We start from the raw sequence: 57,671 nt of genomic DNA, 5'->3' as shown, positions 1-57,671 counted from the left end.
TTTGCGCGCTACTTGCAAGCGTTCCAGATCGAGACTGGCGCGGTTGATAATCGCGCCGGCACGGCGTGCCGCCTTAATGGCGGTATTGAGCATCGGGTGCATAAAATTCCGTATTAAACAAAAAGATCGAAGGTACACAATTAGCCATTTCTGGCTATAAACAAGGCCTGAACAACTCGGGCCGCACCGCTAAAACAGCTATTTTAAATGACTCAGGCATTTTCACGCGTTCGCTTCATTATGGTTCACCCCAGCCACCCCGGAAACGTCGGCGCCGCAGCACGCGCCATCAAAACAATGGGATTTCACGATTTATGCCTGGTGGCGCCGCGCTACGCCGATGTACTCGACCTGCCCGAAGCCCATTCGCTGGCCAGCGGCGCAGGTGATGTGCTTGCCTCGGTGGCCATCGTCCCCACCCTGGCCCAGGCGCTCGCGCCGGTTACCATGGCCTTTGCGCTAACGGCCCGGGCGCGGATGCTGGGGCCGCCGCCCTGCGACATCCGCCAGGCCGCCGGCCTGAGCTGCGAGCATCTGAACCTTCACCCCGAAGGGCAAGTCGCTATTGTACTGGGCACCGAACGCTCCGGGCTCACCAATGACGATATCGCCCTGTGCCAGCGAATCTGCCATATTCCGGCCAACCCGGAATACAGCTCGCTCAACGTCGCCCAAGCTTTACAATTGGCGGCATGGGAGCTGCGTTATGCGCTCGCACTTGACGCCTCATTACCCCTGCTGCCGGTCACCCACGGCCACCCGCAAACCGGCAACGAACCGGCATCGGGGGAAAAAATCCAGGCACTCATGGCACACTGGGAGCAGGCGCTGGTCAGCGTGCAGTTTCTCGACCCCCATCACCCCAAAAAACTGATGCCGCGCATGCGCCATATGCTGGCCCGCAATGCGCTAACCAATGACGAAGCCGATATGTTGCGCGGCCTGTGCACGGCCATGATCAAGACGGCCGGGAAACGGTAAAATTCCACCATTATGCTGACACAACTTCGCGAAGACATCTCCTGCATTCTTGAGCGCGACCCGGCCGCTCGCAGCCGCATCGAGATCCTGACCTGCTATCCCGGGCTGCACGCCATCCTGATACACCGCCTGGCGCATGCGCTATGGCGCCGCAACTGGCTGTGGCTGGGGCGTTTCATATCTCATATAGGGCGTCTGCTGACCGGCATCGAGATCCACCCGGGGGCCCAGATCGGCCGCCGGGTATTTATCGATCACGGGTTTGGCGTGGTCATTGGCGAAACAGCGGTCATAGGCGACGACTGCACGATTTATCAGGGTGTCACTCTGGGCGGCACACGCCTGTATAAAGGCGAAAAACGCCACCCTACCCTGGAGCGTGGCGTGGTGGTGGGCGCCGGCGCGCAAATCCTGGGAGGCTTTACCGTGGGCGCCGAGGCTCACATCGGATCGAACGCCGTGGTGGTCAAGCCCGTTCCGGCCGGCGCGACCGCCGTGGGCAATCCGGCCCGCATCATCGTCAAACATGACGCCGACCAGGGCAAGCTCTACCGTGATCTGCCGCAAGACGCCGCAAGCGGCAGTTTGCCGCAAACCGGGCTCGGCCAAACCCCACACGATCCAGCCAGCGAAGACACCACCCGCTCGGCGCCCTCGCCCTGCGAATCAGACTGGAGCGCCCAGCCTTTGCAAGACCTGCTTCGAAACCAACACGACGAACACGCCGGACGCGCTGCCGGAGGGTTTGCTCCGTATGCGGTCGACCAGAACAACGACGACCCGCTCACCAAGGTGCTGCACGAGCTGATTAACCACGCCGCCAGCCAGGAACGGCGCATCGGCAAGCTTTGCAAGGCCATGGAAGAGCTGGGACAGCGTGTCGAAAACGGCCAGCCGCCGCTGGATGCCGAGCGTCTCAATCGCATGGTCGAATAAGGGGTTGGTTTTAAAAGAAACAGGGCTGGTTTTAATTGAAATGGCAGCCACAAAGGCCGCCGCTACACCCGCTACAGGTACGTTTTTGTAGCGGCACCCCTTGTGGGTGCCATCGCCCCGCGTCACGCCGCAACAACATCCAGCCCGGTCAATTTACGATAGGCGTCCAAGCCGGCGCCGGCCAGATCGTCGAGCAAAATAACCTGGCCGTTCTTCAGCTCAAACACGGCCACATCGGTATAGACACGCGATACGCAGCCTACACCCGTCAAGGGATACGTACAGCGTTCGACCAGTTTGCTTTGGCCGCCGCGCGTCAGCAATTCCATCAGCACATACACCGATTTGGCGCCCGTCGCCAAGTCCATGGCGCCGCCGACGGCCGGAATGGCATCGGGCTCGCCCGTGTGCCAATTGGCCAGGTCGCCGCTGCGCGACACCTGGAAGGCGCCCAGCACACAAACATCCAGATGCCCGCCACGCATCATTGCAAACGAATCGGCATGATGAAAAAACGCCCCACCTGCCAGCAGCGTGACGGGCTGCTTGCCCGCATTGGTCAAATCGGGATCTTCCTCGCCGGGCGCCGGCGGCGGCCCCATGCCTATCACCCCGTTCTCGCTGTGCAGCATGATCTCGCGATCGGCCGGCAAATAACTGGCCACGCGGGTGGGCAAGCCTATCCCCAGATTCACCACACTGCCTTCGGGGATGTCCTGGGCCACGCGCGCGGCCATTTGCTCGCGATTCAGACGATTCATTTCAACCCTCCGCCAACGGCGACCACGCGTTGCACAAACAGGCCCGGCGTCACAATGCTTTCCGGGTCGAGCGCCCCGAGTTCGACGATTTCACCGACCTGAACGATGGCCACTCTGGCCGCCGTCGCCATAATGGGCCCAAAATTGCGTGCCGTTTTGCGATACACCAAATTTCCCCATCGATCGGCGCGCAAGGCCTTGATAAGGGCGTAATCGGCATGCAGCGGATATTCAAGCAAATAATCGCGGCCGTTAATATGCCGCTGCTCCTTGCCCTGGGCCATCAAGGTCCCCACGCCGGTGGGTGTGTAAAACCCGCCTATGCCTGCGCCGGCGGCACGTATGCGCTCGGCCAGATTGCCCTGAGGAACCAGCTCGAGCTCCAGTTTGCCGGCACGATACAAGCTGTCGAACACATGCGAGTCAACCTGGCGCGGAAACGAGCAGATGACCTTGCGCACCCGGCCCGCCGCCAACAAGGCGGCCAACCCTGTATCGCCATTGCCCGCATTGTTATTCACAATGACCAGATCCCGGGCCCCTTGAGCAAGCAGCGCATCGATCAGCTCCACCGGCTGGCCGGCCAACCCAAAGCCACCCACCATCACGGTGGCTCCGTCCGGCATGTCGGCAACGGCATCCCGGACGCCAGCGAATAGTTTCGAAATCATGCGGCGTACACCCTGTGAATCATCAATCGACGGTAACGCCGGATGCCTTGACGACCTTGGCCCAGTTGACCACTTCGGACTGAATGAACTCGCCAAACTCCGCCGGCGTGGTCTTGACGGTAACGGCGCCCAGACCCTTGAGGCGGGCCTGGACGTCGCTCTTGTACAAGCCCTTCTCGATGGCGGCATTCAGCTTGTCCACCACGGCGGCCGGCGTCCCCTTGGGCGCCAGCACTCCAAACCACGACGATACGTCAAAGCCGGGGAAGCCGGATTCCTGCATGGTCGGCAGATCGGGCGCCGTTTTGGAGCGATCGCCGGTCGTTACCGCCAGGGCGCGCAGCTTGCCCGCCTGCACATGAGGCCATGCCGAAGGCATATTGTCGAACATGTACTGAACCTGACCGCCCATCAGATCGGTCAGGGCCGGCGCACTACCTTTGTAGGGCACGTGCAGCACGTCGATACCCGCCGATTGTTTGAACAGCTCGCCGGCCATATGTATGGATGTTCCCGTGCCCGACGAGGCAAAATTGAGCTTGCCCGGATGTGCTTTAGCATACGCGACCAATTCTTTCACGCTATGCACAGGCAGCTGGGGATTGACCACCAGCACGTTGGGCACCTTGGCCGCCAAGGCGACCGGCGCAAAATCCTTGATCAGATTGAAATGTATATTCTTGTATAAGGTTTGATTGATCGCGCTGGTGACCGCCACCATATACAGGGTATAGCCGTCGGGCTGAGCGCGGGCCGCCATTTCAGTCCCGATATTGCTGCCTGCGCCTGGGCGATTATCAACCACCACCGATTGACCCAGCTCCTGGCTGATCTCCTTGGCCACGATACGGGCCACCACATCGGTGGTGCCCCCGGCCGAAAAGCCCACGATCATCCGAATGGGATGATCGGGATAAGCGGCCATTGCGCCGGCGGACAAACCCAGCCCGCCTGAAACAACGACTGCCGCGGTCAACGCCTTGGCGATACCGGATATTTTCTTGTTTAGCACCACATTCCTCTCCTGGTTTAGCATCCCTGCATGGGATGCTTTTTTTTAATTTGACAACTATAGGCCGGAAAAACCGATTTTAAACATAGCCCCACAAGCAACCGACATTCTATATCGCCCGCTGCGGCAGCCTAGCGCATTTTTGGCCAAACGGTATCCGGTGCGGGATGTTTTGGTGTATGGCTGGACGTTTTGGTATCTGAACACGCCGTCTATGGGGGCCGGGGCGGGACCGGCACACATCCCCCGGTGCATGTCACCAGCGCAGCCGCAGGGCGAGGGGTGGGTACCGTCCGGTCATTCGGCCAGCGCCGGGTGCTGACGAAGGGAAGGCGGGGGGTGTCGGCGGGCGCTGTTTGAGCGGAGCCTCGCGTGCGAGGCGTAGCGAGTTCGCCCGACGCCCGCCTGGACGAGGCAGACCCGGGCAGTCGGAGCGCGCAGCGCCCCGACCGCTGGACGGACCGGACGGTACCCACCCCTCGCCCTGCGGCGTCTTAATAGAATTACCCCCACCCAAAACACCAAAACGGCTCAAAAAAACAGCGACACGAAACACGTTCAGTTCCGTAAACACTTCAACCGAAAATGCCCTAAGCGCCTTGACCACCTGACGTCAGGGTTCGCACCTCGCGCACCGGTATCGGCAAATGCAAGCCGACATCTTCAAGCGCCTTGCGCGCCGACTGATACAGATCAAAATTCAGATCCCAGTAATCGCTGCTTTGAGCCCAGACGCGGATATTGATCATGACCGTACTGTCGCGATATTCATTGACCATGACTTGCGGTTTGGGTTCCGGCAACGCCAGCTTATGATGCCCGATCAACCCGCGTAATGTTTCCACGGCCAGATCCAGATCGTCGCCATAGCGGACCCCCACCTGGAAATCCAGACGCCTCGTGGCATTGCGGCTGTAATTGACGATAGGGTTGCCCCAAACCAGACTATTGGGCAGGGTAATCTGAATGCCGTCGGATTGCCGAAAGTGGGTCAGAAAAAGACCTACCTCTTCAACAGTCCCATCGGCCTTGCCCACCACCGAGACATACTCGCCGGCCCGCAAGGGGCGCAAGGCCAGCAGCATGATGCCCGCCGCAATATTCTGCAAAGTCCCTTGCAGGGCCAAACCGATGGCCAGGCCGGCAGCGCCCAAAACGGCGATAATGCTGGCCGTTTGCACGCCAAACCGCGCGAGAACCGCAATCAGGGTAAAGCCGCGTATCGTCCACACCACGATTGAACGCACGATAGGCACAATGGTCGGATCGATTCTCGATGAACGGGCGGCGGCCTTGCGCACCCCCGCACCCAGAACATCCGAAACCGCCCAGCCCACCACCAGCATGGCCAGCGCGATGATGAGATTCAAGCCTATCGAGTCCGGGCTGGCCACCCAGGACATAAACTCATGCATGCTATTCATCCTATTCAGCGTGGCCCGTCTGCGCCCCATTTTGCAAATAGTCGCGATAGCGCTCCCGCAATACGCGCTTTTGCATCTTGCCTGTCGCGGTCAGCGGCATTTCGTCAATAAACACCACAGCGTCGGGCAGCCACCACTTGGCAACCTTGCCCTGAAAAAACTGCAGCAACTGGGCAGCGTCGACCTGCTCACCCGGCTTTTTGACAACGACAAGAATCGGCCGCTCGTCCCACTTGGGATGAGCGGCCGCCACGCAAGCGGCCAGGAATACAGACGGATGCGCCATCGCGATATTTTCAATCTCGATCGACGAAATCCATTCGCCGCCGGATTTGATGACATCCTTGCTGCGATCGGTGATAAGCAAATAGCCGTCCGCATCGATCGTGGCAACGTCGCCGGTCCCAAACCAACCATGGCTCAGCGCCGACTTGCCGCTACCGAAATAAGAATCCAGCACCCAGTTGCCGCGCACTTCCAGATTGCCGAAAGTTTTACCATCCCAGGGCAATTCCTTGCCCTGATCGTCGGCAATCCGCATATCGATGCCGAACAAGGCCCGGCCCTGCCTGGCGGCGATAGCCGCCTGCTGCGCGTCGGAAAGCGCCTGGTGCTTGGGCATAGGCACACAAACCGTTCCAAGCGGCGATACTTCGGTCATTCCCCAGGCGTGGCGCACGGTTACACCGAAAGTTTCGAAATCGGCAATCATGGATGCCGAGCACGCTGAACCGCCAATGACCACGCGCCTGAACGAAGAGAAATGCCCATCGATCTTGTGAATGTGCGCCAACACGCCTTGCCAGACCGATGGGACACCCGCCGAAAAGGTCACGCCCTCGGCCTCGAACAGATTGTATAGGGTCTCCCCATCCAGTTGTGCTCCAGGCAAGACCAGCTTGGCCCCGTTCATAGGCGCCGTATAGGGCAAGCCCCAGGCGTTGACGTGGAACATGGGGACCAGCGGAGCCACGACCTCCTGCACCGAAATGCCCATGGCATTGGGCAAAGAGGCCGCATAGGCGTGCAGGACAGTCGACCGGTGCGAGTACAGCACGCCTTTGGGGTTCCCCGTCGTGCCCGAGGTATAACAAAGCCCCGCTGCCGCATTTTCATCAAAGCTGGGCCAGGCATACTGTGCGTCGCCTTCCTGCACCAGCGGTTCGTAGGCCCGCGCCTTGAACTGGGCCGCATCGGCCGCCGCCGTCGTATCTTCAAGCAAGATCCATTCTTGCACCGCCTTGCACCGATCTGCCAAAACCTGCACCAAAGGCAAAAACGCGGCATCGAAAAAAACCCGGCGATCATTGGCATCGTTAATAATGAAGGCGATCTGGTCAACATGCAAACGCGGATTGATCGTGTGGCACACCGCCCCCATCCCGGAGGCCGCATAATAAATTTCCAGATGACGGTACGAGTTCCACGCCAGGGTGCCGACGCGCTCGCCCCGGGCCAGCCCCGAACGTTCAAGGGCGCTTGCCAGCATGCGGGCACGCTGCTCGCACTGGGCATAGGTGTAGCGATGCATATGCCCCGAGCCCAAATGCGATACGACTTCCTGGGTCGCAGCGTAGCGTGCTGCATAACGAATAATCGACGAAATCAGCAAAGGCTGATTCATCATGGTGCCCATCTCCATCATCTTGTCTCCAGCGGCTTGTTTGAATATCTGTATTCTTATGCTCATTAGCCAAGCGCACAAGTACTTATCCACTTCCACTGTGGACAACATAACGGATAAGCTGGGCGCTACTGGTAAAACCACTTACAGATCAAGTAATTATTACGGGCGGATGAAAAACGCCCAAACAAGCAGAATCGGCCGATATTTCTCTGAAACCAAGGGCTTACCCCTAGCTCAAACAGTGAAGCAGCGACAATGGGCGAGGCTACCCGGCCCCTAAGCCTGATCTTCCCGACTTATCCACTCAAATTGTGGATAAGCGGCGGGAAAACTTCGTGATTACTGGAAATAGTTCTGTAATAACAGGGAATTAAACAAATCGCGCGAAAATCAACCAAGCCATTTGGCATAGGTCAATTGGCCTATGGACAACTTCACCTGCGCCACACGCTGGCCAGCCAATGCTGCTGTTCGCGCGGCAGGCCCGCCGGGCGGTAATAATGTTCAAGCTCCAGAAATCCGGCCGCAACCATGACCGCACGCCAGGACTCCAGGTCGTGATACACGCCATATCGGCCTGCGTTCCAGCCCTCTTCGTTATGTCCGCGAGGATTCGAACTGAACAAGACGCCGCCCGGCTTTAGCGTCGCCCGCAATTGCCCAAGCACCTGCGGCAACAATGCGGTCGGCACATGAAATAACGACGCGTTGGCAAACACCCCGTCGAAACTCGCGTCGGGTAGATCGAGATTGAGAAAATCCTGCTGCCAGACCTCGCAGCCCGACTCGGCGCGGGCCATGGCCACAAACGATTCAGTGCCGTCCAGGCCAACCGGGATATGCCCAAGCTTTACAAAAGCCTTGAGGTCACGCCCAGGCCCACAGCCAAAATCCAGAATACGATAAGGAGGTTCGGCGGCAATATGTCGCAGCAGCGCGGCAATGTTCTGCGTCACGTCATGATCGCGCGTTCCTTCGCGAAAACTCTCGGCGCGCTGGCGGTAGTAGCCCAGAGTCGTTTCGCTGACCCGCTTGATGTTTTGCACAGGATCCGTCATATCAAGAATTATTCCCAATGCGTCCATATAATGGCCGATTAACCGCACTGTAACGCCGTCAGGCCTTAAGCGCCGAATCGGTTACCATCATCGCCCATGATTCCCTTTTCCATTCTTGACCTCTCCCCCATCACCGAAGGCAGCGACGCGGCACAATCATTTCGCAACTCGCTCGAACTTGCGCGGCTCGGCGAGCGCCTGGGTTTTAACCGATACTGGCTGGCCGAGCATCACGGCATGCCCGGCATCGCCAGCGCAGCGACAGCCGTGCTCATCGCCCACATTGCCGCGGGCACGTCAACGATACGCGTGGGCGCCGGCGGCATCATGCTTCCCAATCACGCTCCGCTGGTCATTGCCGAGCAGTTCGGTACCCTGGCATCGCTCCACCCCGGCCGCATCGATCTCGGTCTTGGGCGCGCGCCAGGCTCCAACCAAACGACGTCGCGCGCCTTGCGCCGGACACTGGAGACCGACTCGGATGCATTCCCGCAGGACGTGCTGGAGCTAATGGATTATTTTTCACCCGAACCCCAACAAGCCGTACGCGCCGTTCCGGGTACAGGGCTGAACGTGCCCGTGTGGATACTGGGCTCCAGCCTGTTCGGCGCGCAACTGGCGGCGGCGCTGGGCTTGCCGTACGCATTTGCTTCGCACTTCGCGCCGCAGCAAATGATGCAGGCCATCGAGGTTTACCGCAGTCACTTCAAACCGTCCGCGCGTCTGCAAAAGCCCTATGTCATGCTGGGCTTCAATGCTTTTGCTGCCGATACCGATGGGGATGCCCAGCAACTTGCCACATCGGCGCAACAATCGTTCGTCAATTCCCGCAGTGGCCGTCCATCGCAACTGCCGCCGCCCGAACCCGACTACTTAAGCCGGATTGGCCCTCAGGGGCGCGCATTGCTCGAACAGATCCTGTCGTGTTCGGCTATCGGCTCGCCCGAAACCGTCGCACAACAATTAAAGGCATTCATCGCCGCCACGGGCGCCGACGAGCTGATGATCACCTCACAAATATTCGATCACCGGGCCCGTTTGCGTTCGTACCAGATTGTCGCGGATGTACACGCTGCGTTAAATTGACGCTTGCCGACCATGCCCGCGCCCGGTTTCCAGCTTGCCTCTGACGATTGTCATGTATGGACGCTGCCGCTCGAACAGCCTCCCAAGGTACTGGAACAGTTGCGGTGCAGCCTGTCGCAAGAGGAAATACGCCGCGCCGACCGATATCGCTTCGCCCAGCAGCGCCGGCAGTTCATTCTGACGCGAGGCGCGCTGCGGGGGCTACTGGGATGTTATCTGGATATGGCGCCCGAACACTGCCGCATCACATTGAGCGAATCCGGCAAGCCGGAGCTGGCTGCCACACCTTTCGAGCACCGCCCGGACGTTTCGCGTTCACGCGATCGAAGCCTGATGCACCCTGACGATGTATCCGCCGACGTCGCACACGCAAGCGATCAAACCAAGGGCCAACCCATGGAGCACACCGTACGCTTTAACGTCGCACACGCTGGTGACCAAGCGCTTATTGCGATCGCACGCGATGTGCAAGTCGGTGTGGATATTGAGCTGCTCCGGCCGCTGGATGAACGGCAAGCGTTGGTTGACATGATTCTTTCGCCAACGGAAAAAGAACGCTGGCAGTTGCTTTCTGAAGAGATGCGAATCCGCGCATTTTACGTACTATGGACCCGCAAGGAAGCTGTCGCAAAGGCAATAGGACAGGGTTTGTTGATGGAATTGAACACGCTGGGGGTGAGCTTCGAGCCTGGCCTGCCCGCAACACTGCTGGAAATTCCTGAAATGTACGGCAGGCCGCAAGACTGGACGCTCGTTGCGCTGGATGCCGCTGCTGAGTATGCCGCCGCACTGGCGGCGCCTGCGCGCGGGATTCGTGTCGTGCAAAAAACCTGGCACCCACAAGGGGTGCCGCTACATTAGCAACAGATACGTATTTGTGGCGGCAGATACGTATTTGCGGGGGCGGATACGTATTTGTAGCGGCACCCCTCGTGGGTGCCATCTCCCCCCATCACCTGCCCATCAACGTGCTTTTGCCAAACAGGCTTTCAATCAGGTCGACGGCAAGCTCGGCGGTCTGGTTGCGCACATCAAACGCGGGATTGAGCTCCACAATATCCAGCGAAGACAGGCAGCCCGTATCGGCCAGCATTTCCATGCACAACTGGGCCTCGCGATAAGAAGGCCCGCCACGTACGGTGGTTGCCACGCCGGGAGCGATGTCCGGATCCAGGAAGTCCACGTCGAAGCTGACGTGCAAATGCACCCCATCGTCGATATCACGCAGCGCCGACCGCATCACCTGACGCATACCCAGTTCGTCGACGGCACGCATATCGAAGACTTCGATGCCCGCCTCGTGCACCAATCGTTTCTCGCCCTCGTCGACGCTACGGACGCCGACCTGGCGAATCTGCTCGGACGACAGAGCGGGAACATGCCCGCTCATCCGCACGAGTTTTTCAGGACCGTAGCCGCACAGGCAGGCAACCGGCATACCATGGACGTTCCCGGACGGCGTAATGGCAGCCGTATTGAAATCGACATGCGCATCCAGCCAAAGCACCCTCAACAACCGACCCTGCTCGCGGCAACGGCGGGCCACGGCACTGATTGAACCGATACCCAGACAATGATCTCCGCCCAGAACCAAGGGCAAGCGGCCCTTCGACAGCTCTGTATAAACAGCGTCATGCAACAGGTGATTCCATTGCACGACCTCATTCAGATGACGAAAGCCGTCGACCGGGGGCAGAGAGGGATTGGCCGGGCCGCTGATATTGCCGCAATCTCGCACCGGTACGCCAAGACGGCCAAGCGCCTGCGCGATACCCGCCACGCGCAACGCCTCCGGGCCCATGCTGGAGCCACGGCGGCTGGCCCCCACATCGGTCGGAGCGCCAATCAGGCTGACTGTCTTCTGCTTTTCCGCCATTAACCCAATTCCTCTTCCATCTGGGGTTGCGCAGACCCGGCCAGTGGGTTCACAACCGGAGCAACACCCGGGCGAATCATGCCAAACAAATTTTTGGGGTCGCTCAAATCGGGCACAATCTCGATGAATTCGCCAATATCGAGTTTATACGCCATATCGCGCACAAAACGTAATGCCGAAAAATCTTCAAGCGCAAAGCCAACTGAATCAAATACAGTAATCTGACCGGGACGGGTACGGCCCGGCATAGTGCCTTGAAGCACCTGCCAGAACTCGGTAACCGGAAAATCGGCCGGCATGCGCTGCAACTCACCTTCGACACGTGTTTGCGGTTCGTACTCGACAAAAACCGGACCGAGCGCCAACACGGCAGGGTCGAGCTCGGTCTTGCCCGGACAATCGCCCCCAACGGCATTGATATGCATACCGGGCTCGATCATCTCTGCCGTCAAAACGCTCGCATGAGCGCGGTTGGCGGTAACGGTAGTAACGATATCGGCACCGTGAACAGCCTGGGCAACACTGTCGCAAACCGAAAGCATCAGCCCGTCACCATGCAAATTGCGCACGAGTTTCTCGGTTGCCCGGACATCGACATCAAAGAGGCGAAATTCATTTATGCCCAACAAATAATGAAATGCCAGCGCCTGGAATTCAGCCTGCGCACCGTTGCCGATCAGCGCCATGCACCGACTGTCGGGCCGGGCCAGCTCCCGGCCGAACATGGCCGAGGTTGCCGCCGTGCGCAACGCCGTCGTCAGCGTCAGTTCGCTGATCAACTCGACCGCTCCGCTATCTACATCGGCCAATGCCCCAAAAGCCATCACCGTCGGCAAACCAAGAGCGGTATTGCCGGGATGGCCGTTGACGCATTTAAAACCATAGGTCTTATCGTCGGCGATCGGCATAAGCTCAATCACGCCCAGCCGAGAATACTTTGCGATACGTGCCGATTTGTCGAAAGCGCCCCAACGCAAATAATCGGCGCGCAGGTATTGAAGTAATTGCGCAAAACAAAACTCCAGGCCCTGCTTGTGCACAATGGCTGCAATATCGCGGCAATTCAAAAACCGCGTTTTGACGGATACGGCCGCTCGGGGGTTGAGTCGATAAGTCATAGGCTGCCTCCTGGCAAGAAAAATCAGATCCGCCGGCAACGGCGTTGAACAAATGGCACTGTGAGTTTGACGTACACACGACTCAATGTATATCGTCAATAATGCTATCTTTTCAGCAATTTTTTACCATTTAGTCAATAATTTATGGCAATATGGCTATATGGACGCGACCGATCAGGCTCTTATTTCATATTTGCGTAAAAACGCACGTATCAACGTGGCCACTCTGGCTAAAAAATTGGGCGTATCGCGCGGCACGATTACCAACCGCATTGCCAAGCTTGAAGATGCCGGCATTATCGTGGGCTACACCGTGCGCCTGCGACCCGACGTGCAACCCAATGAAATTCGCGCATGGATGAGTATTGCCATCGAAGGCAACGAAACCCGGCTGGTGATTGCCAGCCTGATGGGCGAGCCCGGAGTCGCCGTACTGCACGACACTAACGGCCGCTGGGATCTATTGGCTGAATTGCGCGCGCAAAATCTCTCCGAACTGTCTCAAGTGCTGGAACGCATCCGCCTGATTCGCGGCATCAGCAATACCGAAACCAGTTTTCATCTGCAGACCTACCGCTTGTCGTGACGATTTGTAGCGGCACCCCTTGTGGGTGCCATTACCGCCAAACCAACAAAACGTTAATGCCCCGGCGGGCACGCTCGACTACCGACACAGGCTGCCCCTGCAAATCCTGCACCAGAAGCTGCTGCGGCCGGGTGAAATCGGCCTGGGTTCTTGCAATGGTGACCAGGCCCAATGGATGCTGCAGATGCTCAATCGTGACCATGCCGCTCCAGAGCGGTTGCGTAGCGCCTCCCCCTGCGGTCTCTATCTGATAATGAAACCGCCAGAGCCGAAGCACGATGCGCTCCTGCGAACCGATAGCTTTGGTAAAGGTGATTTTTTGTTCCCGGCCGTGGTCGAATTTTGGCAATACCGGGATCTCGGCGATGGAGGTATTGGGCAAAAGCCACAGCAAAGTGGCTCTTGAGCCCCAAGGCTCGGGCGCTTGCCAGCCGGCCCGCATCATCGTGCGGCCGATTTGCCCGGCTGTCCCCGCCCACTGAACCGATAAAGGCTCTTCGAATTCGCCACTTAATTCCGAGCGCGCGAAAGGCAACTGGAGCCATCCACCATCCTCCCAGCCCGAAAGCGACATGGTTGTCATTTGAGGACGATAGGCATAGCGCATGACATCGGCGTGATGCCGCGGTCCAATATAAAAGCTGCCCGACAACCCCAGCACCAGTACGATCGCCAGCGAAAACGGCCACGTGCGAAAACGCTCGATGGGCAAATGATGAATGTAGGCAATACTGAGCAACGCCAACCAGATCAAACCCAGGCTCAGACTTCCCAACACATTGGAGAACCAGCGCACCCCCAGATACAGCCGGGAGAACTCAACCAACGCAATCAATATCGTAACCAACAAGGTAATCAGGATTTTTTTCTTGTCGGATTTTCCACGCCCCATCAAAAATGCCAGAAAGCCGTACATCACGATACTCAATGTGGTGTGCGCGCCTGGAAAGGAAAATTGATCGACACCGGTATAAATATTCGTTGGGCTGACGCGGTTCAGCGTATATTTCAGCGTCCAGACAAGAACCTCGGCGAAGCCGGCCGCCGCCACCCAGTAAGCCAGCGTGCGCCAACGGCGTTTGAACGCAAAAAGCAAAGACACCACGAGCACCAGCAGCGCCGTTCCGACGGGGCCGCCCACTTCGGCAACGCCCACCATGAAGCTGTCTCCCCATCGCGTGCGCAGCTCTTGCAGGAAAATATAAATGGCTTGATCGAACTGGACCAGCGCGTCGCTGGAAATGATGCCCTTCACTATGCCCAAAAACAGCCAGCTACCGCCAATCAACAGAAAAGCCGCAAAAAGCAAAGCCTGAGACTCGGCTTTGGCCGGATCAAACAAGGACAAGGTAATACGCGAAACAACCCCTGTTTTACCGCGAGCATATGACACCATGCGATCACGCAAGGACTTGACGCGCGTCCAGCCGTAGGTGTGCGCGAACTTCGCGCACTTGACCACCACCCACAAAAATACCGCAATAATAAGCAGCAGGATAAGCAGACGAGAGCTCACTGCCCCCGCAATTTGCAGCGATGCGCCAAACAGTACGCCCGGAATGATATGGGCAACCGCCCAGACCACGGCCGACAACACATTCATGAGAAAAAAATGGGGCACAGACATGCCGGCCATGCCTGCCGTCACCGGCACAATGGCGCGCACGGGTCCCAGAAAACGGCCGAAGAAAACGCTTTTGCCACCATTTTTGGAGAAATACTCCTGGCCGCGGACAAACAATTCAGGGTGATTCTTGATAGGCCAGACCGTGCGTATCGACTCGCGGTAATGGTGGCCCACCCAATAACTTAACCCGTCGCCCAGGATTGCGCCCACTATGGCAAGGGCCGTCGTCCACCATAGATCGAGCGCGTTAAGGCCTATGAGTACGCCACCCGCGAATACGATTGAGCTGCCGGGGATAAAGGTGCCAATAACTGCGACCGCCTCAAGCGCCGATGCAGCAAAAACGCCAGCCATGGCCAGATACGGATGGATTGAAAAATAATCGATCAGCGCCTGCAAATACGATCCCACAACATCCTCCGCGCTACCAGGGCGGGGTACTCCCGCACGGTACTGTATCCCATAACCCGCCCGACGCGACCTCGGCGCCCGGGCAAGCCTGACCTTTCAGCGCTTAGCCTCCCACGACACCCGCGGCAATGTTAATGGACAGGCCGAGGATCGCCGCGTTGAACAAAAAACTGAGCACAGATTGAGCCAACACCGTCTTGCGCAATGATCGCGTCATCACCAGCACGTCCGACGTCTGCGCCGCGACGGCGATCGTAAATGAAAAGTAGAGAAAGTCCCAGTAATTCGGATTTTTTTCTTTATCGGGAAAACAGAGCGCCGGCTGCTCATGACCCGAGCTATAAAACGCCCGAGCATAATGAAAGGTGAAAATAGTGCCCAGCAGGCACCATGAGCCCAATACGGTAGAGCCCGTCAAGGCATAATGGGCCAGCCGGCCATGAAGCGCCAACGTCTTTACCGTAGACAGTTCCAGGATGATCGCCGCCACGCTGGCCACGGCCGCAAGCGACATCACTACCAAGACGGCTACCGCACCCTCGTCTTCCTGCTCGGCAATTTCGCGCACTCTTTGCTGGCTTGCGTGCAGCATCAGCCAACTGATCAACACAAGATACAGCCATATTGTCACGTTCCAGCCCAGCAACGCCCTCATAATGGGATCCAGGCGCGCCGGAAGCGCCGCGCCTGCGCAGATTCCTGCAACCACAGAGCCCGCCAGGCGTGGCCGGGTCCGAACAAACCGGTGAATAGTGTGCATGGATACAGCACCTGTTTTCAGGCAGTCAGATAGGGCCTGATCCAGGCTAGGTTATCACGAGTCTGGGCCGCCGGAAAATATTCACAACCGATCCACCCGTCATAGCCCAGTTCTTCCAATACTGAAAAGATGTAAGGATACGATAGCTCGCCCGTGTCGGGCTCGTGGCGATCCGGGTTGCCGGCAATCTGCAAATGTCCTACCCGCCCGGTAGGCCAATAGGTACGCAGCTTGCGCGACACATCGCCTTCGACAATCTGACAATGGTACAAATCCATCTGCACCTTGACGTTAGGCAAGCCCAACGCAAGCACCACGTCATGAGCCTGCTTCTGGGTGTTCAGGAAATACCCCGGCATACCGATGGTATTGATGGGTTCGAGCAGCACATCGACGCCCGCGGGCGCCGCCAATTCGGCCGCACGGCGCACCGTGTCCAGATACTGATCCTGCAAGGCCATACGGGCCACGCCTTGCGGCGCCAGCCCCGCCATCAGGTGCACTTGGCGCGTGCCCAGCACGCCGGCATAATCCAGCGCCCGCCGCATACCGTCCAGGCATTCTTGCCGCCTGCCGGGCAGGCAGGCCAGCCCGCGCTCACCCGCATCCCAATTCCCCGGCACCGCATTGAAAAGCACCAGATCAAGGCCGCAATCAACCAGACGTTTTTTGATCTCGCCGGCTTCATAGGCATAGGGAAATAAAAACTCGACCGCCTTGAAGCCGTCGTGCGCGGCAGCGCCGAAACGATCGAGGAAATCGAACTCGTTGTACATGGTGCTAAGGTTTGCGGCAAAGCGAAGCATGACAAGCGCCTTTGTGAAATGGGTTGATTAATCGATCAGCGCAAAGGCTTTGTGGAAGAAATCCACCGAACCGAAATTGCCTGATTTAAGCGATAGGTGAATCCGCCTGGACAAGGCAGGCACCCAGGCTGTACACCAGGGCACTCCGGGGTCGATCTGGGGGCCGATGCGCAACTGCGCAATACCCAGAGCCTGGACGACCGCGCCCGAGGTTTCGCCACCAGCCACCAGCAAGCGGCCTACCCCCACTGCCAGCAGCTCGTGCGCAATGCGGGCCAGGACTTGTTCCAATTGCCCGCTGATGTCCATCTCGCCGTTTACCGCGGCGGCGCGCGCCCGTGTGTGTTTGATCGCCTCGGGCGTGGCCGTGGTGTAGATCAATACGGAGCGTTCGGGGCTTTGGCTTTTGACCCACTCCAAGGCGGCCTGAACCAGATCCCCACCATCGAGCAGGCGCAGCGGATCGAGCGCCAGGGCCTGCCCGCCGCGTTTCAGAAAATAATCCACCTGCGAACGGGTAGTACTTGAGCAACTGCCGCAAATAATGGCAGCCCGGCCCCAAGACGCTTCAAGCTGGGCAGCCTGCGCCGAGGGTCGAAGCCCCCAATTCGAAGGCAGGCCTATTGCCAGGCCCGAACCGGCTGTCAGCAAAGGCCACGAATGCAGGGCGCGGCCCAATGTCAGCAAATCGTCATTGGATATGGCGTCGAGAATTGCAATGGAAACTCCGTCCCGCTTCAACGCGTCCACGCGCTCATGAATGGCACGCACCCCATCGGCCACGACGGAGTAATCGATGAGACCCACCTTGCGCCGAGTTTGAGCTTGCAGTACACGCACCAGATTGGGATCCGTCATGGGCGTGATGGGATGATGCTGCATACCCGATTCATTGAGCAACACGTCGCCGGCAAACAAATAACCCTTGAATACTGTGCGTCCGTTATCCGGAAACGCTGGACACGCGACGGTAAAGTCGCAGCCGGTCAGATCCATCAAAGCGTCGGTGACGGGGCCGATATTGCCCGCCGAAGTGCTGTCGAAGGTAGAGCAATATTTGAAATACAGCTGGCTTGCCCCTTGTTTCAACAACCAGCGGGCAGCCGCCACGGACTGGGCGACGGCATCGCTTGCGGGAATGGACCGGGACTTCAGGGACACGACCAAGGCTTGAGCATCGGTATCGATGCTATCGACGGGCACGCCTATTGTCTGCACCGTGGTCATGCCGGCGCGCACCAGATTATTGGCTAAATCCGTTGCGCCGGTAAAGTCGTCGGCAATACAACCCAGTTCGAGAGCCATGCTCAATAGCCGCCGCTTTGGTTACTAACGGCCGTACCCGCAAGATGGGACAACTGCTGCAAACAGCCATTCTTTAAAATGGCCGCGTCGTTGCCCGGAGTGACCAACTGAAACCCCTGATCGATACGCCTGCGGGCCATTGCACCATCGGCGCAAAATATTCCTGTCAACAACTGGCGCCCCGCCGCTTGTGAGCGAACGAACTCGATGGCGTCGGCCGCCTCCCCCTCCGGCTCCGACCCGGGCGTGCCACCGTAAGTCAGGCTCAAATCATTCGGGCCTATCAATATGCCGTCAATGCCCGGCACGGCAAGAATGCTGTCAAGGTTGCGCACCGCTTTTTTCGACTCGATCATGACAAACACCAGGACCTCATTATTGGCGTGCGAAAAATAATCGGGGCCACCATACAGCAAGCCGCGCGAAGGCCCAAACGAGCGGTCCCCCGCCGGCGGATATTTGCATGCACCTACCACTGCGCGAGCGATAGCGGCATCGTCAACCTGAGGGCAAATTACGCCATAGGCGCCGGCATCGAGCAAACGCATGATTTGAACCGGATCGGAGCTCTCTGGCCGGACCAGAGGCACAGCCTGTGTGCTGGAGATCGCCTGAAGCATCGTCAGCGCCTGGCCGAAATCAATCATGCCATGCTGAAGATCGACCGTCACAGCATCGAACCCGCAATGCGCGACGAGTTCTGCGCTATACGATGAAGGAACCGACAGCCACGCATTGGACGCATGGTTTCGATCCTTGATCACTTGCCTTAATTTGTTCGCTCTCATTGCCAGTACACCCCTGAAATTTATTTCTGATTCCACTTCCAAAGCAAACCGCGCGCTTTGTCAGGTTCGCGCAGTTAATAATCAATGGCAGCCACAAGGGCTGCCGCTACACCTACGTTACATCTGCGCTACGTTTGCGGTACGCCTGTGCCACGTTGCAGTTGACTCAGAATACAACAAGTAACAAAAAAGAACGTATTGCCCGGACGAACTATCAGCTCTCCCATTGTTAACAGGTAAAATTCCGTTCATCGTCTGGCCCCTTTCTTAATCCAGTTTAAACAATTGCGTGCAATCATGGCTGAAGAATTCGAAGTAAAAGGACTCCACGACGAGCACCTCGAGCGAGTCGGTGAAAGCAACCACGAACACAGCGACAAATTTGGGAGCCGCCTCGCCGTCATGACGGCACTCTTTGCTACCGTAGGCGCCCTGTTCAGCTACCAGGTGGGCTCGACGCAAAATGAAGCAGCCATGAGTAAAAACAACGCGGCCATCGTAAAAACAGAGGCAGGCGACCAATGGAATTATTATCAGGCCAAATCCAACAGGCAAAACCTGGCCGAACTGGCCATGGATTTACCCGGCCTGGACGCCGGCAAATACAAAGCCAATGCAGCCCGCTACAGCGCCGAAAAGGAAGCCATCAAAAAAGAAGCCGAAAAGCTCGAAGCACAATCCCGTAAATGGGACGAGGCGTCCGAAGCCCTTATGCATCAACACCATCGATGGGCACAAGCCATGGTGGCGCTGCAGATTGCCATTGCGCTGGCCGCAATCACGCTGCTGACCCGAAAAAAATGGATGCAGTGGGGATCGTATGGCGTGGCCGCGGCCGGCGTGGCCCTCGGGTTTGCGGCCTGGATGCATTTTTAATGATGGCAGCCACAAGGGCTGCCACCACATCAAAACAGCTAAGCCGCGGCCGAAAGCAGCGACGGGCGCTCTTGCAGCCACGCTTCGATTTCGCTGCCGCCCATGGGCCTCGCTATGTAATAGCCCTGCACGCAATCACACTTCAATTCGGCTAGTTGCTGCAGAACCTCATCGGTCTCTACGCCTTCCGCAATGACAGACACCGCCAGGTTGTGCGCCAGGCCGATGATCGAAGCCACGATGGCTCTTGCCTCGCCATGTCCGCCCATGTCGGTCACAAACGACTGATCGATTTTGAGGCTGTCAACGGGCAATTTCTGAAGGTAAGCCAGCGACGAATGGCCCGTTCCAAAATCATCAATCGAAATACGAACGCCTATATCGTGAATCCGGGTCAACACATACTGTGCCCGGCCAGGATCGGCCATGATCGAACTTTCGGTGATTTCTATCTCAAGAAGGCTTGCATCAACCTGATAGCGTGCCAGGATTTCCTGGATGGCCCTGGGCAGGCTCACATCGAGCAGATTGCGTGCCGACACATTCACCGCGACCGCCACACGGTGCCCATGCTCACGCCACGTGCTGCACTGGCGCACCGCAGTCTCGACGACCCATAGCGTCAGGGGATGTATCAGATCGCTGATTTCAACAACCGCCATAAAGTCTGACGGATATAGCAGCCCACGCTCACTGTTTTGCCACCGGATAAGCGCCTCGACACCCACCACACTCTGGTCGCGCAAAGAAATCTTCGGCTGATAATGCAATACGAATTCCTGCTGCTCCACGGCGTGCCGCAGGTGCGTCATCAGCAAGACCTTGCTCAGGGCCTGCTTGTCCTTGGACATATCGTAAAACATATAGCCAACGCCTTCCCGCTTGGCTTCGTACATGGCGGAGTCGGCGTTGCGCATCAGGTTATTGATGTCGGTTCCGTTTTCCGGATAGCAGGCAATCCCGATGCTGCCACTGATCTGGATTTCGATGCTGTTCAAGAGAAATGGCTTTTTCACTTCAGTCAGCAGATCGGCCACGATTTGCTCAATAGGCAAGATACAAGCCGAATCCTCAACATAAATGGCAAACTCGTCGCCCCCAACGCGAGCGATCACCGCCTGGGCGTCGAACAAAAGCTTTATACGGTCAGCGATCTGCCTCAACAACAGATCGCCGGCCTGATGGCCCAGGGAATCGTTCACTTCCTTAAAACCATCCAGATCCAGCATCAGGACATAAAAGCGCCTGCTCACCGTCTTGTCCGCATCGATCGTACCGTTGATCCGCGAAGACAGGAAGGCGCGATTGACCAAGCCCGTGAGCATATCGTGCGTAGCCTGATAAAGCAGTGCCTCACCTTGCCGGCGGCGCTCCGTAACATCCCAAAAAGTCACGATCGACCCTATCACCCTGCCATCGCGGCGCATCGGGTAAGCCCAGTATTCAACGGGTAGCGCCGTCCCGTCTTTGCGCCACAACACTTCATCGTCGACATGAACGTGAAACTCCTTGCCCAGCGCCTTGCGCATGGGGCAATCGTCAACAGGGTAGGGTTTCCCATCTTCATGCCGGCCATGAATCAAGTCATGCATCGACTGGCCGATCAGCTCGGAGGATTCATAGCCCAGGAGCGTCTCGCAAGCGTGGTTGACGAACGTACAACAGCCCGCCATGTCCAGACCAAAAATCGCCTCGGCCGTCGAGTCCATCAAAAGCGTGAACAACTCGTCGCGCTCGCGGATGTTCTGTGTCAGGATTTTTCGTTCAGTGACATCATGGATGAGTGTCAGCCTGGCGTCGCAGCCTCTGAAGTTAAGCGGGAAATGCGACACCTCCACAAAAATAATGCTGCCGTCTTTCCGGTGGTGCCTGCGCACCGCCCGATTCGCCGAATACAGATCCCGCCGCCCCGCGTCCGGCGTCTTGTCGGAGTTGAGTTCCGCAAGCTCGATCTGGTTGGTGTTCATGAGCAAAAATTCATCACGCTCATAACCATAATGCATGATGGCCTGATCATTGACCGCCATGAGCCGCAACGTCGTCGCATCGCACACCCACATCGGGCTCGGGTTGAGTTCGAACAGAAGACGATACTCGGTTTCCGACTGAGTCAGCGCCAAGGCTATACGGCTACGCTCAATCGCAACCGCGGCCAGCTCGGATATCATTTGCGCCACTTGCAATTCTTGTGGCCTGGGCGACCGTGTGTACCGGAAATACAGCGCGAACGATCCCAGGACACGGCCACCGGACGACATGATCGGATGCGACCAGCAGGCGTGCAGGCCATGACTAATCGCCAGGTCCCGATAATCGGCCCAGAGCGGGTCGCTGCCTATGTCTTCCACAATCACGACCCGCTTTTCATACATGGCGGTGCCGCATGACCCCGCCCGCGGCCCGAGCTTGACACCAGTCACCGCGCTGCGAAAGGTCTCTGCCATTTTTGGCGCAATACAAGATTCTATGAATAGCCCATCTGCAGCAACGATCTGGATAGAAGCTACCGTATCCTCGATCTGCTCTTCGGAGAACATGAGAAGCGCCACCAGCGTTTCCCGCAAGCCTTCATTCTGGGCAATCCGCCGCAAAATCTCATTTTGGCCTTCCTGGCGTTGCAAAGACAAGCTCCATTCCTTCTCGCGGACGCCCAGTTCGGCAGCCATTTCGTCGAGCAAGGTCGCTATTTCCGTAAATTCCTGCCCCGAAACCAGGCTGCCGATCCGCGTATCGAATCGACGCCGCTTCAATCGCCTGGCGGCCTGCGTCAACTGCCGTATATTGCGGCCCACAAGAGCCTGGGCACCGGCCCAGCCCGCGGCAAGCGCCATCAACATGAGAATAAAGGCGACGATTATGCCTATCCACAAATCACGGCTGATCCCCGCGAGCAACAAAGATTCCGGGCTTTTATACAAAATCACCAGTGCGCTTGGATCACCGTCGATACCTGCCTGGGCATAGCTGACCAGCCATTGCTTTCCGTCACGCGCCCGCACGACATCAACGCCGCTAACCCCGGCACGAGCAGCCTTTAATACGTCCTCCTCCCAAAAAACCTGTCCAATCTGCCCGTCTCCGCCGGAAGTGGTGTTAAGCACAACGCCTTTTCGGTCGACAATCGTCAGCCCGGTATCGGCCGAGGGAGAGATCGCATCGCTGGAATTGATGAGGGAAGATAATTTCAGGGCCGCAAAGATCACGGCCCGAGGCGCACCACTGCTATCACGCAAGGCCGTAGCGATTACGATAGTAGGTTGCCCGGTAATACGCCCCTGCTGGAAATCGCCAATTACAAAACCTTGTTGAACCAAGGCGCGCTGGAAGTACACCCGATCGCCCAGATACGGCATATTTTGACCGGGCGTGGAATACCCGGTGCACAAGACGCGTCCGTCAAGGCCCACCACACCAAAATTCGTGAACCGTTTCTGTTCCCGCAACAATTCCGAAAAATAGGGATAGCAGCGCATCCAGTTGCCATCCTTGACGACCGGCGACGAAGCGAGGGTTCCGAGAGTTTCCCGCGAACTTTGCAATAGCCAATTCTCATAACGCGCAGCCAGATTGACGTAGCGTTTGGCATTTTCCAGGCCAATATCCTGCAACTGATTCTGCTGCCGATAGACGTAGTACCCCAGGCCGACAAAGGCCGGAACGACAGCGGCGCAAATCACCAGAAACATTCGTGCGTATATGCTTTGAAAAAGCCGGATCCTAAACGGCATTCCCATTCTCCCTATAGCCGCAGCCAGGTCCAAGCCCGATTCTCTTCTTTTTCTCGTGGTGCATAGTCAACGCGACAACGGGCGCAATATGCCAAGATAGCACTATTGTTCGCTCTTGCGACAAGCCATTCAAAAAAATATAGGCACAAGCAGACTTGCGGCCGATGTCAGACACGCTATTATTGTGCGGGCTAACGGATTGCCACATGCAGCGCAGCACCGCAGGCTGCAGCATGTGATGTTCCAGATTGGACAAGGAGAGGCACGAATTTTGTCAAAATCTTTTAAAATCAATGAGATAGACAGTAACAACAAGACTATGGAAAGCCATACGCCCATGATGCAGCAATACCTGCGTCTGAAGGCCGAAGCGGGTTCGCATCTGCTGCTTTATCGCATGGGGGATTTTTACGAAATGTTCTACGGCGATGCCGAGCGCGGCGCCCGCCTGTTGAATCTTACCCTGACCAAGCGCGGTGCTTCCAACGGAGCGCCCATCCCCATGGCGGGCGTGCCCGTGCATGCCATGGAACAATATCTGGCACGGCTGGTGGCGCTGGGCGAATCGGTCGCGATTTGCGAGCAGATTGGCGACCCGGCCGCCAGCAAAGGGCCGGTGGAACGCAAAATCGTGCGCATCGTTACTCCGGGCACGCTCACAGACGATGCATTGCTGCCCGCCCGTGCCGATCGCATGATAGCGGCCACGATAACCGCGCGCCACAACCGGGTTGAACGTGTCGGCCTGGCATGGATGAATCTGGCCAACGGCGAATTCCGGGCGACGGAATGCACGCCCGAAATGCTCGATTCCGAACTGCATCGCGTGGCGCCGGCCGAGCTGGTGTGCGCCGAAAGCAAAAGACCTCATGTCGACGCAGGCATGGCCTTAAGCCCGATTCCAGATTGGCACTTCGAACTGGACGGTGCGCGCAATGTGCTGCATGAACACTTCGCCGTGGATTCAGTCGCCGGCTTCGGCCTGGCCGATATGCCCGCCGCCGTCTGCGCCGCAGGCGCATTGTTGCGCTATGTCAGCCGCACCCAGTCTCAAACCCTGTCGCACATTCAGTCCATTCGGGTCGATCAGGCCAGCTCCTATGTCGTGCTCGATCCGGTCACGCGCAAAAACCTGGAAATCAGCGAAACGCTAAGCGGCGAGGAAAGCCCCACCCTGCTTTCCACCCTGGATCATTGCCAAACGCCCATGGGCAGCCGATTGCTGCACCGCTGGCTGCATCACCCCTTGCGCGACAATGCGCCGGCACTCGAACGCCAGCAGACGATTGCGGCGCTGCTGGCCGCCGACCCGGCCAATGGCGCGATGCTGGAGACCACTGCGCCGCTCATCACCCTGCAACAGGCGCTGAGCCGCTACCCGGATATAGAGCGCATCGCCACACGCATGGCGATGCGTTCGGTACGCCCGCGCGAGATGGCAAGCCTGCGCGATGCGCTGGCCATTTTGCCGGCCATGGCTGACGATATTGCCCGATGCTTTTCTCCTGCGCCACGACTGATTCAACTCAGAGCGCAACTGAATGTCTCGCCCGACCTCCTGATCCTGTTGCAAAATGCCATCGACCTCGAGCCGGCACTGCTGATACGCGATGGAGGGGTCGTCGCCCGCGGCTATGACGCCGAGCTCGATGAGCTGCGCCGCCTGTCGACCGACAGCGGCGAGTTTTTGCTGGAACTTGAAGCACGTGAACGCGAACGAACCGGAATCACCAGCTTGCGAGTGGAATTCAATCGCGTACATGGCTTTTATATCGAGGTATCGCGCGGACAGGCCGAAAAAGTACCGGACGATTACCGCCGCCGCCAAACGCTGAAAAACGCGGAACGCTACATCACCCCCGAACTGAAGACCTGGGAAGACAAGGTGCTCTCGGCCAAGGATCGCAGCCTGGCACGTGAAAAATGGCTATTCGAAAAAATCCTCGATCAGCTCGCAACGCATGCGCCGGCGCTATCCCTGTGCGCCGCGGCACTGGCCGAAATCGATGCTCTGGCCTCATTGGCCGAACATGCCCAGCAAAACAATTGGGCGGCTCCTGAACTGTGCGACGCAAGCGAAATCCTGATTGAAGCCGGCCGCCACCCCGTAGTCGAACATAGCATCGAACGTTTTACACCCAACGATTGCGACCTCGCTCCGCAACGGCGCATGCTATTGATCACCGGGCCCAATATGGGCGGCAAATCGACCTATATGCGGCAAATTGCACTGATTGTTCTATTGGCCAGAATCGGCAGTTTCGTACCGGCCGAACGCGCTCGCATTGGGCAGATCGACCGCATCTTTACCCGCATCGGCGCCGCCGACGATCTGGCAGGCGGACGCTCGACCTTCATGATGGAAATGACGGAAGCGGCCGCCATATTGGCAGGAAGCACGACGCAAAGCCTGGTGCTGATGGATGAAATAGGGCGCGGCACCTCGACCTACGACGGGCTGGCTCTGGCCTGGTCAATCGCACACAGGCTGTTGACTCACAACCAGGCGCTGACTCTGTTTGCCACGCATTATTTTGAAATCACCCGGCTGCCCAACGAAATGCCCGCCGCCGCCAACGTGCACCTTGCCGCCGCCGAATCGGCATCGGGTGTCATATTTCTGCATCAAGTGCAGGCCGGCCCGGCAAGCCGCAGCTACGGGATCCAGGTCGCGCAGCGGGCCGGCATCCCGGTGGCCGTCATACGCCGCGCCAGCCAGGAGTTGGCGCGGCTTGAAGCCCAGGGCGCACCCACGCCGCAGCTCGATTTGTTTGCCGCGCCTACCCATAACCCGGGCGATCCCGACGAGAGCAATAGCGACGATGGCGGTACGAACGCAGTAGACAGCACCACGCATGGCGACAAGGCCGACTCCGCCCTGAAAGCCGAACTGGCCGCCATCGATCCCGATCAGCTCACTCCCCGCGAAGCGCTGGATCTTTTATACCGCTTGCTAAATACGTATTTATGATGCCGATATGGCACCCACAAGGGGTGCCGCTACATGATTCACGGGTACGTATTTGTAGCGCCACCTCTTGTTTGTAGCGCCACCCCTTGTGGGTGGCATTCGAACCCTCGGCAATCACTCCCATCCCCTGAAACACACGAACCGCCCATCCATGAATATCGACACCCCACTCGCTCTGCTCGGCAACCTCACGCCGCGAACGTTCATGCAACGCTATTGGCAACGCAAGCCGCTGGTCATACGCCAGGCCATACCTGATTTCAAACCTTCGCTATCCATGGCCGAAATCAAACAACTGGCCAGGCGCGACGAGGTGGAATCCCGCCTGATATGGCGCGATGGTGACAGCTGGAAGATGAAAAACGGCCCTTTCAACCGCCTGCCTGCAGCGCGCGGGGACAACTGGACCTTGCTGGCGCAAAGCGTTGACCTGCACGACGACGCGACAGCGGAACTGATGCACCGTTTTCGCTTTATCTCGGATGCGCGCCTGGACGACGCCATGATCAGCATCGCTTCCGATGGCGGCGGCGTAGGCCCGCATTTCGACAGCTATGACGTGTTTTTATTGCAGGCCCACGGGCAGCGGCGCTGGCGCATCAGCAGTCAGAAGGATCTCGCGCTCACCCCCGGCCTGCCCCTGAAAATCCTGGAAAACTTCCGGGCCGAACACGAGTACACACTGAACCCGGGCGACATGCTGTACCTCCCGCCGCACATTGCCCACGATGGCGTAGCCATCGGCGATTGCATGACCATTTCCATCGGTTTTCGCGCGCCCAGCCTGGCCACGCTGGCACAGGGGATGCTCGATGCGGCCAGCGACCAGATCATGGCCGGCCTGGATGACGGCCGCAGCGCACAGGCCAGCGGGGTTTTACCCGGGCCCAGCCTGCGTAATACTTTTCACGACGCCGGTGCGCCCGCTACCGCAACGCCGGCGTACTTGCCCGATGCGCTCGTCACCGCCGCATGCAAGGCTGCACAGAAAATTCATTTCAACGAAACGCTTGCTACACGTTTCCTCGGTCAATGGCTTACCGAGCTTTCGCCGCAAGCCTATTTTGAACCCAGCAGCCCGCATATCGATTTAAGGTCGGATACGCCGCCCGGCCGCCTGCAACTGGACCGTTGCACGCGCCTGATGTACCGCAAGCGACAGTTGTTCATCAACGGCGAGGCCCTTGCACTGCCCGCCTCGAAAGCGTTGCGTGAATTAGCCGATGCCCGTTCACTGCGGCTGGATCCGCGCAGGCGAAACAGCCTGAGTCACGACGAACAAGCCGTCCTGACCGGCTGGCTGCAAGAAGGCTGGCTGCACCATATTGACGATTAGGTTTTGCCACCCACAAGGGGCGGGCGTTACAAATTCACGGCCACATTTTTGTAGCGGCAGCCCTTGTGGCTGCCATCTACGCAGGATACTGTCTTATTAATTAACATTTTGCCACCCACAAGGGGTGGCGCTACATGCCGGTCACGGGAAACCGGCAAAATGCACGGCTGATTCAGAAACGGAGTTACTGCTTTCCAATATAAAGATATACAGGAATAAGGAAATAATAATCTAGTCCTTCGCATATAAAGTGCAGCTCTCTAGAATGGGGCATGCCTTTTCTGCGAGTGCACAATGTTATCGCCTTCCTATTTATCCGAATCCAAACACTCCCTGATTACAGACCTGGTCGACGGGCTGGATCCCAACGCGCTTAGCTGGCTTTCGGGATATTTCGCCGGCCTGGGCCAGAGCAAGCAAGCAGCGCGCTCGCCCGCTATTGTCGCGGCCGTGTCCAACGCACCTGCGGCCAGGCAGCTTACCATCGTATACGGCAGCCAAACGGGCAACGCCAAACGCATAGCCGAATCGTTGTTCGAACGCACAGAGGCGCTAGGCCTCGCCGTTCGCCTGGTGCGCGCCGACCGCTATGTCACACGCGAACTCAAAGACGAACAACTGCTGTACATCGTCATGAGCACACAGGGCGAAGGCGAGCCCCCCGATGACTCGCGCAGTTTTGTCGAGTTTTTGCTCGGCCGCCGCGCACCCAAGCTGCCCCAGCTCAAATATGCCGTACTGGGCCTGGGCGACTCAAGCTACCCCCTGTTTTGCGGCGTCACTCAAAACATCGACGCACGCCTGGCTGAATTGGGCGCCGAACGCCTGCACGAGGTAGGCACCGCCGATCTGGATATCGAAACGGTCGCCCTGCCATGGCAGGAGAAGGCGATCGCCCAGGCACAGAAGATATTGAAACAAAACGAGACACCCGTAGCCAGTGTCACGCCGCTGCATCCCAAACCCGCAAAGGTTTCACGCGATCAACCCTTCATGGCCGAACTGGTGCTCAATCAGACCATCACTGCCCGCGGCAGTGATAAAGATATACGCCACATCGAAATCTCGCTCGAAGGCAGCCATCTGGATTATCAGGCGGGCGATGCACTGGGCGTATGGCCCACGCAAGCCCCTGCGCTGGTCGAGGCCGTCATCAACTCCTTGAACCTGGATGCCGGCGAAGCCATTGAAATCAACGGCATATCACGCACGCTGAAAGAATGGTTGAGCCATCACCGCGAGCTCACTGTGCTGACCAAACCCTTTTTGCTTGCGCACGCGCAACTGGCCGACAGCGCTGAACTGAAAAAGCAGATAAATACCATTGAATCGCTCAAGCAGTTGCTCGATACCCGCCAACTTGTCGACATCCTCAAACAATACCCTGCCCCGTGGAATGCGACGGCGCTGGTCAATGCCCTGCGCCCCTTGGCGCCCCGCCTGTATTCCATCGCATCGAGCCCCAGCGCCGTGGATGCCGAAGTGCATTTGACCCTGGCGCATGTCGAGTACGAACACGAGGCAGAGTCGCGCTGGGGCTGCGCTTCGCATTTTTTGAGCGGCTTGAAGGAAGGCGACAAACTGCCCATCTTCATCGAGGAAAACGCACGTTTTCGCTTGCCCGCTGATTCTTCGCGCGACGTCATCATGATAGGTCCGGGCACCGGCGTTGCACCGTTTCGGGCCTTTGTACAAGAGCGCAGCGCCCAAGCCGCCGACGGCCGCAACTGGCTGTTTTTCGGCAACCCTCACTTTACGTCCGACTTTCTCTATCAAACCGAATGGCAACGAGCTTTAAAAGACGGCGACCTGCATCGGCTCGACCTCGCCTTTTCCCGCGATCAGGCCGACAAGGTTTACGTACAGGACAAGCTGCTTGAATCGGCCGCCGATGTCTATAACTGGATCGAAGCAGGCGCCCACGTCTATGTATGCGGCGATGCAAACCGCATGGCCAAGGACGTACAACAAACCCTGCTGCAAATCGCCCAGACTGAAGGCAGTCTGGATCTGGAGCAGGCCAAACAATGGCTGGACAACCTGGCCGCACAAGGCCGTTACGCCCGCGACGTTTACTAAGTATATGAACAGCAACCTTTCCCATCTGGAACACGTCAAGGCCGACAGCAATTTCCTGCGCGGCACCATCGAAGACGGGCTCGGCGACCCGGTCACCGGCGCCATCGGCGACGACGATAACAAGCTGCTGAAATTTCATGGCAGTTATCAGCAGGATGATCGCGACCTGCGTGAGGAACGCCGCAAACAAAAACTCGAGCCCGCCTACGGATTCATGATTCGCGCGCGCTTGCCCGGCGGCATCGTCACGCCGAAGCAATGGCTTGCTTTCGATCATATTGCAACGACTTGGGCCACCCGCGGACTGCGGATCACCACACGCCAGACCTTTCAATTGCACGGGGTGCCCAAGCGCAATCTGAAAAACGTCATGCAAGCCATACACGAGGCAATGAGCACTACGCTCGCCGCGTGCGGCGACGTCAATCGCCAAGTGGTGAGCTCGGTCAACCCCCTGCTTTCAAGCCAGCATCAAGTCGTACAGGACTGGACCGAGAAATTGTCCGCACACTTCCTGCCGCACACCCGCGCCTATGCGGAGATCTGGCTCGACGGCAAGAAAATCAGTAACGAACCCGACCACGAACCCCTGTACGGCCACAGCTACCTGCCGCGCAAGTTCAAGATTGGAATCGCCATTCCCCCCACCAACGATATCGATGTCTTCGCGCAGGACCTGGGCCTGATTGCCATTATTGAAAACGGCATACTGCAAGGCTTTAACGTGGCGGCCGGCGGCGGCATGGGCGCGACTCACGGCGACGATACGACCTATCCGCGGTTGGGCAGCCTGATCGGGTTCGTGACGCCCGAGCAGGTAGTCCAGGTTGCAGAAGCCGTGGTCACCGTGCAGCGCGACTATGGCAACCGCGCCGAGCGCCAGCATGCGCGGCTGAAATACACCATCGATAGTCACGGACTGGACTGGTTCAAATCCGAACTGGAACAACGCCTGGGCTACAGCCTCAAGCCCCTTCGACCCTACCATTTCGACCACAACGGCGATCGCTACGGCTGGCTTGAAGGAGAAGACGGGCAATGGCACCTGGGGTTGTACATAGAATCCGGACGCTTGAACGACACTGGCGAAAATCGCTTTCTGACCGGGATGCGGGAACTTGCCCAGGTGCACAAGGGAGAATTCCGGCTCACCTGCAATCAAAACCTGATCATCGCCAACGTTGCGGCCGCGGATCGGGCGCGGATAGACGAACTGGTGCATCAATACGGCCTGGACGGCTATCACAAGCAAAGCGGCATACGCCGGCACAGCATCGCCTGCGTGGCCTTGCCCACCTGCGGACTGGCCATGGCCGAAAGCGAACGGTATCTACCGAAATTGCTGCCTAAGCTGGAAACGCTTCTGGCCCATCACAACTTGCTCGACGCGCCGATTCTGCTGCGCCTGTCGGGCTGCCCCAACGGCTGTTCGCGCCCCTATCTGGGGGAAATCACCCTGATAGGGCGTGCCATCGGCCGCTACGATTTGCGCCTCGGCGCGGATTTCACAGGCCAACGGCTCAATACGCTTTACCGCGAGAATATTACCGAGCCGGAAATCATCGACGCCCTGGACGCGTTGTTTGGCGCCTACGCGAATGGGCGCAGGCAAGACGAAAAATTCGGCGATTTCCTGGTCCGCGCAGAAGTCATCGAGGCGCCCTCGCAGCGCCTGATTCCGATCGTTCTGGACGCCGCGACATGACGCTGTTCCCTCTGTTTGCCGATGTCAAGGGCCGCCGCACCGTCGTGGTAGGCGCGGGCAGCGTCGCCGAACGCAAGGTCGGCAGCCTGTTGGCGGCAGGCGCCCATGTCGTCGTCGGCGCCCTCACCTTCACCGAAGAACTGCTGCGCCTGAAAAAACAGGGCAAGATCGAAACCATTACGGGCCGCTTCGAGCCGGCCTGGCTGGATGAGGCCTGGCTGATCGTCGCGGCAACGAACGACACGACGACGAACCAGCATATTGCCCGCTGCGCCCAACAGCAGCGCATTTTCATCAATGTGGTCGACGATGCGCAGTTATCCTCCTTTCACGTGCCCTCGATTGTCGACCGATCGCCCCTCATCGTCGCCATCTCATCGTCAGGCACGGCCCCGATGCTGGCGCGCCGGGTGCGTGAACGCCTCGAGGCCTTGCTCGAGCATTCGCTTGGCCCTCTGGCCGTCCTGGCCCAGAAATATCGTCCCGCCATACGCCGCCTGCGCCCCAATTTACGCAGCCGCCGCGAGTTTTACGACAGCCTGCTCGACGGCCCCGTAGCAGCCGCTTTACGCAAAGAACACGGCTTGCTGGCCGAGCATGAGCTTAAAAAAGCACTTGCGCAGCCTCAACCAGCCCCCACAGGAAAGGTAGCCTTGGTGGGCGCCGGCCCCGGCGATCCTGACTTGCTCACCATCAAGGGCCTGCGCGCGTTAAATCAAGCCGACGTGATTCTGTACGACCGTCTGGTAAGCCAGGAAGTACTGGCCCTCGCCCGCCGCGACGCCTTGCAGATCGCCGTAGGCAAGAGTCCGGGCGAAGACCACGACGCCACTCAGCGGCGCATCCACGATCTACTGCTGACCCATGCCCGATCGGGTAAATACGTCGTACGGCTCAAAGGTGGAGACGCATTCATCTTTGGCCGCGGCGGTGAAGAGCTTGAATTCCTGAGCGAGCATGGCATTGCCTACGAGGTTGTGCCCGGGATCACCGCAGCGCTGGCCTGCGCGGCCTATGCGGGTATTCCCCTGACACATCGGGACTATGCCCAGTCCGTGCGCCTGATCACGGCCCACAGCAGCCATGAGGACGACACCCACGACTGGAACTCGCTCGCTCAGGGCAAACAGACCTTGGCCTTTTACATGGGGGTTAGCCAACTGTCGTGGCTATCCACGCAGCTTATCGAACACGGATGCGCCGGCGACACGCCTTTTGCCTTGATCGAAAACGGCACCCGCAGCAATCAGCGCGTGCTCAACGGCCCGCTGAAAGATCTGGCGACATTGGCTGACAAGCACGCCTTCGAAACTCCTTCGTTGCTTCTGGTCGGAGAAACCGCCGCCCTGACCGAAAAACTTCAATGGTTTGGCACCAGCATCAATGCAGGCGCGGCGCCATATGCCGACGCCGACGCCTCTAGCAGGTTTGTCAGAGCGGCATAGAGAAATGGCTAGAGCATTTTTGGTCAAACGGTATGCGGCATGGGATGTTTGGGTATTTGGTGGCGGGACGTTTGGGTGTCGGGCCAAACTCGCTACGCCGCTGGCGTGGCTCCACTCAAACATGGCCCGCCTGGACGAGGCAGACCCGGGGAGTCGGGGCGCGCAGCGCCCCGACCGCTGGACGGACCGGACGGTACCCACCCCTCGCCCTGCGGCGTCTTAATAGAATGACCTCACCACCCAAAACGGCTCAATCGAAAATACCTTAGGTCAAAAAAATGGCACCCACAAGGGGTGCCACTACATGACTCACGCGTAGCGCTGTATACGCCTTAATTCATATGGCCCGTCAGAACCGTAATGATGCGTTGCGCCGTGGGACTCTTGTCTTGCTGCCCATTTTTATCAAGCACCGTAACTAGCGAGCCCGCCCCCTGCTGGGCGACGTGAATCCGGAACGACCCTGCCTCGGCAGTATTCTTGCCGCCGAACATTCGCGTCAGGAAATTGCCTTGATCAATTTTCTGGCCAGTATCCGTATCGAGGTAGCGCACGAAATAATCGCCGCTTGAGCGGTCCCGATCATCCACCGAGAAACCGGCCGCATCGATCGCCACGCCTACACGCCTCCAGGCACGGTCAAAGGGCTCGCTCAAGGTGAGCGCGGCCGGATCGCCAGCCACTTTGGCTACTTGCGGCTGGGTCGGGTCTTTTTCAGCCTGCGCCACCATAGACTGGGCCTTTTTGACATCCGTGCCCAGGAACACCATCATGCGCGCCAACATGGCCGCATTCAGGCCCGGATCTTCCTTGCCATAGACCCATTTAAAGGTCGTGCCGTCGGCCGTAGGAGTTTCAACCATTTGCTCGTGGCTGACATAAATTTCGGTCTTGCCGTTGACTCGCTCGACGCGCGTACGAAAACGTTCGCGTTCGCCGCTGTCGAAAACCTGATCCAGAATGCCGCCCAGCGCGCTGCGGATCCAGCCCTCGGGTATCTTGGCCCGATTTTCGGCCCAATCGGTCTGAATGAGGCCTGCCTTGGAATCTTGCGAATGAATGGTAAACCCCTGTTCACCCCAGAAATCCACGACCTTGGGATAAACCGTTTCGGCAGGCTTGTCTACCGATAGCCAGCGTATATTGCCGTCGCGCATCACTTGAATGCCGCTGGTCGCAGGCAGGATGGCATCGCTCGGGCTGGCGCCTTTGCTCGCCGCCTGATTCTGCGCAAACTGGCTAAAGGTTGCCGAACCCGCGGGCGCCTTGTAATGGGCGTCCTGGTTGGCTTGCGTCAAATCGGGGGGGATGCTGAGCGGATCGCCAGCTACCGTGCTTTTATAGTTGACCGTCTCTTCGCGTCCTGTCAATTGTTTCAGCTGTGTGCAGCCAGATACCAACAGCAGGCCTACACTTACGGCTACGCCAGCGTAGCGTTTGTTCATACGCATCCTTATCATTTTTAAATCAATCCCACATCTTTCAACGAGCTGCGCACCTTATCGTGATAGCGCGGATCTAACGGAATCAGCGGCAAGCGATAACCCAGTTCGGACAACCCCATTTCAGCCACCGCCCACTTGACCGGTATCGGGTTGGATTCAACAAACAGAACATTGTTTAGATGCGCGAGGCGCCTGTTTAGTTCACGGACACGTATTCCATCGCCGGCAATCGCCGCCATACATAACTCGTGCATTAGTTTGGGTGCGACGTTGGCCGAAACGGAAATATTGCCGCGTGCCCCCAACAACATCAGCGCCGCCGCGGTGGCGTCGTCGCCGCTAAACACCTGAAAGGCGGGGGGCGCGTCGCGCAGCAACAGGGCGCCGCGTGCAATATTGCCCGTTGCGTCTTTAATGCCGATAATGCCCGGCACTTGCGCCAGCCGCACAATGGTGTCGTTGGACAAGTCGGCCGAAGTGCGGCCCGGCACGTTATAAAGTATGGAAGGAAGGCCGGTGGCCTCGGCAATCGTACGAAAATGCTGATACATGCCCTCTTGCGAGGGCTTGTTGTAATAAGGCACAACCGTCAAGCCCGCCTGCGCGCCCACGGCTTGCGAGTGGCGCGCAAGATGAATCGCTTCGGAAGTGGAATTGGCACCGGTTCCGGCAATGACAGGCACGCGGCCGGCCGCGTGCTCGACCGCCACGCGAATCAGCTCAGCGTGCTCGTCGATGTTCACGGTGGGCGATTCACCCGATGTGCCCACCACCACCAGCGCGTCGGTGCCTTGGGCTACGTGCCAATCGATCAGTTTGCGATACGAATCGAAGTCCAGGCTGCCGTCGGGATGCATAGGGGTTATCAGGGCGACCATGCTGCCCTGAAAAATGGGAATCGCAGAATCCGTACTAGCCATGATGGAAACCATCTCCTCGAACTCGCCCAAATGGCGAACTTGCTAAATTAACATGCAAGTTTACCGGATAAGCGCCCAAACTTATAAGAACCAATTAATAATTATTTGGCCCAAGGCCAGCAATGGCTGAAGAAACGTCCACAAAACGCCGCTTATCATCAGCACTACGATAATCATTAACCCATAGGGTTCGATCTTCGAATACCGCCAAGCCAGACGGCCGGGCAACAGGCTAAACACAATCCGCCCGCCATCGAGCGGCGGGATCGGCAACAGGTTCAAAGCCATCAACACCAAATTGATCTGAATCCCCGCAACCGTCATCTGAACCCAGAAATCGTTCTGGGAAGCTCCGGAATCGGCCAGAAAACGCAAGCCCAGTGTCCAGATAATCGCCATGAACAGATTGGACGCGGGGCCGGCCAGAGCCACCCACAGCATATCGCGCTTGGGGTTGCGCAAACGCCCCCAATCGACCGGCACGGGCTTGGCCCACCCGAATAACAGACCCGCGCCCCCCAGGAGCTTGGTGCTGAACAGCAAAACCAGCGGCACTATTATTGTCCCCATAAGATCGATATGGCGAACGGGGTTCAGGCTGACGCGGCCGGCCTCATAGGCGGTGGGGTCGCCGAACATCCGGGCCACATAGCCGTGCGCCGCCTCGTGCAGGGTGATCCCGAACAACACGGGCAGTGCATAAATCGTAATGGTTTGAATCAACGAATCCATATAATCCCGGAAAATGCAGGCGCAAGTTTACACTCGAGTCAACGACAACAAATTAAATCCACCAAGCAATTCGCCGCGCATAGGGCCGCAACTATGCCAAACCCAAAGAGGCCAGATCCCCCTGGCCTCGCCGGAGGATTTCCGGGCTGGGGCCGGTCAGGTCAATTACCGTAGTCGGCATGAGCGGGCAGGCGCCGCTATCGATAATGGCCGCCAACTGGTTGGCATAGCGTTCGCGGATCAGCTGCGCGTCATTCAAAGGTTCGTCTTCACCTTCGGGAATGAGTGTAGTGGAAATTAACGGCGAACCCGCGCATTCGATCAAGCCAAGCGTTACCCGGTGATTCGGAACACGTATGCCTATCGTCTTGCGCGAAGGATGGGACACCCGGCGAGGAACCTCGCGGGTGGCCTCAAGAATAAAGGTCCAGGGCCCCGGCGTGGCTATTTTGAGCAAACGGTACTGACTATTGTCGACCCGCGCAAAATGACCGATTTCAGCCAGATCGCGACACAACAGGGTAAGGTGGTGGCGTTCGTCCAGCCCCCGCAACCGCCGCAATGCATCGGCGGCCGCCTTATCGTCCAGACGCGCCAAAACGGCATAACTGGAGTCGGTAGGCACAGCAACCAACCCGCCATCGGCAAGCAGCTGCCCAGCCTGTTTCAACAAGCGAACCTGGGGGTTTTCGGGATGAACTACAAAATATTGAGCCATGGAACGTATCCTAACATTCTTGACGTTCCAGGTTCAGATTTGCTGCGGCCCGAAGCCCCGGGGGACCTCACACGCCGCCGCGGCCCGCCCGCTTGCGAGCCGAAACAGGCACCGAGCTTTAACCGGGCTTTATTTGTGCTGCATCTTCATGGGCATGGTCTGCCCTTCAGCCGCGCCCTTGGCCTGGGAGGCAGCGTCCGATTTCATTTGGTCGGTAGCCGGCATCTGGGCAGGCGCCGCCGTACTTGACGCCGCGGAGCCGGCAGGGATCTTGGTTTCCGTTACTTTGAAAGTAGGCGGAATATCAATTTTCTGAGCTGCAATCCAGGCTTCGTGCGACATTTTTTGAGTCGCGGCTGTCGCCAGAGGGCTTGCCAACATAGCAGACACGAAAAGAGTTGCGTAAAGTTTTTTCATGATAGCCAACACCTTTTAAAAGTTGCTGAACTTTCATCCTAGCGGATTACGATCGACTTGTAACGGTCGATCCGCATCAATTCGTTACATCGACAGTTCAAAGCATGAAGGCCGAACCAGGGTTTTCCCTAATCTCGAAGGAAAACGTCAACGAAATGCGCGTTACTGATTGTTTCGATTTTTTTGTCAATTATTAATTAATTGCTGGGGTGACCGATGGGGCTCGAACCCACGACAACTGGAATCACAATCCAGGACTCTACCAACTGAGCTACGGTCACCACTGCTCTACGAGCACGAGGCCCTTCGAAAGAGAACGTGATTCTAGCATGAACCAGCAGGACGGGCGAACACAGGCCGCATCTATCTATATACTGGCCATGCCTGCCTGGGCGACAATGCGCGAGCGGCACTCATCGCCCGAAAATGGCTCCGGCACAACCCATCACGCTCTCATGACTTCGACATCTATGTATTCATTGCATGACCTGCTCCTCGCGTACTGGCCTCATATCGTCTTTTTAATCAGCCTGATTTCCGGCGCTGCCGCCGCCACGCACGCGGCCATGACCAAGAATGACGTGCGCGCTGCCATAGGATGGGTGGGGGTCATTCTGATGTCGCCGATTTTCGGCCCCCTGTTCTATCTGGTGGCCGGAATCAATCGCGTACGCCGCGACCGAATCTCGCAGCAACGCGACGAAGCCATCAAAGACTATTCGAACAAGCAGGCCGTGCCGGTGGCCGACGTCGCGGCCGACTCGGCCCCGCAATTTGTGTCGCTGCGCACGCTGGGTGATCGGATCACCGGCTTTCCCTTGCGCGGCAATAACCATGTAAAGATACTGCTGGGCGGCGACCAGGCTTATCCGGCCATGATCGCCGCCATTCATGGCGCCCGGAAAACCATTGCATTGCAAACCTATATCTTCGACGATGACCAGGTTGGCCGCGAATTCGCGCAGGCGTTGGCCGACGCTCAGAAGCGCGGCGTGGAAATCCGGGTTCTGATCGACGCCATCGGATCAAAGTACTCACGTCCGCCCATTATTGGCTTGCTGCACAAGAACGGCATTACAGCGGCCTTGTTCATGACCAATCCGCTGGGCATGAAAATGCCCTATGCCAACCTGCGCAGCCACCGCAAGATTCTGATCGTCGATGGACGCCACGGGTTCACCGGAGGCATGAACATACGGGAAGGCTTCGTCTCGGCGATCGCCAAACAGAAAGTGGCCGGCGACACTCACTTCCAGGTTGAAGGCCCCGTTGTCTTGCAGCTCATGTCGGCGTTTGCACACGACTGGGAGTTCACCACCAAAGAAACGCTGCCCTACTCGATCTGGTGCAGTGACGATTGGCATGTACCCTCGCCCGAGGTGCCGGCGCGTTGCGTGCGCTCGGGCCCCGACAAGTTCATTGCGAGCACTCACAATATGCTGCTAGGTGCCTTTGCCGTGGCGCAGCAGCATATCCGCATCCAGTCGCCCTATTTCCTGCCCGACCAGATATTGATAGGCGCCATCAATACGGCCGCGCGGCGCGGCATCCAGGTCGATATCGTGATCCCGGGAAGCAATAACCTGCGGCTGGTCAACTACGCCATGACGGCGCAACTGGACCAGGTCATACGCAACGGCTGTCGCGTCTGGCGCGCCGGCGGCAATTTCAACCATTCGAAACTCATCACTATCGATGCGGCGTGGTCGTATGTCGGTTCGTCCAATATCGACCCGCGCAGCCTGCGCCTGAACTTCGAACTCGACATCGAAATATACAGCCGCGACACCGCGCGAGACATTGAGCGCCTGATCGATAGCGAGATCGAACATGCCGATCCCGTCACCCTGGAAAACCTGGCCGCCATCCCGTTTCGCAAGCGGCTGCGCAATAAAATCATCTGGCTGGCCAGCCCCTATTTATAGGCGCCGGCAAGCCCTTCCGCCACTGGTGCGCAGCCCGGGCCGGGCGAGCGCCTACATATGGTTAGGGAGCCACAACACGATCTGCGGATACACGCAAGTCAGCACGATGAACAACATAATGATGACAATGAACGGCGTCACGCCCCACAACAACTCTTTAAGCGGGATTTCGGGCGCGATGCCCTGAATCACAAACAAGTTGAGCCCGAGTGGTGGATGGATCAGCCCTGCCTCCATCAGGATCGTCATCTGCACACCAAACCAGACCAGGTCGAAGCCATGCGCCTGCAACGCCGGCAGTATCACCGGCGTAATGAACAAGATGATCGCCACCGGTGGCAAGAAAAAGCCGAGGACGACAATCAGTACGTCGATCCAGAACAGAAACTCCCATCGCGACATCTCAAGCCCGACCATCCAGTGCGTCGCACTCTGGCTAATATGCAGGTAGCTCATCACATTGGAGTAGAGAAACGACATGGCGATGATCATCATCAGCATGCACGATTCCTTGGCGGTGCTCAGCAAGATGGGGCCTAACTGGCTCCACCGATAGCAACGATATACCAGGATCACCATGACCAGAGTCGAGAGCGCCCCTATGCCGGCCACTTCGGATGGTGTGGCGAATCCTCCGTAGAGGGCAACCATCACAATAAAGATAATGATGGCGAACGGCACCAGTCTGGGCAGTGATTCGAAACGCTCGCGCCAGGTGAACATCTGTTGCTGAGTACGCAAATGCGCCGCATCGGCGCCCCCGCGATGCATCACCCGCTTGTCGTCCCGACCCGCCTTGAAGGCGACCCACAACGCAAACAGAGCGGCAAGCAAAATGCCGGGAATAATACCGGCGATAAATAGTTTCCCGATTGATTGCTCGGACACAATCCCGTAAAGAATGAAAGTGATGGAGGGTGGGATCAGGATGCCCAGCGTACCACCGGCGGCAATGAGCCCCCCCGCGAGCCCGCCCGAATATCCACGTTTCTTCATCTCCGGAATGCCCATCGACCCAATGGCTGCCGCGGTGGCTGTGCTCGACCCGCACATTGCGGCGAAAATAGCGCAACCTACAACATTGGCGATCCCCAGCCCTCCGGGCAGCTTGCTGAGCCAGCGGTAGGCGGACTCGTACAAGTCCACCGACGCACGTGTCCTGCCGATCGATTCACCCATAAGGATGAACAGCGGAATAGCCAGCAGCGTAAAGTTGTCCAGACCGCCGTAGAGGGTTTCCGGGATGGTGAGGATCAGCGCCGGCGGCATGAAGATCACCATGAATAACAGCGATATCACACCCAACGCAAACGCGACCGACATCCCGCTCAACAGCAACGCCAGCGTTCCCGCCACAAATAACATTCCAATATTGAATTCGCTCATCGCGCGCTCACCCCGGTGTCTGCGTTACCCAAAGAACCGCCCTTGCGGTGCAGGTGCGAAATCTGTTCGACGATTTGTATCAAATACTGCAATGCCGTCAGCAACATCCCGATGGCAATCAAGGCAAACGGAATCCACAGATGCGGAGCCCATATGGAATCCGTGGTCCAGCCTTCGCTCCAGGCTTGCATACCGTACAAACCGACCCGGACGCTGAGAAACCCACAGATCGCGAACGACAGGATATCGCCAAACAGCACGCGCCACGGTACCCAGCTGGCCGGCAACACCAGATCGAGCACCTCTGTGCCGATATGACCCCGCTTGAGTTGTGTGAACGACGACGCCAGGAAAGTAGCGGCAATCAGCAGAAAAATGTTGGCTTCCATCGACCAAGTGTGAGGCCGCACCAAATAGTAGCGCCAGATCACCTCATAGGTGATGCAGCCAGCCGACACCACAATCAGCACGCCACTGAAGTATCCAGTGATGGTGCTTATACCCTTCATCATGCGGCCAAAGCCGCGCCAAAATCTCGTCACCATGATTTCCACGCCATAAAAAGGCGGCAAACCAAAAAGGTCTGCCGCCTCGCGCTACGCGCACATTTACTTGGCACTGACCGCTTCAGCCATTTTCAAGATATTGGCACCGTCTTTGACATGATCGGCAAAGTTCTTGTAGGCGCTTTTCTCGGCGACCGCTTTCCACTGATTGAACTGTTCCTCATTCATCGTAAGCACCTTATCGCCGGACTTGCGATAGACATCGGCCAGCTTGGCATCATCCTTCAGGCATGCTTCGAGGGAAAATTTTTGCAGTGAATGACCCACTTCCTTCACGATTTTCTGCTGTTCCGGCGTCAGCTTGTCATAAGCCGCTTTCGACATCAGGAGCGGTTCGAACATATACCAGAAGGTGTGGTCCTGCGCCGTCGTGACAAACTTGCTGACCTCGCTCAACCGAAAGCTCATGAGCGATGCGCTTGAAGTCCAGATTGCGTCGACCACGCCGGATTGCATGGCGTTATACGACTCGTTGGACGGAAAGGAAGCCAACGCGCCGCCGGCCCCCTGCAGCATGAGGTCGATCATTTTGCCGGCGCCGCGCACTTTGAGCCCCTTGACGTCGGCAGGCACCAGAATGGGCTTGTCGCGCGACGCGACACCACCCGCTTGCCAGACCCAGCTGATAATCACCACGCCGTGGTCCTCAAGGTATTTCTCGAGCCACTTCCCGACCGGCGCATCCTCCCATGCGTAGGCCTGCTTGTAGTTTCTGATCAGCGCAGGCATCAGCGTAATATTGGCGGCAGGCAGCTTGCCGGCCGAGTACGCCAGCGGATAAACCGACATGTCCAGCGAGCCATTGGCCATTGCGTCGAATTGCTGTCCAGCCTTATATAAGGATGACCCGGGGTAAATCTGAAATTTGAGCGCACCGTTGGTGCGCTTTTCGACTTCCGTGGCAAACTTGCGCGCCAATTGGTCGCGGAAATCGGTGTTCGCAGGAAATTGGTGTGAAATCTTAAGCACCGTCGGGCCCGCAGCCACCGCCGGCGTACCCAAAAATGTAGCGCAACTTCCCAGCACCGCCGCCAGAATCAGACGGCGAATAGTCTTGTTCCTCATAAAGCCTCCTTTAACAACCCATTAATCAGCAAATGGAATGCTGGCCTTGTTGTAATGTTGCCAGCAGACTATCGACTACGGTTCTATACTTGTTTGACGAGCCATTCCTTACTAATGTAAACAGTCAATATCATTGGTGTCCAGTTAAATCTGCTCTATAACGTGTCATGACCGATCGTGGCGTGCAACACGCTACTTGTCCTTATACGCCTCGCGCAACACGTTCTTTTGCACTTTGCCCATGGTGTTGCGCGGCAATTGGTCTATGACATGGACCCGTTTGGGCACCTTGAAGTTGGCGATGCGCGATTTCAGTTCGGCTTGCAGGCTTGCGCCATCGATCGCGGCACCCGCCCTGGGTACGACGACCGCCACGACCGCTTCTCCGAAATCCGGATGAGGCACCCCGATCACCGCCGATTCGGCCACGCCTGCCATTTCGTCGATGATGGTTTCGATTTCCTTGGGATAGATGTTGAAGCCGCCTGAAATGATCAGATCTTTGCTGCGTCCCACGATCGAAAGATAATGATCGGGAATGTGCGAGTCGCCGCCAAAACGCCCAACGTCGCCCGTCTTGAACCAGCCGTCGGTGGTGAATTCCGCGCGCGTCTTCTCGGGCATGTGCCAATAGCCCTTGAAAATGTTGGGCCCGCGCACTTGCACATGGCCGATTTCGCCAGTGGCCAGGACTTGATTGGCATCGTCGACCACACGAACCGACACGCCCGGCAAGGCCGGCCCAACGGTGCCTCCCACGCGTGCGCCCAAAGCAGGATCGCAGGGATTGGAAGTAAGCATGATGGTTTCGCTCATGCCGTAGCGCTCAAGTATCGTGCGGCCTGAGCGAGTCTGGAATTCTTTGAACGTATCGGTCAGAAGCGGCGCCGAGCCGGAAATAAACAGCCGCATGTTGCGGCACAGTTCCTGGGTAAACCGCGCATCGGCGAGCAGACGCACGTAATACGTGGGTACCCCCATCATCAGGGTGCTTTGCGGCAGGTAATGCAGCGCCTGCTCGATATCCAGCTTGGGCAGCCAGATCATGCGGGCGCCTGCCAGCAGCGCGCCGTGCGACGCGACAAACAGCCCATGCACATGGAAAATCGGCAGCATGTGAAGCAACACATCGTCCGCACGCCAACCCCAGTAGTCTTTCAGAACCCGGGCATTGGAGACCAGATTGCCATGCGTCAGCATGGCGCCCTTGCTGCGCCCGGTGGTGCCGGAGGTATACAGAATAGCCGCAACATCGTCACTTTGGCTGACCGCTGTCTGAAAGCGCGAGGCCTGTTGCGACGCCGCCGTCAGGCACGTGCCGCTGCCATCCTGATCCATCGTGTAGACGTGTGGCGTGTGCGATTTCCGGGCCAGGTCATCGATCCAGTCGCGATTCTTGCTGGTGCATACAAGCACGGACGGCTGGGCATCGCCCAGAAAATACTCCACTTCGCCGGCCCGATAGGCCGGATTCAGGGGCAGGTAAGCCAGACCTGCACGTATCGTGGCCAAGTACAGCATCAGGGCCTCGGGGGATTTTTCAACCTGTACCGCCACGCGGGCACCCGCGGGCAGATCAAGCCCGCACAACAGATTGGCAAAGCGCGCCGATAGTTGATCGATATCGTCCCAGCTGTAGTCGCGCTCTGGCGTCTGGATAGCGACCCCGCTTCGATCAACGGGAAACCCCGACTCCAGCACAGCGTACAGATTAGCGTTGCTCACTCAGATAACCTCTCCAAAAACTGTGCGTCGCGACTCGCAAGGCTTGTCGCGACGCACGTGGCCCGATCGGCCGGTTGCTCTTAATACAGACTAGGCAGGCGCACTCATCGCCACCTTAGATGCCGGGCGATCCTGGGCTTTCCTGCCGCAAGCTGCAACAGGTTTTCATCCAGTTCGTCCAGGCTATACAGATAATTCACCATCATCGCGCAAGACTGCTGCAAACCCTTGGGCGAGCAATCGGCTGCCCAGTTGATGCGCTCGATGCGCGCGCCGTTGCCCAGATGAAATCGCGCTACGGGATCGATCAGTTGGCCACTTTTTATCGACGTCAGATAGTGAGCCGCCAACTTCAGGCCGGCACGCTGCACCACGTCGGAAGCGTCGCCGACCGCCGCCTTCTGCAATTGCGCCACCCATCGCAACCCGCTGCGGACGCTATCCTGCGCATATTGATTATCGGTCCGATCATGCAGCAACTCTTGCAAGACTTTGCCGTCCTGCTTGCCCAACCAGGCCGCAAAACCCGGTATGGGCGACAAAGTCGCGAACGATTTAAGGTTCGGCAATTCGGAGAGCAGTTCGTCAATAACCCTTTTGAGCAGGAAATTTCCGAAGCTGATGCCCCGCAAACCCGCCTGCGTACTCGAAATGGAATAAAAAATAGCCCAGCGAGCCTTGCTAAGATCGTCGGGCGGCGTTTGCATATCCAGCAACACCTGAACGTTATCGGCCATCTTCGGAGCAAAAGCCACTTCGACGAATATCAGCGGCACATCATCCATGCCAGGATGGAAAAAAGCGTAGCAACGACGATCTTTCGCGACCCTGCGGCGCAATTCGTCCCACGAGTGGATTTCATGCACTGCTTCGTATTGAATCAGCTTTTCGAGCAGCGACGCCGGCGAATCCCAATTGATGGGCTTGAGTTCCAGCATGCCCACATCGAACCAGTTCGACAGCAAACCCTCCAGCTCGCGCTCGAGCAAGGTCAGCCCGGCAATCTGCTTGCGCCAACGCAACATATCGGCCCGCAAGCCCACCAGGAATCGCAAGCCATCGGTTTGGGCGTTCAGGCGCTTGAACAGACGCACGCCCAGATCGTCGCGCGGCTCTATGCCCGCACTGGTCTGGGCCAGCTCGGCCAGCAAGAACCGCCGTTCGGCGTCGTCGGCCGTTGTATAGCGTGTGCTCCATTGCCTGGCCAGCCGATTGGCCGCCACGTCGGTCAGCCGCGCCGCAAACAGAGTTTGGGTTTCGACGGGTGCGGGCAGGCGATCGCGCTCCAGCCATCGCCCCAGGCGGGCAATCAGACCGTGAGTGGGCTCGCGGTTTTTTTCCAGAGTATGTTCGGGCAAGGATGGGGCAGACTCGCCAGTGTGTGAGTCGGGTTGGGTAATCAGTTCCGTTCCTCCCAAAAAAACAAGTCCCCGCAGCAATGATAATGCGTAAATTTGGACGGCAAGTCAATATCTTAAAAGCAATTGCCACTGCTACGTATTATCGGACGAATGGCAGCCACAAGGGCTGCCGCTACAAAAACGTACCCGCGAATAATGTAGCGCCACCCCTTGTGGGTGGCAAAAACCCTGGCAATTAAGACGACATCCACATATTTATCAGATAGATGGGTGCCACACGGGTCGCGCGGTATGTATTATTGGACGAATGGCAGCCACGAGGGCTGCCGCTACAACAAAGAAGGGCCGGCTTCAAACTCGAAGCCGGCCCTTTCAGTGCAACATCAAAGGAACTTTAACGGAACCACCCAAATTGCTTACTTTTGCGTTTTTGCCGCAGCCGCGGCCTTCGAACCGGCGGCCGGGGCCGCTTTCTTGGCACTCATCTTGTGTTTGGCAGCATGCTTGGCTTTCGCGTGCGTGGCCGACGCAGCCGTCCCGGCGGCCGGCGCGGCGCCGGCTGCAAAGGCAGAAGGCGCGAGCGCCACACCCAAGCACAAGGCAGAAGCAGAAAGGGCAAGAGCAATACGCGATTGTTTGATCATTTAAGTGACTCCTGGAAACTTTCCCGGAGTGCTCGCGCACCCGGGAGATTTGAGCCGGCAGACATTGCGCGACTCATGTGATTAAGAACCGTGCCCGCTCCATTTAGTTCGAGCCCCATATGCAAAGATGTGCATTATCTGTAGCTATTTAATTCGTCCTGGCAGCCCGCAAGCCACCGTAAGCCTTGATTCACAAAGGTTTGCGTCCAATGCGCCAACACAGTCGGTGACAAGTCTGAAGCAGGCTGAAACACGATCAAAGCTCACTCGAGTCGGGGGGTATCATGAGAAGGCTCGATTCACTGCGCATCCATTGCGTTCGATCACGCGCAATTCTCACTATTACAGGAGCAAACAATGAAGGCCGTCACACCCGCCACAGTCGACGACATACAAGCCGACTGGCATGATGAAACCCTGGTATTGCATGGCGACGCAGCGCTGGCGACCGACCCATCCGTCGTGGCGCCCATTCATTACAGCGCCACTTTCAGGGCGAACTCGCCTGCCGAGTTCGCCGCGATGGCCAATATGTCTCGCCCGGCGGGCTTGTATACGCGATATGGAAATCCCGTCCACAAACGCGTCGAAGCGATTCTTGCCGCACTCGAAGGCACTGAAACCGCGCTGTTGATGGCCTCGGGTATGGGAGCCATTAGCACGACCGTGCTAAGCCTGGTCACCAAGGGGGACCATGTCATTGCGCAGAAACGCCACTACATGAGCACCTCCAAGCTGTTTGAAGAAGTACTGCCGCGATTCGGCGTCGACGTCAGTATCGTCGATCAGACCGATCTGGCCGCCATCGCTGCCGCCATTCGGCCCGAAACCCGCCTCATCATGGTGGAAACACCGGTCAACCCCACCCTGTCGCTGACCGACCTGGCGGCGGTGGCCGAACTGGCCCGGGCCCGCGGGATACTGACCATCGCGGACAACACCTTCGCCTCGCCCCTGAATCAAAAACCTCACGCGCTGGGTATCGACATCGTGGTGCACAGCGCCACCAAATATTTCGGCGGGCACCACGACATCACCGCCGGCGCCGTCTGCTGCTCGGCGCAGCTGGCCGAACAAATCTGGCAGATGCACGTCACCATCGGCTCGGTGCTCTCGCCCATGGATGCATGGCTGCTATTGCGGGGGTTGCGGACCTTGTCGCTTCGGCTCGAACGCATCAATGCCAACGCGCTGGAGCTGGCCGCTTGGCTGGAAACCCAGCCGCAAATCGAACGCGTGTTTTACCCGGGGTTGAAGAGCCATCCGCAATACGAACTGGCGCAACGCCAGATGAAGGGCTTCGGCGCCGTCATTGCCTTTTCCATCAAAGGCGGGTTTGACCTGACCAGCCGGTTCGTTGCCTCGCTGCAGTTGGCCACCCACGCGGTCAGCCTGGGCGGAGTGGAAACCCTGATCGTGCATACCGCCGCCATGTGGGCCGGCACCATGACCGAAGCGCAAATGGAATCGGCCGGCATTGAAGCCAATTTTGTACGCATGTCGGTGGGCGTGGAGCACATCACCGATCTGAAGGCCGATCTGGGACGAGCGCTGGCGGCGTTAAAGCAAGCCTGACACAGAGCCGGTACACTTGAAAAACCCACCCCACATACTTACGGAAATAATGATGAAAGCTGCCTGGTATGACGATAGAGGACCGGCGCGCGATGTACTTCAGGTCGGAGACTTGCCCAAGCCAACGGCCTGGGCCGGCGAGGTGCTGGTGCGAATCCACGCCAGCGGAATCAACCCTTCCGATACGAAGTCGCGCAGCGGCGCCGGAGCTCGCCCAAATACTTTCCCCCGGGTCATTCCTCATCAAGACGGGGCCGGCGTCATCGAAGCCGTTGGCGAAGGTGTGGACGCCAGCCGTATCGGTGAACGCGTCTGGATATATGAAGCGCAGCTGGGCCGCCCTTTTGGCTGTGCCGCCGAATACACCAGCATCCCAGCCATCAACGCTGTTCCACTTCCGGCCACGACAAGCTTCGAGGAAGGCGCCGGCTTGGGCGTCCCTGCCTTGACGGCTCATTATTGCGTGACGGCCGATGGCCCGCTCAATGGAAAATCCGTCCTGGTCACGGGCGGCGCCGGGGCAGTCGGCTTTTACGCCATCCAGTTCGCCAGGCGGGAAGGTGCGACCGTCATAGCGACCGTCCGGACTCAAGAACAGGCACGGATTGCACAGAATGCCGGCGCACATCACGTCCTCTATCGCCTGAAAGACGATATTGTTGCCGGCATAGCCGGAATTACCGGGGTCGAAGACGGCCGCGGTATTGATCGCATCATCGACGTTGCGTTCGGTACAAATCTGGATACGAGCCTGAAAGTCCTAAAAACGAACGGAGTCATCGCGTCCTACGCGTCAGACCAGACCCCGGTTCCCGCCGTGCCTTTCTGGCAGTTGGTAAGGCTCAACGCCACGGTACGGTACGTTCTGGTTTATGCAATGAGCCGCGACGCTCATGCCAAGGCCATTGCCGCTGTCACCGACGCTCTGGCCAAGCAGCAACTGAAGCACAATATCGCGGCCCGGTTTGCACTGGACCAGATCGTCGATGCCCACGAAGCTCTGGAGTCGGGCAAAACCGTCGGGAAGATCGTCATTGCCATGGGCGAAAACTGATTGAAAGGCCCGGTCACTGCCGAAAGCCGCTGGGGTCGATCGCGAGGCGATTCAGCTTGTCATACAGCGTCTTGCGTGAAATCTTCAATACTTTAGCCGCGTGCACCACATTGCCTGCGCAACTGCGCAGCGCTTCCTGTATCAACTCATGTTCAGTCTGTTCCAGGCGATAGGCCAATGAATCAGCATTGTCAGGGGGCTGCACCAGCCCGTCTTCAACGCCCAGGCAAAATCGCTCGGCCGTGTTCCTCAATTCGCGCACGTTGCCCGGCCAGTCGTGCTGTTGCCAGCGCAGCAAGTCGCGACTGGACCATTGCGGCGGCTCGCACTGATAGCGCCGCGCCGCGTCGGCAATGAAATACGCCATGAGGAGCGGAATGTCATCGATCCGTTTGCGCAAGGGCGGCAACTCGATGGACACGACATTCAGGCGGTAATACAGGTCGGCCCGGAATTCGCCCCGGTCGCAGGCCTGCTTGAGATCAAGCTTGGTTGCGGCTATTACCCGGCAATCGACCGGTATCGGTGTATTGCTGCCTAGCCGTTCAACATAGCGTTCCTGCAACACGCGCAACAATTTCGCCTGCAGATTCAGCGGCATGGATTCAATTTCATCCAGGAACAGCGTGCCGCTCTGGGCATATTCGATTTTCCCGATGCGACGGCGGCTGGCTCCCGTAAACGCACCGGCCTCATGGCCAAACATTTCGCTCTCGAAAATGTTTTCCGGCACGGCGGCGCAATTTAGCGCAACAAAGGCGCCGCGCCTGCCGCTGGCGGTGTGGACCGCTTTTGCCAGCACCTCTTTGCCTGAACCCGTTTCGCCGCAAACCAGCAAATCGGCCGAGGTCGGCGCCAACGCGGCGATCAGTTTGCGAACCTGCTGGATCGCGGGAGACTGTCCAATCAAAGGGGTAACTTGCAACTCCTGCAATTGATCTTTCAGGCGCTGATTTTCAGTGGCCAGAGCGCGGCGCTCCATGGCCCGGCGAACCACATCGACCAGCCGCTCGGAATGAAAAGGTTTCTCGATGAAATCGTAGGCCCCGGCCCGCATGGCTTTTACCGCCAGGGAAATATCGCCATGCCCGGTAATCAGAATCACCGGTAGATTGCGGTCCAGACGCAGCAAATCGACCAGTAACGACATCCCGTCCATACCGGGAAGCTGCACGTCACAGATCACGGCCGCCGGCCGTTCGCCGCCAATGCTGGCCAGCGCGGTTTCCGCATCGCCAAAACCATGCACCGGAATACCCGCCAAGCGCAGGGCCTGCCCACACGCATGCATGACGATTTCATCGTCCTCGATCAAGTACACGAGACCGCCTTCGGCGATGGAGATGGGGTTTTCCGTGCTCATACATGCTCCAGGACAATGGTGGCCTCGGCGCCGCGACCGGGCGCATTATATATCTGCAGCTGGCCGCCCATTTCTTCTATGATTGCCAAAGAAATGGCCAGACCAAGCCCGATACCCTGGCCCGTGGGCTTGGTGGTGAAGAACGGTTCAAAAAGATGCTCGCGTACGTCGTCCGGGATACCCGGACCCTGATCGCGTACGATGATGCGCACACGGCCCTCTTGCACGTGGACGGCCACAGACAGCACGCTACCTGGCTGATCGGCCGCGGCATCCAGGCCATTGCGCAACAGATTGACCAGGACTTGCTCGAGCCGTATGGGGTTGCCCCAGGCAAGCACTTCCGAGCTGGTATGCACCAGTTGAACCTTGGCCGCAACCTGCTTGCGGCGGGGCTCGACCAACATCAGCGCTTGATGAATGGAATTACTGACATTGACAGGCTCGCGCCCAACATTGTCCTTGCGGGAAAAAGCCTTGATGCTGGACACGATGTTACCCATGCGGGCGGCAAGCTTGCTGATCAGAGAAACATTCTTGCTGACTTCATCGATCTCTCCACGCTTGACCAGGTGAACCGTATTGTCGGAAAGCGTGGTCAGGGCGGCCAGGGGTTGGCTGAGTTCATGCGTAATGCCGGCCGCCATCTGACCCAATACGGCCAATTTTCCCGCCTGTACCGCGCTGTCGCGGGTTTCTCGCAAGATATGCTGGGCGCGATCCAGCGCCGCAATTTTTTCGGTGAGATCGGTCGTGCGCGCGGCGATCCGTGTTTCCAGTTCCGCATGCGCCCGATCCAGTTCATTTTTTGCGCGGCGCCGCTCTTCGTAGCGCTTGCGCTGCTGGTTACGCACCATGAACAGGGCCGCCACGAACGCGGCGACAAAACCCGCGCCTATGCCTACCACCCAGGATAATTGGCGATCCCGCTGCGGGTCGACAAGTATGGCCAGCTTCCACCCGAGCGGCCCCACCGGCACATACTCGGCAAGCAATGCCTGCCTGGGTTTTCCTGGAAGCGCCACATCAAGAGTGTGCGGCAGAGTGTTGCCGGCGGTATCGCCGACAGAGCCGTCCAAAGGATCGAGCGGCTGATTGCCGTATTGACGATTCTGATTCACGGAAGCGCGTTTCTGTGCACTCAGGGTAACCAGGGTATGGTATCGCCAGGCAGGAACCGAGGACAGGAAAATAATCCCGCCCGAATCAAGCAGCATGACCGTATCGCTGCCCTGCGAAAGCGCCGATTCAAACTCATTGAGACTGATCTTGACGACGACAACCCCGCGCGCGCCCGTCGGCGTACGCATGGATGTAGCAAGAAAATAACCAGGCTCGTGGCTAGTGGTGCCAATGCCATAAAAACGCCCCTGGCCAAATTGCAGCGCATCGCGAAAATAAGGGCGGAAGGTATAGTTATGGCCGACAAAGGTGTCGGATTCATCCCAATTGCTCGATGCCAGAGTCAAGCCATCGGCATCGATGAGATAAGCGACCCGCGAATCGGTGGTCACTTGAACGGCACGCAGGTATTGGTTGGCGGCTTGCTGAGCTGCCGCGTCGCCCGGATTATCCAGCAAGCTGCTCATTTTCTTTTCGAACGAAATCACCTTCGGCAACGACTCGTACCTCACCAGGGTCGACTCCAGACTCAAGGAATAAAACACGGCACGCTGATGTGCTTGCTCGAGCGTGGCCCTGCTTTCCCGGGCAAAGACGATGCAAGCGGCGATATAGCCTATCCCGACGCAAGCAGCGAACAGCAAATAAATGCGCAGGCGCCGGCGGGCAAAAAGATATCGCATGCAATCGTCCAATGATCGTTGAAATTCAACCGAAGCAGAATAACCAGTAGGGTCGGCGGGATCAAGAGGGCGGAAAACCGCACATGAGAAACACTTGATTCTGCCCATCTACACACTTGAGCCGACTGCCTGGCATAACGAGAGGGGCTCGATAGCCCCGTCGTGCCTGCCTTTGATGCCTATTCTGCTTTCTTCACGTTTCTGGCACGGTTCTTGCGTGATCAGAACCAGCCACTCTTGACAGTGGCATTCACAATACCATGGAGACAGCATGACATTGGCAAAAGCGCAGGCGTCATTTCCGCAGAACGATTGGGTCAAGGCGCCCGGGGCAAAATGGCCCCTCGAAAAACCGCTGTGGAATGCCTGGGGTATAGCGGACCTCGAGCAATTGCCGGCTCGACAGGCCCAGGAGAGGCCGACACCAAAAGCGAAAGCAGCCTCGTTTGAGGCCCAGGCCAGGCAAAAACCGGCAGACAAAGAAGGGGAATTACACGCCGCACACGAGAACACGGCCGCCTCGCTGGCGGCCAAGCTGCCTACCCTCTCCCGCGCCACCAATGCCCATGCCTATCTACGCCGTAAAGGAATCAGCGCCCACGAGGGCCTGAAAAAAAACTGCTATGGCAATCTCGTGATTCCCGCACAAGATATACACGGCAAAGTATGGGCTGCCCAAAAAATCTATACGGACGGCAACAAATGCTATCAGGCCGACAACCTCAAGACGGGGTGTTTCCACGTCTTGGGCGCGGCACCTGGCCAAGGTGTCGCCGTACTGGCCAAGGCTGCAGTCATTATTCTTACCCAAGGGTACGCCACGGCCGCCACCATAACGGAGACCACCTCTCATCCCACCGTTGCCGCCTTTGACAGCAACAACCTCGTACCCGTCGCGCAAGCCTTGCGCGGATGCTTCCCCGATAAGCCCATATTGATATGCGGCAACGACGACCGCCACCTGGAACACCGCAGCAGGCTCCATGCCAAATTCCACGCCGGCTACCGCAACGCCACCAAGGCGGCCGAAGCCGTCGCCGGTGTTGCGGTCTTTCCTCCGTTCACTCAAACCGAGACGGCCGAGCGACCCAAAGAATTCATCAGCTTCAATGACCTGGCGCAAAAATCCACTCGTGGGCGCGCCGCCGTCGAAATAGCGATCCGCGCCGGTATTGGCCGAGCGAAGGATGCAATCCAATAAGAATAATTGCGAATAATCATGGTGCGGCAGGAGGGTCTCGAACCCCCGACCCCGGGCTTAGAAGGCCCGTGCTCTATCCAGCTGAGCTACTGCCGCATCGAAAGGAAGGCATTTTACCCTGCTGCCGGAAAATCTGGAAAAGCGCGAGGCAGACTTACATCAGGTAGCTCAATTGGGCAGCGACAATGCTAAAGTTCAAAGCACCCTGCTCTATCGGCACCAGCGCTCCATGATCTCTACCGCTCGATTTCCAACCCTTCAGTTCCACGCCTTAATCATCATACTGGCCGCGTCGCTGTATGGCCTGCCCGTAGCCAAGGCAGGCGTCGTCTATCGGCTTGATCAAACACACGCCACCGCCGGCGAGACCGTTGTCGTGCGCGCCGTATTATTCAACGACACGCAAAACGAACTGAACTGGGTGCCCCCAAAAAACCTGGTGCTGCAGTGGCGCAGCGACACCGGGCAAGCCATACGCAGCCTGGCTTATCTGGACACGGCACCCGGTCAAGCCAACGTGCCTGTCAACAACTTCGTTCAGTTTGCCTGGCGCGCCGTGGTACCCAAAGGCGTCAAGGGTTTGCAGGCGGTCAATATCGAAGGCCAGCCCACCCTATTGGCGCTCGATACCAGCCCTCTGGAGAAAAGCCCGATAGCGGGAACACCGGCCAATGTCCCTGTTGTCGATGCCGGTGCGGCTCGCGCCGGCCAACAGCGCGATCCGGCCTTGCCCGACAATGTCGTTGCAGCCGCCGGCGCGTCGGTAAGATCAGGCCCTGCCGTTGCGCAGCAAACCGTCAACGCCCCGCCCTCTGCGTTCGAGACCTTCAGAAACTCCCTTTCCCCGTATGAGCCTGTCTATTTCGATGTAGGCACCAAAGGGGGTGCCAACGCGCGCTTTCAACTCAGTTTCAAATACCGCCTGTCTACACCGGCCGATCCGGAAAACCCGGCATTCATTGACCATATGTACTTGGGCTATACGCAAACTTCCCTGTGGGATCTGGCCGGCAACTCCAAACCTTTTGTCGATACCACGTACAACCCCAGCCTCTTCTGGCACAAAGATGCGCTCTGGCAAAATGAGAATAAAAAATGGTTTCTGGGCTTGAGCACCGGCGTTGAACATAAATCCAACGGCAAGGGCGGCACGGACTCGCGCTCGCTGAACGATGGCTTTGTCGAACCGCAATTCAATTACCGTCTTGACGGCGGCAGCACACTTACTTTTGCGCCGCGTGTAAAAGCCTATTTTGCGACCCGCGAAAACCCCGATTATGCGGACTATAACGGGCGTGTAGACTGGAAGCTGCGCTGGGCGCAAGACGACGGCCTGGTCCTTACAGGTCTGTACCGGCAAGGCAGCCAGGGCCACGCGACCCAGATCGAAGCTGCGTGGCCGCTGCGGCGCACCTTCCTGAACATGAACGGTTATCTGCATGTGCAGTATTTCAACGGCTACGGCGAAACGCTGCTGGGCTATAACCAAAGAAGCGGCTCGCAAATCCGTATCGGCCTGTCTTTGGTGCCATAGAAAATTCGTTGTACGTACCGCCGATACAATATTTCATGCGTAGGGGCGGCAACTTATCTGCGCCGCGCCCTTGGCCGCGCGGTCGCGCTTGCGGCGGGGGCTTCGGACTCACTGTCACAGGCATGAATCAGGAATTGCCGGAATGTGTCCACGAGGCCTTTGGGCTCCGCCTGCCTGGGCCAAAGAAGGCCGACATCCATGGGCGCGACGGGATCTGCAATGGGAATAGCCATGATCTTCTTGCCTTCCAGCGACCACGGGCGATACACCAGGTCCGACAATATCGATACGCCGAAACCATACGCGACCAGGCCGCGCAGGGCCTCCAGAGAACTGGTGCGCATCGCGATCTTGAGCGCGCTGCCATTTGCGCCCCAATGACCGGTAGCAGCAGAATCGGCATCATCCACCGTCAGTAATATATAGGGGCACTTTGCGATCTCATCGAGGCTTATGGCAGACTGCGTGGCTAAAGGGTGCGAAGCCGCTGTCCACACTCTGCGGCGCGAGCGCACCAGCAATCGATGGCCATAGCGCTGCACATCGGCGATATTGGATATCAACCCGACTCCCAGGTCTATGCTCTGGTCGGCCAGTGCCTGTTCCAGCGTAATTCTGTCCATGTCCACCAGGTCTATCTCCACTTGCGGATAGCTGTGTTTGAAACGGCTCAGCAAATCCGGCAGGAAATAGCCCAATACCGTATAGGTAGCGGCAATCCGGATCGTTCCCTGCACAGTCTGGGTGCGCAAGCTGGCATGCCGCATGGCATCGTTGACCGAGTCCATGACATGTCGGGCATGGTGGAAAAACACTTGCCCTTGCGTCGTCAGCACCACACCATGCGGCAGACGATCGAACAAACGTACCTTCAATTGCTTCTCCAGGCTCTGGACGGCGCTGGTAATGGCCGATTGCGATACATGTTCGGAGATCGCTGCCGTGGAAAATTGCCCTGAGCTCGCCGCAGCGATGAAGTACCGGAACTGTCTCAACGTGACTTCGCTTTTCATCTGTTTTTTTAATACCTGATACCTGAAAATTTGATTTTACGATACCAATATAAATACATACACTAATAAAATAAATTATCCTTACAGGAGACAATCGAGATGAATGCCCCCCTTGATCAGGCGGTGCTGTCCCGGCTCGCCAAGGTAAGCCTTGACGACAAATACACGCTCGAAAAAGGCCGCGCGTACATGAGCGGCACGCAGGCCCTGGTGCGCCTGCCCATGTTGCAAAAGCTGCGCGACAAGCACGCCGGGCTGAATACGGCGGGCTTTGTTTCGGGCTACCGCGGCTCGCCGCTGGGCGGGCTTGATCAATCATTGTGGAAAGCCAGACAGCACCTGACCGACAACGATATCGTCTTCCAGCCTGGCGTAAACGAAGACCTGGCGGCCACCGCCGTGTGGGGATCGCAACAAGTCAACCTCTATCCCGATGCGACGCGCGACGGCGTGTTTGGCATGTGGTACGGCAAGGGGCCAGGCGTCGATCGATCCATGGACGTATTCAAGCATGCGAACTCGGCCGGCACGTCTCAATACGGCGGCGTGCTGGTGCTGGCGGGCGACGACCATGCCGCCAAGTCATCCACGCTTGCGCACCAATCCGAACACGTCTTCCAGGCCGCCGGCCTGCCCGTTCTATACCCCGCCAACGTGCAGGAATATCTGGATTACGGCCTGCACGGATGGGCCATGAGCCGCTATTCAGGCTTGTGGGTGGCCATGAAATGCGTGACCGATGTGGTCGAATCCACCGCCTCGGTCGATATCGACCCCGATCGCGCCAACATCGTCATCCCGTCCGATTTCGCCTTGCCCCCCGACGGCCTGAGCATACGCTGGCCCGATCCGCCGCTCGTGCAGGAAGCGCGGTTGATGAACTACAAATGGTATGCCGCTTTGGCATACGTGCGCGCCAACAAACTCAACCGCATCGTTATCGATGGACCCCAGGCGCGATTAGGCATCATGGCCGCCGGCAAGGCCTACCTGGACACCCGCCAGGCGCTGGCCGATCTGGGTCTGGATGAACGCAGTTGCGCGCAAATCGGCATACGCCTGCTGAAGGTTGGCTGCGTCTGGCCTTTGAATGCGCTGGATGCGCGCGAGTTTGCGACCGGCCTGGACGAAATCCTGGTGGTCGAAGAAAAACGGCAAATCCTGGAATATGCCCTGAAAGAAGAGCTTTACAACTGGCGCGACGATGTGCGCCCCAAGGTATACGGCAAGTTCAACGAAAAGGACAACGCGGCGGGCGAGTGGTCGATACCTCGCGGCGACTGGCTGCTGCCACCCCAAGGCGAATTGTCGCCCGCCCACGTCGCCCGCGCCATTGCCAAACGCCTGGAAAAAGCCATTCTGCCTGCAGACATCCGGGCCCGGATCGCCGCACGCGTAGCCATTATCGATGCAAAGGAACGAGAGCGATTGCAGCCCATTGCCGTCGCCGAGCGCAAGCCCTGGTTCTGTTCGGGCTGCCCGCACAACACTTCCACCCGGGTGCCCGAGGGTTCGCGTGCCATGGCCGGCATAGGCTGCCACTATATGACCATCTGGATGGATCGCGACACCTCGACCTTCAGCCAGATGGGCGGCGAAGGAGCGGCCTGGATCGGCCAGAAATCATTCACCACGACCAAGCACGTTTTCGCGAATCTGGGTGACGGCACCTATTTTCATTCGGGCATCCTGGCCATACGTGCCGCAATCGCCGCCAACGCCAACATCACCTACAAAATTCTGTATAACGACGCGGTCGCCATGACGGGCGGCCAACCCGTAGACGGCACCCTGAAAGTCACCGACGTCATTGCCCAAGTGCATGCCGAGGGCGCCAGGAAAATCGTCGTCGTCACCGACGAGCCGGAAAAATACCAAGGCGTGGCGCTAGCGGGCAACGCCCCTGTCTACCACCGCGATGAGCTCGACCGGGTACAACGCGAATTGCGTGAGATCGAAGGCACCACAATTCTCGTCTATGATCAGACCTGCGCCACCGAAAAACGCCGGCGCCGCAAACGGGGCACCTATCCCGATCCCGCCCGCCGTGTCTTTATCAATGACGCCGTCTGCGAAGGTTGCGGCGACTGCTCGGTCAAATCCAATTGCCTATCCGTCGAGCCCCTTGAAACGCCGCAAGGCACCAAACGCAAGATCAACCAGTCCTCATGCAACAAGGATTTTTCCTGCGTGAACGGCTTTTGCCCCAGCTTCGTCATGGCCGAAGGCGCGCAGGTTAAAAAACCCAA

Annotated in this window: 46 protein-coding genes and 2 tRNA genes (2 of these 48 only partly in view); 17 read left to right on the top strand and 31 right to left on the bottom strand. The window is 58.0% G+C overall.

The window, feature by feature from the left end:
• A protein-coding gene (locus EDC26_RS06450) for an inositol monophosphatase family protein (protein WP_132580597.1) crosses the window boundary here: on the bottom strand, positions 1-102 show its 5' portion. Its footprint begins 690 nt before the window's first position; 102 of the gene's 792 nt are visible here — the first part of the coding sequence; its start codon is at positions 100-102; the stop codon falls past the left edge of the window.
• 105 nt (positions 103-207) lie between these two features.
• Between EDC26_RS06450 and EDC26_RS06445 the strand changes: the two genes are divergently transcribed.
• Together EDC26_RS06445 and cysE are read left to right on the top strand one after the other, a co-directional pair.
• Positions 208-981 carry an RNA methyltransferase gene (locus EDC26_RS06445; RefSeq protein ID WP_132580595.1) on the top strand — a complete coding sequence of 258 codons (774 nt, stop codon included), beginning with the start codon at positions 208-210 and terminating at the stop codon, positions 979-981.
• 12 nt (positions 982-993) lie between these two features.
• A complete protein-coding gene (gene cysE, locus EDC26_RS06440; protein ID WP_132580593.1) occupies positions 994-1,917 on the top strand; it encodes a serine O-acetyltransferase in 924 nt (307 codons plus the stop codon).
• 122 nt (positions 1,918-2,039) lie between these two features.
• Here the strand turns inward: cysE and EDC26_RS06435 are convergent, their stop codons facing one another.
• The 6 genes from EDC26_RS06435 to EDC26_RS06410 all read right to left on the bottom strand — a co-directional run bounded on the left by EDC26_RS06435 (position 2,040) and on the right by EDC26_RS06410 (position 8,470).
• The gene (locus tag EDC26_RS06435) at positions 2,040-2,678 is read right to left on the bottom strand and encodes a 3-oxoacid CoA-transferase subunit B (protein WP_132580591.1); all 639 of its coding nucleotides are present in this window, start codon (positions 2,676-2,678) and stop codon (positions 2,040-2,042) included.
• Entirely contained in the window at positions 2,675-3,349 is a 675-nt protein-coding gene (locus tag EDC26_RS06430; RefSeq protein ID WP_132580589.1) for a 3-oxoacid CoA-transferase subunit A, read from the bottom strand. The genes EDC26_RS06435 and EDC26_RS06430 overlap by 4 nt, the downstream gene beginning before the upstream one ends.
• Positions 3,350-3,371: 22 nt before the next feature.
• Positions 3,372-4,274 (bottom strand): tripartite tricarboxylate transporter substrate binding protein, encoded by a 903-nt coding sequence (locus EDC26_RS06425; RefSeq protein ID WP_243700817.1) that lies wholly within the window; start codon positions 4,272-4,274, stop codon positions 3,372-3,374.
• Positions 4,275-4,951: 677 nt separating this feature from the next.
• The gene (locus tag EDC26_RS06420; RefSeq protein WP_132580585.1) at positions 4,952-5,785 is read right to left on the bottom strand and encodes a mechanosensitive ion channel family protein; all 834 of its coding nucleotides are present in this window, start codon (positions 5,783-5,785) and stop codon (positions 4,952-4,954) included.
• Position 5,786: 1 nt separating this feature from the next.
• The gene (locus EDC26_RS06415; RefSeq protein WP_132580583.1) at positions 5,787-7,430 is read right to left on the bottom strand and encodes a 3-(methylthio)propionyl-CoA ligase; all 1,644 of its coding nucleotides are present in this window, start codon (positions 7,428-7,430) and stop codon (positions 5,787-5,789) included.
• 416 nt (positions 7,431-7,846) lie between these two features.
• Complete coding sequence (locus tag EDC26_RS06410; protein WP_132580581.1) at positions 7,847-8,470, bottom strand: class I SAM-dependent methyltransferase; 624 nt, start codon at positions 8,468-8,470, stop codon at positions 7,847-7,849.
• 96 nt (positions 8,471-8,566) lie between these two features.
• Between EDC26_RS06410 and EDC26_RS06405 the strand changes: the two genes are divergently transcribed.
• Both EDC26_RS06405 and EDC26_RS06400 read left to right on the top strand, forming a co-directional pair.
• Complete coding sequence (locus EDC26_RS06405) at positions 8,567-9,556, top strand: LLM class flavin-dependent oxidoreductase (RefSeq protein ID WP_132580579.1); 990 nt, start codon at positions 8,567-8,569, stop codon at positions 9,554-9,556.
• A 12-nt stretch (positions 9,557-9,568) separates the two neighbouring features.
• Positions 9,569-10,417, top strand: a complete 849-nt coding sequence (locus EDC26_RS06400) for a 4'-phosphopantetheinyl transferase family protein (RefSeq protein ID WP_132580577.1) — start codon at positions 9,569-9,571, stop codon at positions 10,415-10,417.
• Positions 10,418-10,508: 91 nt separating this feature from the next.
• Here EDC26_RS06400 and rocF read toward each other — a convergent pair whose 3' ends face one another.
• Positions 10,509-11,432 (bottom strand): arginase, encoded by a 924-nt coding sequence (gene rocF / locus EDC26_RS06395; protein WP_132580575.1) that lies wholly within the window; start codon positions 11,430-11,432, stop codon positions 10,509-10,511.
• Positions 11,432-12,550 (bottom strand): ornithine cyclodeaminase, encoded by a 1,119-nt coding sequence (locus EDC26_RS06390; protein WP_132580573.1) that lies wholly within the window; start codon positions 12,548-12,550, stop codon positions 11,432-11,434. The genes rocF and EDC26_RS06390 overlap by 1 nt, the downstream gene beginning before the upstream one ends.
• A 160-nt stretch (positions 12,551-12,710) precedes the next feature.
• On the opposite strand from EDC26_RS06390, the gene EDC26_RS06385 reads away from it, so the two are divergent.
• Positions 12,711-13,136, top strand: a complete 426-nt coding sequence (locus EDC26_RS06385; protein WP_132580571.1) for an Lrp/AsnC family transcriptional regulator — start codon at positions 12,711-12,713, stop codon at positions 13,134-13,136.
• A 31-nt stretch (positions 13,137-13,167) separates the two neighbouring features.
• Here EDC26_RS06385 and EDC26_RS06380 read toward each other — a convergent pair whose 3' ends face one another.
• From EDC26_RS06380 to EDC26_RS06360, 5 genes are all read right to left on the bottom strand, one after another.
• Entirely contained in the window at positions 13,168-15,174 is a 2,007-nt protein-coding gene (locus tag EDC26_RS06380) for a bifunctional DedA family/phosphatase PAP2 family protein (RefSeq protein WP_132580569.1), read from the bottom strand.
• 103 nt (positions 15,175-15,277) lie between these two features.
• On the bottom strand, positions 15,278-15,934 hold the full coding sequence (locus EDC26_RS06375; RefSeq protein WP_132580567.1) for a DUF1345 domain-containing protein: 657 nt from the start codon (positions 15,932-15,934) through the stop codon (positions 15,278-15,280).
• A 17-nt stretch (positions 15,935-15,951) separates the two neighbouring features.
• On the bottom strand, positions 15,952-16,740 hold the full coding sequence (gene otnI / locus EDC26_RS06370; RefSeq protein ID WP_132580565.1) for a 2-oxo-tetronate isomerase: 789 nt from the start codon (positions 16,738-16,740) through the stop codon (positions 15,952-15,954).
• 27 nt (positions 16,741-16,767) lie between these two features.
• Positions 16,768-18,045 carry a 3-oxo-tetronate kinase gene (otnK, locus tag EDC26_RS06365; RefSeq protein WP_132580563.1) on the bottom strand — a complete coding sequence of 426 codons (1,278 nt, stop codon included), beginning with the start codon at positions 18,043-18,045 and terminating at the stop codon, positions 16,768-16,770.
• 2 nt (positions 18,046-18,047) lie between these two features.
• The gene (locus EDC26_RS06360; protein WP_132580561.1) at positions 18,048-18,833 is read right to left on the bottom strand and encodes an HpcH/HpaI aldolase family protein; all 786 of its coding nucleotides are present in this window, start codon (positions 18,831-18,833) and stop codon (positions 18,048-18,050) included.
• Positions 18,834-19,130: 297 nt separating this feature from the next.
• On the opposite strand from EDC26_RS06360, the gene EDC26_RS06355 reads away from it, so the two are divergent.
• Positions 19,131-19,709, top strand: coding sequence for a DUF4337 domain-containing protein (locus tag EDC26_RS06355; protein WP_132580559.1), 579 nt, complete (start codon positions 19,131-19,133; stop codon positions 19,707-19,709).
• A 38-nt stretch (positions 19,710-19,747) separates the two neighbouring features.
• Here the strand turns inward: EDC26_RS06355 and EDC26_RS06350 are convergent, their stop codons facing one another.
• A complete protein-coding gene (locus EDC26_RS06350; RefSeq protein ID WP_165930938.1) occupies positions 19,748-23,395 on the bottom strand; it encodes an EAL domain-containing protein in 3,648 nt (1,215 codons plus the stop codon).
• 361 nt (positions 23,396-23,756) lie between these two features.
• Here EDC26_RS06350 and mutS point away from each other — a divergent pair, with 361 nt between their 5' ends.
• The 5 genes from mutS to cysG all read left to right on the top strand — a co-directional run bounded on the left by mutS (position 23,757) and on the right by cysG (position 32,973).
• On the top strand, positions 23,757-26,408 hold the full coding sequence (gene mutS / locus EDC26_RS06345; protein ID WP_243700807.1) for a DNA mismatch repair protein MutS: 2,652 nt from the start codon (positions 23,757-23,759) through the stop codon (positions 26,406-26,408).
• A 151-nt stretch (positions 26,409-26,559) separates the two neighbouring features.
• Positions 26,560-27,744, top strand: coding sequence for a cupin domain-containing protein (locus tag EDC26_RS06340; RefSeq protein ID WP_132580555.1), 1,185 nt, complete (start codon positions 26,560-26,562; stop codon positions 27,742-27,744).
• Between the two features lie 294 nt (positions 27,745-28,038).
• Complete coding sequence (locus EDC26_RS06335; RefSeq protein ID WP_132580553.1) at positions 28,039-29,823, top strand: assimilatory sulfite reductase (NADPH) flavoprotein subunit; 1,785 nt, start codon at positions 28,039-28,041, stop codon at positions 29,821-29,823.
• Between the two features lie 4 nt (positions 29,824-29,827).
• Complete coding sequence (cysI, locus tag EDC26_RS06330; RefSeq protein WP_132580551.1) at positions 29,828-31,528, top strand: assimilatory sulfite reductase (NADPH) hemoprotein subunit; 1,701 nt, start codon at positions 29,828-29,830, stop codon at positions 31,526-31,528.
• On the top strand, positions 31,525-32,973 hold the full coding sequence (cysG, locus tag EDC26_RS06325) for a siroheme synthase CysG (protein ID WP_132580549.1): 1,449 nt from the start codon (positions 31,525-31,527) through the stop codon (positions 32,971-32,973). The genes cysI and cysG overlap by 4 nt, the downstream gene beginning before the upstream one ends.
• Before the next feature lie 332 nt (positions 32,974-33,305).
• Here cysG and bamC read toward each other — a convergent pair whose 3' ends face one another.
• The 6 genes from bamC to EDC26_RS06295 all read right to left on the bottom strand — a co-directional run bounded on the left by bamC (position 33,306) and on the right by EDC26_RS06295 (position 37,486).
• Positions 33,306-34,418: an outer membrane protein assembly factor BamC gene (gene bamC / locus EDC26_RS06320; RefSeq protein ID WP_165930937.1), complete on the bottom strand. Its 1,113-nt coding sequence runs from the start codon at positions 34,416-34,418 to the stop codon at positions 33,306-33,308.
• A 17-nt stretch (positions 34,419-34,435) separates the two neighbouring features.
• Entirely contained in the window at positions 34,436-35,338 is a 903-nt protein-coding gene (dapA, locus tag EDC26_RS06315) for a 4-hydroxy-tetrahydrodipicolinate synthase (protein ID WP_132580545.1), read from the bottom strand.
• A gap of 81 nt (positions 35,339-35,419) precedes the next feature.
• Positions 35,420-36,070, bottom strand: coding sequence for a site-2 protease family protein (locus tag EDC26_RS06310; protein WP_132580543.1), 651 nt, complete (start codon positions 36,068-36,070; stop codon positions 35,420-35,422).
• Between the two features lie 91 nt (positions 36,071-36,161).
• On the bottom strand, positions 36,162-36,788 hold the full coding sequence (locus EDC26_RS06305) for an L-threonylcarbamoyladenylate synthase (protein WP_132580541.1): 627 nt from the start codon (positions 36,786-36,788) through the stop codon (positions 36,162-36,164).
• A 129-nt stretch (positions 36,789-36,917) separates the two neighbouring features.
• Positions 36,918-37,205: a hypothetical protein gene (locus tag EDC26_RS06300; protein ID WP_132580539.1), complete on the bottom strand. Its 288-nt coding sequence runs from the start codon at positions 37,203-37,205 to the stop codon at positions 36,918-36,920.
• 205 nt (positions 37,206-37,410) lie between these two features.
• Positions 37,411-37,486, bottom strand: a tRNA-His gene (locus EDC26_RS06295).
• 48 nt (positions 37,487-37,534) lie between these two features.
• On the opposite strand from EDC26_RS06295, the gene EDC26_RS06290 reads away from it, so the two are divergent.
• Complete coding sequence (locus EDC26_RS06290; protein WP_132580537.1) at positions 37,535-39,130, top strand: phospholipase D-like domain-containing protein; 1,596 nt, start codon at positions 37,535-37,537, stop codon at positions 39,128-39,130.
• A gap of 51 nt (positions 39,131-39,181) precedes the next feature.
• On the opposite strand, the gene EDC26_RS06285 is transcribed toward EDC26_RS06290, so the two are convergent.
• The 6 genes from EDC26_RS06285 to EDC26_RS06260 form a co-directional block, all read right to left on the bottom strand.
• Positions 39,182-40,516 carry a TRAP transporter large permease gene (locus EDC26_RS06285; RefSeq protein ID WP_132580535.1) on the bottom strand — a complete coding sequence of 445 codons (1,335 nt, stop codon included), beginning with the start codon at positions 40,514-40,516 and terminating at the stop codon, positions 39,182-39,184.
• Positions 40,513-41,061 carry a TRAP transporter small permease gene (locus tag EDC26_RS06280; protein WP_132580533.1) on the bottom strand — a complete coding sequence of 183 codons (549 nt, stop codon included), beginning with the start codon at positions 41,059-41,061 and terminating at the stop codon, positions 40,513-40,515. The genes EDC26_RS06285 and EDC26_RS06280 overlap by 4 nt, the downstream gene beginning before the upstream one ends.
• 63 nt (positions 41,062-41,124) lie before the next feature.
• Complete coding sequence (dctP, locus tag EDC26_RS06275) at positions 41,125-42,147, bottom strand: TRAP transporter substrate-binding protein DctP (RefSeq protein WP_132580531.1); 1,023 nt, start codon at positions 42,145-42,147, stop codon at positions 41,125-41,127.
• Positions 42,148-42,339: 192 nt separating this feature from the next.
• Positions 42,340-43,872, bottom strand: a complete 1,533-nt coding sequence (locus tag EDC26_RS06270) for a malonate--CoA ligase (protein ID WP_132580529.1) — start codon at positions 43,870-43,872, stop codon at positions 42,340-42,342.
• A gap of 104 nt (positions 43,873-43,976) precedes the next feature.
• Positions 43,977-45,230, bottom strand: coding sequence for a malonyl-CoA decarboxylase domain-containing protein (locus tag EDC26_RS06265; RefSeq protein WP_243700806.1), 1,254 nt, complete (start codon positions 45,228-45,230; stop codon positions 43,977-43,979).
• 419 nt (positions 45,231-45,649) lie between these two features.
• Positions 45,650-45,877, bottom strand: a complete 228-nt coding sequence (locus tag EDC26_RS06260; protein ID WP_132580527.1) for a hypothetical protein — start codon at positions 45,875-45,877, stop codon at positions 45,650-45,652.
• A 357-nt stretch (positions 45,878-46,234) separates the two neighbouring features.
• On the opposite strand from EDC26_RS06260, the gene EDC26_RS06255 reads away from it, so the two are divergent.
• Positions 46,235-47,452 carry a trans-sulfuration enzyme family protein gene (locus EDC26_RS06255; RefSeq protein WP_132580525.1) on the top strand — a complete coding sequence of 406 codons (1,218 nt, stop codon included), beginning with the start codon at positions 46,235-46,237 and terminating at the stop codon, positions 47,450-47,452.
• Positions 47,453-47,501: 49 nt separating this feature from the next.
• Positions 47,502-48,506, top strand: a complete 1,005-nt coding sequence (locus EDC26_RS06250; RefSeq protein ID WP_207915074.1) for an NADPH:quinone reductase — start codon at positions 47,502-47,504, stop codon at positions 48,504-48,506.
• A gap of 13 nt (positions 48,507-48,519) precedes the next feature.
• On the opposite strand, the gene EDC26_RS06245 is transcribed toward EDC26_RS06250, so the two are convergent.
• Positions 48,520-49,869, bottom strand: a complete 1,350-nt coding sequence (locus tag EDC26_RS06245) for a sigma-54-dependent transcriptional regulator (RefSeq protein WP_132580523.1) — start codon at positions 49,867-49,869, stop codon at positions 48,520-48,522.
• Positions 49,866-51,674, bottom strand: a complete 1,809-nt coding sequence (locus EDC26_RS06240; RefSeq protein ID WP_165930936.1) for a sensor histidine kinase — start codon at positions 51,672-51,674, stop codon at positions 49,866-49,868. The genes EDC26_RS06245 and EDC26_RS06240 overlap by 4 nt, the downstream gene beginning before the upstream one ends.
• 271 nt (positions 51,675-51,945) lie before the next feature.
• On the opposite strand from EDC26_RS06240, the gene EDC26_RS06235 reads away from it, so the two are divergent.
• Positions 51,946-52,875, top strand: a complete 930-nt coding sequence (locus EDC26_RS06235) for a primase/helicase family protein (RefSeq protein WP_132580519.1) — start codon at positions 51,946-51,948, stop codon at positions 52,873-52,875.
• A gap of 19 nt (positions 52,876-52,894) precedes the next feature.
• Here EDC26_RS06235 and EDC26_RS06230 read toward each other — a convergent pair.
• Positions 52,895-52,971: transfer RNA gene (locus EDC26_RS06230), tRNA-Arg, on the bottom strand.
• A 133-nt stretch (positions 52,972-53,104) separates the two neighbouring features.
• On the opposite strand from EDC26_RS06230, the gene EDC26_RS06225 reads away from it, so the two are divergent.
• Positions 53,105-54,409, top strand: a complete 1,305-nt coding sequence (locus EDC26_RS06225; RefSeq protein WP_132580517.1) for a phospholipase A — start codon at positions 53,105-53,107, stop codon at positions 54,407-54,409.
• Positions 54,410-54,462: 53 nt separating this feature from the next.
• Here the strand turns inward: EDC26_RS06225 and EDC26_RS06220 are convergent, their stop codons facing one another.
• The gene (locus tag EDC26_RS06220; RefSeq protein WP_132580515.1) at positions 54,463-55,422 is read right to left on the bottom strand and encodes a LysR family transcriptional regulator; all 960 of its coding nucleotides are present in this window, start codon (positions 55,420-55,422) and stop codon (positions 54,463-54,465) included.
• Between the two features lie 99 nt (positions 55,423-55,521).
• Here EDC26_RS06220 and EDC26_RS06215 point away from each other — a divergent pair, with 99 nt between their 5' ends.
• Positions 55,522-57,671 carry the 5' portion of an indolepyruvate ferredoxin oxidoreductase family protein gene (locus tag EDC26_RS06215; RefSeq protein ID WP_132580513.1) on the top strand. The gene runs 1,432 nt beyond the window's last position, so 2,150 of the gene's 3,582 nt are visible here — the first part of the coding sequence; it begins with the start codon at positions 55,522-55,524; its stop codon lies beyond the right edge, outside the window.

The organism is Paralcaligenes ureilyticus (genome assembly GCF_004346225.1).
Lineage (GTDB): Bacteria > Pseudomonadota > Gammaproteobacteria > Burkholderiales > Burkholderiaceae_B > Paralcaligenes > Paralcaligenes ureilyticus.
The sequence above is the reverse complement of the archived record's forward strand: the minus strand, read 5'-3'. Positions and strand labels throughout refer to the sequence as shown.

What these genes read in the sequence shown, in the direction of transcription:
- EDC26_RS06445 (WP_132580595.1), top strand. Translation starts at nt 208, where the DNA reads ATGACTCAGGCATTTTCACGCGTTCGCTTCATTATGGTTCACCCCAGC.
- cysE (WP_132580593.1), top strand. Translation starts at nt 994, where the DNA reads ATGCTGACACAACTTCGCGAAGACATCTCCTGCATTCTTGAGCGCGAC.
- EDC26_RS06435 (WP_132580591.1), bottom strand. Translation starts at nt 2,678, where the DNA reads ATGAATCGTCTGAATCGCGAGCAAATGGCCGCGCGCGTGGCCCAGGAC.
- EDC26_RS06430 (WP_132580589.1), bottom strand. Translation starts at nt 3,349, where the DNA reads ATGATTTCGAAACTATTCGCTGGCGTCCGGGATGCCGTTGCCGACATG.
- EDC26_RS06425 (WP_243700817.1), bottom strand. Translation starts at nt 4,274, where the DNA reads ATGGCCGCTTATCCCGATCATCCCATTCGGATGATCGTGGGCTTTTCG.
- EDC26_RS06420 (WP_132580585.1), bottom strand. Translation starts at nt 5,785, where the DNA reads ATGAATAGCATGCATGAGTTTATGTCCTGGGTGGCCAGCCCGGACTCG.
- EDC26_RS06415 (WP_132580583.1), bottom strand. Translation starts at nt 7,430, where the DNA reads ATGATGGAGATGGGCACCATGATGAATCAGCCTTTGCTGATTTCGTCG.
- EDC26_RS06410 (WP_132580581.1), bottom strand. Translation starts at nt 8,470, where the DNA reads ATGACGGATCCTGTGCAAAACATCAAGCGGGTCAGCGAAACGACTCTG.
- EDC26_RS06405 (WP_132580579.1), top strand. Translation starts at nt 8,567, where the DNA reads ATGATTCCCTTTTCCATTCTTGACCTCTCCCCCATCACCGAAGGCAGC.
- EDC26_RS06400 (WP_132580577.1), top strand. Translation starts at nt 9,569, where the DNA reads ATGCCCGCGCCCGGTTTCCAGCTTGCCTCTGACGATTGTCATGTATGG.
- rocF (WP_132580575.1), bottom strand. Translation starts at nt 11,432, where the DNA reads ATGGCGGAAAAGCAGAAGACAGTCAGCCTGATTGGCGCTCCGACCGAT.
- EDC26_RS06390 (WP_132580573.1), bottom strand. Translation starts at nt 12,550, where the DNA reads ATGACTTATCGACTCAACCCCCGAGCGGCCGTATCCGTCAAAACGCGG.
- EDC26_RS06385 (WP_132580571.1), top strand. Translation starts at nt 12,711, where the DNA reads ATGGACGCGACCGATCAGGCTCTTATTTCATATTTGCGTAAAAACGCA.
- EDC26_RS06375 (WP_132580567.1), bottom strand. Translation starts at nt 15,934, where the DNA reads ATGCACACTATTCACCGGTTTGTTCGGACCCGGCCACGCCTGGCGGGC.
- otnI (WP_132580565.1), bottom strand. Translation starts at nt 16,740, where the DNA reads ATGCTTCGCTTTGCCGCAAACCTTAGCACCATGTACAACGAGTTCGAT.
- otnK (WP_132580563.1), bottom strand. Translation starts at nt 18,045, where the DNA reads ATGGCTCTCGAACTGGGTTGTATTGCCGACGACTTTACCGGCGCAACG.
- EDC26_RS06360 (WP_132580561.1), bottom strand. Translation starts at nt 18,833, where the DNA reads ATGAGAGCGAACAAATTAAGGCAAGTGATCAAGGATCGAAACCATGCG.
- EDC26_RS06355 (WP_132580559.1), top strand. Translation starts at nt 19,131, where the DNA reads ATGGCTGAAGAATTCGAAGTAAAAGGACTCCACGACGAGCACCTCGAG.
- EDC26_RS06350 (WP_165930938.1), bottom strand. Translation starts at nt 23,395, where the DNA reads ATGTTTCTGGTGATTTGCGCCGCTGTCGTTCCGGCCTTTGTCGGCCTG.
- mutS (WP_243700807.1), top strand. Translation starts at nt 23,757, where the DNA reads ATGGAAAGCCATACGCCCATGATGCAGCAATACCTGCGTCTGAAGGCC.
- EDC26_RS06340 (WP_132580555.1), top strand. Translation starts at nt 26,560, where the DNA reads ATGAATATCGACACCCCACTCGCTCTGCTCGGCAACCTCACGCCGCGA.
- EDC26_RS06335 (WP_132580553.1), top strand. Translation starts at nt 28,039, where the DNA reads ATGTTATCGCCTTCCTATTTATCCGAATCCAAACACTCCCTGATTACA.
- cysI (WP_132580551.1), top strand. Translation starts at nt 29,828, where the DNA reads ATGAACAGCAACCTTTCCCATCTGGAACACGTCAAGGCCGACAGCAAT.
- cysG (WP_132580549.1), top strand. Translation starts at nt 31,525, where the DNA reads ATGACGCTGTTCCCTCTGTTTGCCGATGTCAAGGGCCGCCGCACCGTC.
- bamC (WP_165930937.1), bottom strand. Translation starts at nt 34,418, where the DNA reads ATGAACAAACGCTACGCTGGCGTAGCCGTAAGTGTAGGCCTGCTGTTG.
- dapA (WP_132580545.1), bottom strand. Translation starts at nt 35,338, where the DNA reads ATGGCTAGTACGGATTCTGCGATTCCCATTTTTCAGGGCAGCATGGTC.
- EDC26_RS06310 (WP_132580543.1), bottom strand. Translation starts at nt 36,070, where the DNA reads ATGGATTCGTTGATTCAAACCATTACGATTTATGCACTGCCCGTGTTG.
- EDC26_RS06305 (WP_132580541.1), bottom strand. Translation starts at nt 36,788, where the DNA reads ATGGCTCAATATTTTGTAGTTCATCCCGAAAACCCCCAGGTTCGCTTG.
- EDC26_RS06300 (WP_132580539.1), bottom strand. Translation starts at nt 37,205, where the DNA reads ATGAAAAAACTTTACGCAACTCTTTTCGTGTCTGCTATGTTGGCAAGC.
- EDC26_RS06290 (WP_132580537.1), top strand. Translation starts at nt 37,535, where the DNA reads ATGAACCAGCAGGACGGGCGAACACAGGCCGCATCTATCTATATACTG.
- EDC26_RS06285 (WP_132580535.1), bottom strand. Translation starts at nt 40,516, where the DNA reads ATGAGCGAATTCAATATTGGAATGTTATTTGTGGCGGGAACGCTGGCG.
- EDC26_RS06280 (WP_132580533.1), bottom strand. Translation starts at nt 41,061, where the DNA reads ATGGTGACGAGATTTTGGCGCGGCTTTGGCCGCATGATGAAGGGTATA.
- dctP (WP_132580531.1), bottom strand. Translation starts at nt 42,147, where the DNA reads ATGAGGAACAAGACTATTCGCCGTCTGATTCTGGCGGCGGTGCTGGGA.
- EDC26_RS06260 (WP_132580527.1), bottom strand. Translation starts at nt 45,877, where the DNA reads ATGATCAAACAATCGCGTATTGCTCTTGCCCTTTCTGCTTCTGCCTTG.
- EDC26_RS06255 (WP_132580525.1), top strand. Translation starts at nt 46,235, where the DNA reads ATGAAGGCCGTCACACCCGCCACAGTCGACGACATACAAGCCGACTGG.
- EDC26_RS06250 (WP_207915074.1), top strand. Translation starts at nt 47,502, where the DNA reads ATGATGAAAGCTGCCTGGTATGACGATAGAGGACCGGCGCGCGATGTA.
- EDC26_RS06245 (WP_132580523.1), bottom strand. Translation starts at nt 49,869, where the DNA reads ATGAGCACGGAAAACCCCATCTCCATCGCCGAAGGCGGTCTCGTGTAC.
- EDC26_RS06240 (WP_165930936.1), bottom strand. Translation starts at nt 51,674, where the DNA reads ATGCGATATCTTTTTGCCCGCCGGCGCCTGCGCATTTATTTGCTGTTC.
- EDC26_RS06235 (WP_132580519.1), top strand. Translation starts at nt 51,946, where the DNA reads ATGACATTGGCAAAAGCGCAGGCGTCATTTCCGCAGAACGATTGGGTC.
- EDC26_RS06225 (WP_132580517.1), top strand. Translation starts at nt 53,105, where the DNA reads ATGATCTCTACCGCTCGATTTCCAACCCTTCAGTTCCACGCCTTAATC.
- EDC26_RS06220 (WP_132580515.1), bottom strand. Translation starts at nt 55,422, where the DNA reads ATGAAAAGCGAAGTCACGTTGAGACAGTTCCGGTACTTCATCGCTGCG.